The organism is Nonomuraea soli (assembly GCF_013761175.1).
Lineage (GTDB): Bacteria > Actinomycetota > Actinomycetes > Streptosporangiales > Streptosporangiaceae > Nonomuraea > Nonomuraea soli.
Genome location: NZ_JACDUR010000005.1, coordinates 1008971 through 1063284 on the forward strand (window position 1 = coordinate 1008971; position 54314 = coordinate 1063284).

The 54314-nt window shown below is 69.8% G+C and carries 61 protein-coding genes and 1 pseudogene (2 of these 62 running past the window's edge); 37 read left to right on the forward strand and 25 right to left on the reverse strand.

What is annotated here, in order from left to right:
* Positions 1-167, forward strand: the 3' portion of a protein-coding gene (locus tag HNR30_RS27885) for a trypsin-like serine peptidase (protein WP_181612959.1). 1429 nt of this gene lie to the left of the window's left edge; 167 of the gene's 1596 nt are visible here — the last part of the coding sequence; its start codon lies off the left edge, out of view; it ends in the stop codon at positions 165-167.
* Positions 168-428: 261 nt separating this feature from the next.
* Here HNR30_RS27885 and HNR30_RS27890 read toward each other — a convergent pair whose 3' ends face one another.
* Positions 429-1781 (reverse strand): NsdA family TPR-like regulatory protein, encoded by a 1353-nt coding sequence (locus HNR30_RS27890; protein WP_181612960.1) that lies wholly within the window; start codon positions 1779-1781, stop codon positions 429-431.
* Between the two features lie 129 nt (positions 1782-1910).
* Entirely contained in the window at positions 1911-3089 is a 1179-nt protein-coding gene (locus HNR30_RS27895) for an NAD(P)-dependent malic enzyme (protein WP_312894670.1), read from the reverse strand.
* 203 nt (positions 3090-3292) lie between these two features.
* Here HNR30_RS27895 and HNR30_RS27900 point away from each other — a divergent pair, with 203 nt between their 5' ends.
* From HNR30_RS27900 to HNR30_RS27920, 5 genes are read left to right on the forward strand one after another with little or no spacing between them, the layout of a single operon-like run.
* On the forward strand, positions 3293-4132 hold the full coding sequence (locus HNR30_RS27900; RefSeq protein ID WP_246379214.1) for an ABC transporter substrate-binding protein: 840 nt from the start codon (positions 3293-3295) through the stop codon (positions 4130-4132).
* Positions 4132-4944, forward strand: a complete 813-nt coding sequence (locus HNR30_RS27905; protein ID WP_181612962.1) for an amino acid ABC transporter permease — start codon at positions 4132-4134, stop codon at positions 4942-4944. The genes HNR30_RS27900 and HNR30_RS27905 overlap by 1 nt, the downstream gene beginning before the upstream one ends.
* Positions 4941-5687: an amino acid ABC transporter ATP-binding protein gene (locus tag HNR30_RS27910; protein WP_181612963.1), complete on the forward strand. Its 747-nt coding sequence runs from the start codon at positions 4941-4943 to the stop codon at positions 5685-5687. Before HNR30_RS27905 ends, HNR30_RS27910 begins: the two co-directional genes overlap by 4 nt.
* Positions 5684-6451 carry a basic amino acid ABC transporter substrate-binding protein gene (locus HNR30_RS27915; protein ID WP_181612964.1) on the forward strand — a complete coding sequence of 256 codons (768 nt, stop codon included), beginning with the start codon at positions 5684-5686 and terminating at the stop codon, positions 6449-6451. Before HNR30_RS27910 ends, HNR30_RS27915 begins: the two co-directional genes overlap by 4 nt.
* A gap of 8 nt (positions 6452-6459) precedes the next feature.
* A complete protein-coding gene (locus tag HNR30_RS27920) occupies positions 6460-6891 on the forward strand; it encodes a CGNR zinc finger domain-containing protein (RefSeq protein ID WP_181612965.1) in 432 nt (143 codons plus the stop codon).
* Between the two features lie 14 nt (positions 6892-6905).
* On the opposite strand, the gene HNR30_RS27925 is transcribed toward HNR30_RS27920, so the two are convergent.
* Complete coding sequence (locus HNR30_RS27925) at positions 6906-7220, reverse strand: S24 family peptidase (protein ID WP_312894671.1); 315 nt, start codon at positions 7218-7220, stop codon at positions 6906-6908.
* Positions 7221-7263: 43 nt separating this feature from the next.
* Between HNR30_RS27925 and sodN the strand changes: the two genes are divergently transcribed.
* The 3 genes from sodN (at position 7264) to HNR30_RS27940 (ending at position 9022) form a co-directional block, all read left to right on the forward strand.
* Positions 7264-7665 (forward strand): superoxide dismutase, Ni, encoded by a 402-nt coding sequence (sodN, locus tag HNR30_RS27930; RefSeq protein ID WP_220134012.1) that lies wholly within the window; start codon positions 7264-7266, stop codon positions 7663-7665.
* A gap of 128 nt (positions 7666-7793) precedes the next feature.
* Positions 7794-8222 (forward strand): ATP-binding protein, encoded by a 429-nt coding sequence (locus HNR30_RS27935; RefSeq protein ID WP_181612967.1) that lies wholly within the window; start codon positions 7794-7796, stop codon positions 8220-8222.
* 17 nt (positions 8223-8239) lie between these two features.
* The gene (locus tag HNR30_RS27940; protein WP_181612968.1) at positions 8240-9022 is read left to right on the forward strand and encodes an RNA polymerase sigma factor SigF; all 783 of its coding nucleotides are present in this window, start codon (positions 8240-8242) and stop codon (positions 9020-9022) included.
* Here HNR30_RS27940 and HNR30_RS27945 read toward each other — a convergent pair.
* Positions 9019-9393, reverse strand: coding sequence for a hypothetical protein (locus HNR30_RS27945; RefSeq protein WP_312894672.1), 375 nt, complete (start codon positions 9391-9393; stop codon positions 9019-9021). The two genes, HNR30_RS27940 and HNR30_RS27945, sit on opposite strands and share 4 nt — an antisense overlap.
* A 383-nt stretch (positions 9394-9776) precedes the next feature.
* Positions 9777-11297 carry a M28 family peptidase gene (locus HNR30_RS27950; RefSeq protein WP_181612970.1) on the reverse strand — a complete coding sequence of 507 codons (1521 nt, stop codon included), beginning with the start codon at positions 11295-11297 and terminating at the stop codon, positions 9777-9779.
* Between the two features lie 132 nt (positions 11298-11429).
* Here HNR30_RS27950 and HNR30_RS27955 point away from each other — a divergent pair, with 132 nt between their 5' ends.
* Positions 11430-11813, forward strand: a complete 384-nt coding sequence (locus HNR30_RS27955; protein ID WP_181612971.1) for a VOC family protein — start codon at positions 11430-11432, stop codon at positions 11811-11813.
* On the opposite strand, the gene HNR30_RS27960 is transcribed toward HNR30_RS27955, so the two are convergent.
* Positions 11803-12855, reverse strand: coding sequence for a serine hydrolase domain-containing protein (locus HNR30_RS27960; protein WP_220134013.1), 1053 nt, complete (start codon positions 12853-12855; stop codon positions 11803-11805). The two genes, HNR30_RS27955 and HNR30_RS27960, sit on opposite strands and share 11 nt — an antisense overlap.
* Before the next feature lie 99 nt (positions 12856-12954).
* Between HNR30_RS27960 and HNR30_RS27965 the strand changes: the two genes are divergently transcribed.
* Positions 12955-13896, forward strand: a complete 942-nt coding sequence (locus tag HNR30_RS27965) for a diacylglycerol/lipid kinase family protein (protein WP_181612972.1) — start codon at positions 12955-12957, stop codon at positions 13894-13896.
* 274 nt (positions 13897-14170) lie between these two features.
* Positions 14171-14425 carry a WhiB family transcriptional regulator gene (locus HNR30_RS27970; protein ID WP_181612973.1) on the forward strand — a complete coding sequence of 85 codons (255 nt, stop codon included), beginning with the start codon at positions 14171-14173 and terminating at the stop codon, positions 14423-14425.
* 30 nt (positions 14426-14455) lie between these two features.
* Here the strand turns inward: HNR30_RS27970 and HNR30_RS27975 are convergent, their stop codons facing one another.
* On the reverse strand, positions 14456-15976 hold the full coding sequence (locus tag HNR30_RS27975; protein ID WP_181612974.1) for a sensor histidine kinase: 1521 nt from the start codon (positions 15974-15976) through the stop codon (positions 14456-14458).
* Positions 15977-16107: 131 nt separating this feature from the next.
* Here HNR30_RS27975 and HNR30_RS27980 point away from each other — a divergent pair, with 131 nt between their 5' ends.
* From HNR30_RS27980 to bioB, 4 genes and pseudogenes are all read left to right on the forward strand, one after another.
* Positions 16108-17238 (forward strand): 8-amino-7-oxononanoate synthase, encoded by a 1131-nt coding sequence (locus HNR30_RS27980; RefSeq protein WP_181612975.1) that lies wholly within the window; start codon positions 16108-16110, stop codon positions 17236-17238.
* A gap of 7 nt (positions 17239-17245) precedes the next feature.
* A complete protein-coding gene (locus HNR30_RS27985) occupies positions 17246-17965 on the forward strand; it encodes a GntR family transcriptional regulator (RefSeq protein ID WP_181612976.1) in 720 nt (239 codons plus the stop codon).
* Between the two features lie 482 nt (positions 17966-18447).
* Positions 18448-19104 (forward strand): annotated as a pseudogene (gene bioD, locus HNR30_RS50305) (dethiobiotin synthase); the annotation flags it as partial.
* A 311-nt stretch (positions 19105-19415) separates the two neighbouring features.
* Entirely contained in the window at positions 19416-20408 is a 993-nt protein-coding gene (gene bioB, locus HNR30_RS27995; RefSeq protein ID WP_181612977.1) for a biotin synthase BioB, read from the forward strand.
* Between the two features lies 1 nt (position 20409).
* Here bioB and HNR30_RS48240 read toward each other — a convergent pair whose 3' ends face one another.
* Both HNR30_RS48240 and HNR30_RS28005 read right to left on the reverse strand, forming a co-directional pair.
* Complete coding sequence (locus HNR30_RS48240; RefSeq protein WP_246379216.1) at positions 20410-20862, reverse strand: SIP domain-containing protein; 453 nt, start codon at positions 20860-20862, stop codon at positions 20410-20412.
* 147 nt (positions 20863-21009) lie between these two features.
* Positions 21010-21558 carry a hypothetical protein gene (locus HNR30_RS28005; protein ID WP_181612978.1) on the reverse strand — a complete coding sequence of 183 codons (549 nt, stop codon included), beginning with the start codon at positions 21556-21558 and terminating at the stop codon, positions 21010-21012.
* 50 nt (positions 21559-21608) lie between these two features.
* Between HNR30_RS28005 and HNR30_RS28010 the strand changes: the two genes are divergently transcribed.
* From HNR30_RS28010 to HNR30_RS28030, 5 genes are read left to right on the forward strand one after another with little or no spacing between them, the layout of a single operon-like run.
* On the forward strand, positions 21609-22577 hold the full coding sequence (locus HNR30_RS28010; RefSeq protein ID WP_181612979.1) for a thermonuclease family protein: 969 nt from the start codon (positions 21609-21611) through the stop codon (positions 22575-22577).
* A 52-nt stretch (positions 22578-22629) separates the two neighbouring features.
* Complete coding sequence (locus tag HNR30_RS28015) at positions 22630-23766, forward strand: sensor histidine kinase (RefSeq protein WP_181612980.1); 1137 nt, start codon at positions 22630-22632, stop codon at positions 23764-23766.
* The gene (locus tag HNR30_RS28020; protein ID WP_181612981.1) at positions 23757-24401 is read left to right on the forward strand and encodes a response regulator; all 645 of its coding nucleotides are present in this window, start codon (positions 23757-23759) and stop codon (positions 24399-24401) included. Before HNR30_RS28015 ends, HNR30_RS28020 begins: the two co-directional genes overlap by 10 nt.
* Entirely contained in the window at positions 24398-25171 is a 774-nt protein-coding gene (locus HNR30_RS28025) for a DUF4097 family beta strand repeat-containing protein (protein WP_181612982.1), read from the forward strand. Before HNR30_RS28020 ends, HNR30_RS28025 begins: the two co-directional genes overlap by 4 nt.
* A 20-nt stretch (positions 25172-25191) precedes the next feature.
* On the forward strand, positions 25192-26838 hold the full coding sequence (locus HNR30_RS28030) for an acetolactate synthase (RefSeq protein WP_181612983.1): 1647 nt from the start codon (positions 25192-25194) through the stop codon (positions 26836-26838).
* A gap of 43 nt (positions 26839-26881) precedes the next feature.
* On the opposite strand, the gene HNR30_RS28035 is transcribed toward HNR30_RS28030, so the two are convergent.
* Positions 26882-28435 (reverse strand): serine/threonine protein kinase, encoded by a 1554-nt coding sequence (locus HNR30_RS28035; protein WP_181612984.1) that lies wholly within the window; start codon positions 28433-28435, stop codon positions 26882-26884.
* A gap of 202 nt (positions 28436-28637) precedes the next feature.
* A complete protein-coding gene (gene bsaP, locus HNR30_RS50770) occupies positions 28638-28862 on the reverse strand; it encodes a biotin synthase auxiliary protein BsaP (protein ID WP_446685829.1) in 225 nt (74 codons plus the stop codon).
* Between bsaP and HNR30_RS28040 the strand changes: the two genes are divergently transcribed.
* Positions 28822-29205, forward strand: coding sequence for a thioesterase family protein (locus HNR30_RS28040; RefSeq protein ID WP_181612985.1), 384 nt, complete (start codon positions 28822-28824; stop codon positions 29203-29205). The two genes, bsaP and HNR30_RS28040, sit on opposite strands and share 41 nt — an antisense overlap.
* A 297-nt stretch (positions 29206-29502) precedes the next feature.
* On the opposite strand, the gene HNR30_RS28045 is transcribed toward HNR30_RS28040, so the two are convergent.
* From HNR30_RS28045 to HNR30_RS28060, 4 genes are all read right to left on the reverse strand, one after another.
* Complete coding sequence (locus HNR30_RS28045; RefSeq protein ID WP_246379217.1) at positions 29503-30789, reverse strand: HD-GYP domain-containing protein; 1287 nt, start codon at positions 30787-30789, stop codon at positions 29503-29505.
* Positions 30786-32111 (reverse strand): HD-GYP domain-containing protein, encoded by a 1326-nt coding sequence (locus tag HNR30_RS28050; RefSeq protein WP_181612986.1) that lies wholly within the window; start codon positions 32109-32111, stop codon positions 30786-30788. Before HNR30_RS28050 ends, HNR30_RS28045 begins: the two co-directional genes overlap by 4 nt.
* A gap of 230 nt (positions 32112-32341) precedes the next feature.
* A complete protein-coding gene (gene rsrA, locus HNR30_RS28055) occupies positions 32342-32605 on the reverse strand; it encodes a mycothiol system anti-sigma-R factor (RefSeq protein WP_181612987.1) in 264 nt (87 codons plus the stop codon).
* A complete protein-coding gene (locus HNR30_RS28060) occupies positions 32602-33207 on the reverse strand; it encodes a sigma-70 family RNA polymerase sigma factor (protein WP_181612988.1) in 606 nt (201 codons plus the stop codon). Before HNR30_RS28060 ends, rsrA begins: the two co-directional genes overlap by 4 nt.
* Before the next feature lie 211 nt (positions 33208-33418).
* Here HNR30_RS28060 and HNR30_RS28065 point away from each other — a divergent pair, with 211 nt between their 5' ends.
* Positions 33419-34150 carry a class I SAM-dependent methyltransferase gene (locus HNR30_RS28065; protein ID WP_181612989.1) on the forward strand — a complete coding sequence of 244 codons (732 nt, stop codon included), beginning with the start codon at positions 33419-33421 and terminating at the stop codon, positions 34148-34150.
* Here the strand turns inward: HNR30_RS28065 and HNR30_RS28070 are convergent.
* On the reverse strand, positions 34147-34479 hold the full coding sequence (locus HNR30_RS28070) for a TraR/DksA family transcriptional regulator (protein WP_181612990.1): 333 nt from the start codon (positions 34477-34479) through the stop codon (positions 34147-34149). The genes HNR30_RS28065 and HNR30_RS28070 overlap by 4 nt on opposite strands.
* A 136-nt stretch (positions 34480-34615) precedes the next feature.
* A complete protein-coding gene (locus HNR30_RS28075) occupies positions 34616-35362 on the reverse strand; it encodes an SOS response-associated peptidase (protein ID WP_181612991.1) in 747 nt (248 codons plus the stop codon).
* A gap of 94 nt (positions 35363-35456) precedes the next feature.
* Between HNR30_RS28075 and HNR30_RS28080 the strand changes: the two genes are divergently transcribed.
* From HNR30_RS28080 to HNR30_RS28100, 5 genes are read left to right on the forward strand one after another with little or no spacing between them, the layout of a single operon-like run.
* Positions 35457-36095 (forward strand): Uma2 family endonuclease, encoded by a 639-nt coding sequence (locus HNR30_RS28080; RefSeq protein ID WP_181612992.1) that lies wholly within the window; start codon positions 35457-35459, stop codon positions 36093-36095.
* Between the two features lie 36 nt (positions 36096-36131).
* The gene (aroA, locus tag HNR30_RS28085; RefSeq protein WP_181612993.1) at positions 36132-37388 is read left to right on the forward strand and encodes a 3-phosphoshikimate 1-carboxyvinyltransferase; all 1257 of its coding nucleotides are present in this window, start codon (positions 36132-36134) and stop codon (positions 37386-37388) included.
* Between the two features lies 1 nt (position 37389).
* On the forward strand, positions 37390-38397 hold the full coding sequence (gene rsgA / locus HNR30_RS28090; RefSeq protein ID WP_181613104.1) for a ribosome small subunit-dependent GTPase A: 1008 nt from the start codon (positions 37390-37392) through the stop codon (positions 38395-38397).
* A 24-nt stretch (positions 38398-38421) separates the two neighbouring features.
* Positions 38422-39096 (forward strand): helix-turn-helix transcriptional regulator, encoded by a 675-nt coding sequence (locus HNR30_RS50310; RefSeq protein ID WP_181612994.1) that lies wholly within the window; start codon positions 38422-38424, stop codon positions 39094-39096.
* Between the two features lie 47 nt (positions 39097-39143).
* Complete coding sequence (locus tag HNR30_RS28100) at positions 39144-40157, forward strand: flavin-containing monooxygenase (RefSeq protein WP_181612995.1); 1014 nt, start codon at positions 39144-39146, stop codon at positions 40155-40157.
* On the opposite strand, the gene HNR30_RS28105 is transcribed toward HNR30_RS28100, so the two are convergent.
* Positions 40123-40566 (reverse strand): DUF4442 domain-containing protein, encoded by a 444-nt coding sequence (locus tag HNR30_RS28105; protein WP_181612996.1) that lies wholly within the window; start codon positions 40564-40566, stop codon positions 40123-40125. The two genes, HNR30_RS28100 and HNR30_RS28105, sit on opposite strands and share 35 nt — an antisense overlap.
* A 96-nt stretch (positions 40567-40662) precedes the next feature.
* Here HNR30_RS28105 and HNR30_RS28110 point away from each other — a divergent pair, with 96 nt between their 5' ends.
* Entirely contained in the window at positions 40663-41100 is a 438-nt protein-coding gene (locus tag HNR30_RS28110; RefSeq protein ID WP_181612997.1) for a peptidase inhibitor family I36 protein, read from the forward strand.
* Positions 41101-41173: 73 nt separating this feature from the next.
* Positions 41174-41968, forward strand: coding sequence for a histidinol-phosphatase (gene hisN, locus HNR30_RS28115; RefSeq protein WP_181612998.1), 795 nt, complete (start codon positions 41174-41176; stop codon positions 41966-41968).
* Here hisN and HNR30_RS28120 read toward each other — a convergent pair.
* The 4 genes from HNR30_RS28120 to HNR30_RS28135 are packed head-to-tail and all read right to left on the reverse strand — an operon-like array spanning position 41946 to position 45712.
* Positions 41946-43949 carry a YhgE/Pip family protein gene (locus HNR30_RS28120; protein ID WP_181612999.1) on the reverse strand — a complete coding sequence of 668 codons (2004 nt, stop codon included), beginning with the start codon at positions 43947-43949 and terminating at the stop codon, positions 41946-41948. The genes hisN and HNR30_RS28120 overlap by 23 nt on opposite strands.
* Positions 43936-44538 carry an ATP-binding cassette domain-containing protein gene (locus HNR30_RS28125; RefSeq protein WP_181613000.1) on the reverse strand — a complete coding sequence of 201 codons (603 nt, stop codon included), beginning with the start codon at positions 44536-44538 and terminating at the stop codon, positions 43936-43938. The genes HNR30_RS28120 and HNR30_RS28125 overlap by 14 nt, the downstream gene beginning before the upstream one ends.
* A gap of 23 nt (positions 44539-44561) precedes the next feature.
* A complete protein-coding gene (locus HNR30_RS28130; protein ID WP_181613001.1) occupies positions 44562-45275 on the reverse strand; it encodes a fructosamine kinase family protein in 714 nt (237 codons plus the stop codon).
* The gene (locus HNR30_RS28135) at positions 45272-45712 is read right to left on the reverse strand and encodes a low molecular weight protein-tyrosine-phosphatase (protein WP_246379219.1); all 441 of its coding nucleotides are present in this window, start codon (positions 45710-45712) and stop codon (positions 45272-45274) included. Before HNR30_RS28135 ends, HNR30_RS28130 begins: the two co-directional genes overlap by 4 nt.
* Positions 45713-45840: 128 nt before the next feature.
* Between HNR30_RS28135 and HNR30_RS28140 the strand changes: the two genes are divergently transcribed.
* From HNR30_RS28140 to HNR30_RS28160, 5 genes are read left to right on the forward strand one after another with little or no spacing between them, the layout of a single operon-like run.
* The gene (locus tag HNR30_RS28140; protein WP_220134015.1) at positions 45841-46854 is read left to right on the forward strand and encodes a PstS family phosphate ABC transporter substrate-binding protein; all 1014 of its coding nucleotides are present in this window, start codon (positions 45841-45843) and stop codon (positions 46852-46854) included.
* Complete coding sequence (gene pstC / locus HNR30_RS28145; protein ID WP_181613003.1) at positions 46854-47795, forward strand: phosphate ABC transporter permease subunit PstC; 942 nt, start codon at positions 46854-46856, stop codon at positions 47793-47795. Before HNR30_RS28140 ends, pstC begins: the two co-directional genes overlap by 1 nt.
* A complete protein-coding gene (gene pstA, locus HNR30_RS28150; RefSeq protein ID WP_181613004.1) occupies positions 47795-48685 on the forward strand; it encodes a phosphate ABC transporter permease PstA in 891 nt (296 codons plus the stop codon). Before pstC ends, pstA begins: the two co-directional genes overlap by 1 nt.
* A gap of 30 nt (positions 48686-48715) precedes the next feature.
* Positions 48716-49543 carry a phosphate ABC transporter ATP-binding protein PstB gene (gene pstB, locus HNR30_RS28155; RefSeq protein ID WP_246379528.1) on the forward strand — a complete coding sequence of 276 codons (828 nt, stop codon included), beginning with the start codon at positions 48716-48718 and terminating at the stop codon, positions 49541-49543.
* The gene (locus HNR30_RS28160; protein ID WP_181613006.1) at positions 49543-50211 is read left to right on the forward strand and encodes a response regulator transcription factor; all 669 of its coding nucleotides are present in this window, start codon (positions 49543-49545) and stop codon (positions 50209-50211) included. Before pstB ends, HNR30_RS28160 begins: the two co-directional genes overlap by 1 nt.
* Here HNR30_RS28160 and HNR30_RS28165 read toward each other — a convergent pair.
* Both HNR30_RS28165 and HNR30_RS28170 read right to left on the reverse strand, forming a co-directional pair.
* Entirely contained in the window at positions 50186-51004 is an 819-nt protein-coding gene (locus HNR30_RS28165; protein ID WP_220134016.1) for a serine hydrolase, read from the reverse strand. The genes HNR30_RS28160 and HNR30_RS28165 overlap by 26 nt on opposite strands.
* A gap of 34 nt (positions 51005-51038) precedes the next feature.
* Positions 51039-51914 carry a phenylalanine 4-monooxygenase gene (locus HNR30_RS28170; RefSeq protein WP_181613007.1) on the reverse strand — a complete coding sequence of 292 codons (876 nt, stop codon included), beginning with the start codon at positions 51912-51914 and terminating at the stop codon, positions 51039-51041.
* A 121-nt stretch (positions 51915-52035) separates the two neighbouring features.
* On the opposite strand from HNR30_RS28170, the gene HNR30_RS28175 reads away from it, so the two are divergent.
* Positions 52036-52497, forward strand: coding sequence for an Lrp/AsnC family transcriptional regulator (locus HNR30_RS28175; protein ID WP_181613008.1), 462 nt, complete (start codon positions 52036-52038; stop codon positions 52495-52497).
* Here HNR30_RS28175 and HNR30_RS28180 read toward each other — a convergent pair.
* On the reverse strand, positions 52489-53478 hold the full coding sequence (locus HNR30_RS28180) for a LacI family DNA-binding transcriptional regulator (protein ID WP_181613009.1): 990 nt from the start codon (positions 53476-53478) through the stop codon (positions 52489-52491). The two genes, HNR30_RS28175 and HNR30_RS28180, sit on opposite strands and share 9 nt — an antisense overlap.
* A gap of 144 nt (positions 53479-53622) precedes the next feature.
* Between HNR30_RS28180 and HNR30_RS28185 the strand changes: the two genes are divergently transcribed.
* Positions 53623-54314, forward strand: partial view of a discoidin domain-containing protein gene (locus HNR30_RS28185; RefSeq protein WP_181613010.1) — the 5' portion only. It continues 976 nt past the right edge of the window; 692 of the gene's 1668 nt are visible here — the first part of the coding sequence; the start codon lies at positions 53623-53625; the stop codon falls past the right edge of the window.

Below are 54314 nucleotides of genomic sequence, written 5' to 3' on the forward strand. Positions count from 1 at the left end.
ACAGCAACGCCAAGCGCGTTGGTTACGTCAACGGTGTCACCACCGCGATCTACGGTGACGCTGACGGCAACAACCGCTACGACACCATCTTCTCGCCGTACTTCGACGGTGAGACGAAGCAGGTCTACAGCGCTGCGATCAACAACTGGTCGGGCAACGCCTCCTAATCGGGGCCTTTCCAACCAGTGGGTGGGGCCTGAACCTCACCCGCAAGTTCCAACCAGAGGGCTCGGCATTGCCGAGCCCTCTGGGCTTTTAAGCCAATGAAGATCCTTTACGGCTCCCCAGTCCTCTGCCCCCGGATGGTGCCTCCGGTGTGGGCGTCACAGACCTCTTATGGGGAGCGCCTTTCACTAAAGGGATAAGTAAAGGGAAGAGGGCCCGGTCATGCGCGGACCGGGCCCTCGCTTCGTCTTCAGCCGGAAGCCTCAGACAGAGGCGAAGTCCTGCCCGAACAGAGCGCGTACCGACGCCACGTTCCGGTACGGCTGCAGCCTCCGCCGCAGATCCGCAGCGTAAGACCGGGTGCGAGCCGACTGCAGCTCCCCGGCCAGCGAGAACGCGTCAGTGGCCGCAGCACACGCCTCCTCCACCTCGCCGCACTGGAGTAACCCCCCGGCCAGCAGCGACAGGTTGAACATCCGCCCCCGCACATAACGCCCGTCCATCTCGAGCGACTTCCTGGCGAACTGCACGGCCCGCAGGCCGTCGCCCAGGTCCCTGAAGCAGTGGGAGAACTTCGCCGACAGATAGGCGGAGTCGAAGTACCCCAGCCAGGCGGGTTCCGACTCGGACGAGCGCGACTCGAAGGCCGCCTCCGCCGATGACAGCGCCGCCGAGCAGGCGCGCGAGTCGTTCAGGCCCGCGTGGGCGTGGGCCTCGAGGACCCAGGCGGCTGACAGGAGCGTCGAGTGACCCGAGCGCTGCGCCGACAGTTGGGCGGCGCGGGCGAGGTCGAGGGCGTGCGACGGCTGGCCCATGTAGATGGCCTGGTGCGCCATCCCCGACAGGATCTCGCTGCCCAGCGAGTGGTCGTCGGCGCTGCGCGCGAGCCTGAGCGCCTGGATGAGGTATCGCTGGGCGAGGCCGTGTTGTTCGAGGTCGTAGGCCATCCAGCCGGCCAGGCGGGTGAGCTCGGAGGCGGCGCCGGCGAGGGCGCGCCCGGTGGTCTCGGAGTAGGAGCCGTCGGCCAGCAGCGGGGCGACGGCGGTGTCGAGGTACTTGATGACCGATGAGCGGACTCGCCCGCTTCCGAAGCGGTTGTCGAGCTCGCTGAAGGATCGGGTGACCTCTTGGATGGCCGCAACGTCCGACTGGCCGACCTTGCGCCTGCCGGTGCCGTGCGGGCTGCCTCCGGACGGCGCGGTGAGCCACCGTACCGCTCCTGCCGCCCCGGCTCCGATCGCGAAGGTCGAATCGACCAGGAATCTGCGCCGTTCAACGTCCGCCCGCCACAGTGCGGTCACTGTCGCGACTCCCTCCCGCCACGTGTGCGTGAACTCTTGTCCGAGGTGGAGGGGGGTGGTGATGACCGGCATGCCCAGTTCTTCCGGGAAGACCGGTCGGCCCAGCCGGAGAGCGAAGATCTCCGCGAGAAGGCAGGGAACGGGTTCTCGCGGCCGCTGACCACCGATCCAGCGCAGGACGGAGCTGTGGTCGTATTTCAGACCGGGGATGCCGCGGCTGGAGCCCAGGTCGTTCAGGCGCCGGGCGAGCCCTTTGCGAGAGAACCCCGCCTCGTTGATGAGCTGCTGAAGTAGTTGGTTGGGCTCGCGTTCCATCGCTCTCCTAGATGAGCCCTTACAGAGAGCATCAGTTATAACACGAAGAGTAAAGAGAGTTTCGGCATTCCCTAAACACAGCACAGAGGGGTACGGCATGCGTGCCGTACCCCTCTGTTGAGAGACCCTCTAGATGCGCGCGACCCCGTCGAGTCGTGCCTGCTCGGCGACCGCGCCGGCGACGGCGGGGGCGACCCGGGCGTCGAACGGCGACGGGATGACGTAGTCGGCCGACAGATCGTCGCCGACCACGGCGGCGAGCGCGTTGGCGGCCGCCACCTTCATGTTCTCGGTGATCGTCGAGGCCCGCACGTCGAAGGCGCCGCGGAAGACGCCGGGGAAGGCGAGCACGTTGTTGATCTGGTTCGGAAAGTCGGATCGGCCGGTGGCCACCACGGCGGCGTGGCGGCGGGCGGCGACCGGGTGGATCTCCGGGTCGGGGTTCGACAGGGCGAACACGATCGAACCGGGCGCCATCGAGGCGATGGCGTCCTCCGACACGGTGGATCCCGACAGGCCCACGAAGACGTCGGCGCCCGCGAGAGCCTCCTCGGTGGAGCCGGTGTTCCCTGAGCGGTTGGTGTCGAAGGCGAGGGCTTCCTTGAAGGAGTTCATCCCCTCGCGCCCGCTGTAGAGCACGCCACGGGAGTCGGAGACGCAGATGTCTCCGATGCCCGCCTCGAGCAGGATGCGGCTGACCGCGACGCCGGAGGCGCCGGCTCCCGCGACCACGGCGCGCAGCTCCGACAGCGGCCTGCCGGTCAGGCGGGCGGCGTTCGTGAGCGCGGCCAGGGTCACGATGGCGGTGCCGTGCTGGTCGTCGTGGAAGACGGGGATGTCGAGGCGCTCGCGCAGGCGGGCTTCGACCTCGAAGCAGCGCGGGGCGCTGATGTCTTCGAGGTTGATGCCTCCGAAGGAGGGCGCCAGCCTGACGACGGTCTCGACGAGCTCGTCGACGTCGGTGCAGTCGAGGCAGATCGGGACGGAGTCGACCCCGCCGAACTGCTTGAACAGCAGCGCCTTGCCCTCCATGACGGGCATGGCGGCGGCCGGGCCGATGTCGCCCAGGCCCAGCACGGCGGTGCCGTCGGAGACGACCGCCACCACGTTGGAGACCCAGGTGTAGTCGTTGGCGAGCTCGGGCGTCTCGGCGATGGCCGTGCAGACACGGGCCACGCCGGGTGTGTAGGCGAGAGAGAGGTCGTCCGCGTCGCGGACGGGAACGGTCGAGCGGATCTCCATCTTGCCGCCCCGGTGGAGGGCGAAAGCGGGATCGAGATCCAGATCTTCGAGTGAGGTGACAGCCACAGCGACCCCTGTACTTCATTGGACGGAAGGGAACGTGCGACGAGGAGTGGTCGTCTCGTGTGCGGAACCGGGGGTCACCCGGTTCTCGATTGTGCCACACACGGCCGCCGGGGTTCCGTTGACACATTGTTAAATCCCCGGTGACTGACCGCTATCTGGCAGTCCATAAACTGTCAAAAACGACATATCTCATGGAGGTCATCTTGAATCGCCGAACCCTGGCCCTCGGTGCCGCCGCGCTGACCGCCGCCCTCGCGCTGAGCGCGTGCGGCACGCAGTCCGGTGGAACCGACACCGCGCAGCCCGGCTCGACCGCCGCTGCGGGCGGGCCCAAGCTTGTCCAGGCGGGCAAGCTCACCACCTGCACCAACATTCCTTACGAGCCGTTCCAGTTCAAGGACGACAGTGGCAAGGTCGTCGGCTTTGACGTGGACATCGTGGACCTCGCGGCCAAGAAGCTCGGCCTCACCCAGGAGATCGTCGACATCGACTTCGCGGTCATCAAGAGTGGTGCCGCGATGGCGTCGGGCAAGTGTGACGTCGCCGCCGCCGGTATGACGATCACCGATGAGCGCAAGGCGAACATCGATTTCAGCGTGCCGTACTTCGACGCCACCCAGGCCCTGCTGGCCAAGAAGGGCACCGGAGCCACGTCGCTGGACGACGTCAAGGCCAAGGGCCTGAAGCTTGGCGCCCAGGCCAGCACGACGGGTCTCGACTACGTCAAGGAGAAGGGCTTCGACCCGAAGGAGTACGCCGACTCGGCCAAGGAGCTCCTCGCCCTGCAGTCCGGCCAGGAGGACGTCATCGTCCAGGACCTGCCCGTGGTCCTCACCTGGCTCAAGAAGCCGGAGATCGCCGAGAAGTTCGAGCTGATCGCCTCGCTGGACACCGGCGAGCAGTACGGCATCGGCCTGAAGAAGGGCGCCGACCCGGTGCTCCTCAAGACCATCAACGACAGCATCGAGGCCGCCAAGAAGGACGGCACCTACGAGCAGATCTTCGTGAAGTGGTTCGGCAAGAAGCCCGGTGAGCTGGGCTGATGACCAGCCCCACGACGACGGCTGAGCCGGGTCCCGCCCGGCTCAGCCCTCGTAAGAAGCGGCAGCTCATCAGGGGCGTCCAGTACGTCGTGCTGGGTGCCGCGGCGCTCTTCCTCGCGTTCTACACGGATTGGAAGAGCCTCGCGCTCTTCGTGCAGCCGGAGGTGGCCGAGAAGACCCTGCCGGACCTGTTCACGATCGCGTTGAAGAACACGATCATCTACTCGGTGGGCGGGTTCATCCTGTCCTTCGTCTTCGGCCTGCTGCTGGCGCTGATGAAGCTGTCGGAGGTCCGGCCGTACCGCTGGATCGCCAACATCTACATCGAGATCTTCAGGGGCCTTCCCGCCCTGCTGGTCTTCGTGCTGCTCAACTTCCTGCCGCTGGCGCTGCCCGGGTTCGAGGTTCCCGGCGGCACCTACGGCCTGGCCATTCTGGGCCTCGGCCTGATCGGCACCGCCTACCAGGCCGAGATCTTCCGCGCGGGCCTGCAGGCCGTGCCCAAGGGGCAGACCGAGGCCGCCAGGTCGCTGGGCATGTCACCCATGCGCGCCCAGTTCACCGTGGTGATCCCCCAGGCCATCAGGATCGTCATCCCGCCGACCACCAACCAGTTCGTGGCGCTGCTGAAGGACTCGTCCCTGGTGCTGTTCCTGGGCGTGTCGAGCGGCTTCGTGGAGCTGGCCAAGTTCGGCAACGACGTGGCCTCGGAGAACGCCAACCCGACTCCGATCATGGTCGCCGGCCTGACCTACCTCCTGGTCACCATCCCGCTTGGCTACCTCGCACGCAGGCTGGAGAAGCGCCGATGAACCACGCCATCGAAGTCAGGGACCTGCACAAGTCCTTCGGTTCCAACAAGGTGCTCCAGGGCATCGACTTCACCGTCGAGCCCGGCCAGGTCGTCTGTGTCATCGGCCCGTCGGGGTCGGGCAAGTCGACGCTGCTGCGCTGCGTGAACCTGCTCGAAATGCCCACCCAGGGCAAGGTCTTCATCAACGGCGTCGAGCTGACCCATCTCGACGCCGACATCGACGCCGCCCGCCGCCACATCGGCATGGTCTTCCAGCAGTTCAATCTCTTCCCCCACATGACCGCGCTCAAGAACGTCATGATCGCCCAGCAGCGGGTGCTCAAGCGCGGCGCGCAGGAGGCGGAGATCGTCGCCAGGGAGAACCTCAACAAGGTCGGCATCGGCGACAAGTGCGACTCCTACCCGGCGCAGCTGTCCGGAGGGCAGCAGCAGCGGGTGGCGATCGCCCGTGCCCTGGCCATGAACCCCACCCTGATGCTCTTCGACGAGCCGACCAGCGCGCTCGACCCCGAGCTCGTCGGCGACGTGCTCACCGTCATGCGCAAGCTGGCGGAGGAGGGCATGACCATGCTGGTCGTCACCCACGAGATGGGCTTCGCCCGCGAGGTGGCCGACCGGGTGGTCTTCATGGACGGCGGCGTGATCGTCGAGGACGGCCCTCCCGCGCAGGTGATCGGCGACCCGCAACACGAACGCACGCGGACGTTCCTGCACCGCGTGCTCCACCCGGAAGAACGATGAGATTTCCTCGCAAGACCGGTGTCCTGCTGCTCTCCCTGTCCCTGGCGACCGCCTGCGGTACGGCCGGGCAGCAGCACACCGCCCACGGCAACTCCCTGAAACTGTGCACCAACGCCCCGTTCGACCCTTTCGAGTTCGAGCAGGACGGCACGATCGTCGGCTTCGACATCGACCTGGCAAGGCTCGTCGCCAAGGCGGCGGGCAAGCCCCTGGAGGTCGTCAACGTCGACTTCGACGCGATCTCCGACGGCAGCGCGCTGCGTGAGGGCCGGTGCGACCTGGCCGCGGCGGGCATCACGATCACCCCGGAGCGGCAGAGGCAGGTCGACTTCAGCAGGCCGTACTTCGAAGCCTCGCAGGCCCTGCTGACCCGCAAGAAGAGCAAGGTCAAGTCGCTGAAGGACGCCGACCAGGTCGGCGTGCAGACGGGCACGACCGGCCTCGACTACGTCAGGCAGGAGGGGCTGGAGCCCGTCGAGTACGACGACTCGATGGAGCAGCTGCTGGCCCTGCAGACCGACGAGGTCGACGCGCTCGTGCAGGACCGCCCGGTGGTGGCGGTGTGGCTGACCAAGTTCAAGCTCTCCGGCGAGCTCAAGCTCATCGGCAGCCTCGACACGGGCGAGCAGTACGGCATGGCGGTGCGCAAGGGCGACGACGCCCTCCTCGGCACCGTCAACCGGGCCCTGGACGCCGCCAGGCAGGACGGCACCTACGAGCGGCTGTACAAGCAGTGGTTCGGCGGGGAGCCACCTGAGGTGTAATAGTCGGTATGGACCTCACCTCTTACGCCGAGCTGGCGGTCCGGCTGGTCAACGAAGGCGGCCACCCCGAGCTGGCCGCGGTCTTCGACGCGGCCGAGCGCGGATCCGAGCAGGAGGTCGTCGAGCTGCTCAACGCCCTGCTGCGCATCAGGCCGATCTTTCCCGAGATCTCGGGGCACGACGGGCTGGGCTGGCACCTGCACCTCAGTGACGACGGCGGCAGCGACGGCGCCGCCGAGGCCCATGTGAAGGCCGTGATGGGCCTGGCCGTGATGGTCACCGAGTTCGGCATCGGACGGCTCGGGCGCTGCCAGGACCAGAGCTGCCGCAAGGCCTTCCTCGACACCTCGTCGAACCGTTCGCGCCGCTACTGCTCCGAGCGCTGCTCCAGCCGGGCCAACGTGGCCGCCTACCGCGCCCGCCGCCGCCAGGGCGCCTGAGGAGGCTTCCCGGCTCACCGGCCGCGGATGCGCAGGGGCCAGTAGCGCAGCACGACACGCCCGACGATGTCGCTGACCGGACCGAAATCCCAGCTGTCGCGCCTGCCCGATGCGCGCTGGTTGTCGCTCTCCAGCCACCAGCCCTCGTCGCCGTGCCACTGGGCCCGCTTGACGATCAGCCGTTCGGGCTCCCCCGGCAGCCTGGCCACGACGAGGTCGCCCGGCCGGATCGCCACGCGGCGCCGTACGAGAAGCCAGTCGCCCGGCACCAGAGCGGGCAGCATGGAGTCCCCTTCGACACGCACCCTCATGGGATTAGCCTCCGCCACACGAGTAAGGTCGGTACTGGACCAAGAGGAAAGGACCTTTCTGATGCTCGCACGACTGCTGCGACCCAAGCACGTGGCTTCAGCTCACTGTGACCTGCCCTGCGGCGTCTACGACCCCGCTCAGGCTCGCATCGAGGCTGAATCGGTCAAGGCGATCATGGAGAAGTACAACGCCAACGAGGACGCGGTCTTCCGCACTCGTGCGCTGATCATCAAGGAGCAGCGCGCCGAGCTGGTCAAGCACCACCTGTGGGTGCTGTGGACCGACTACTTCAAGCCTAACCACTTGGAGCAGTACCCCCAGCTGCACCAGCTGTTCTGGGAGGCCACCAAGCTCGCGGGCGCGGCCGGCGCCAAGGGCAAGGTCGACGTGGCCGACGCCGACCAGCTGCTCTCCAAGATCGAGGAAATCTCCAAGATCTTCTGGGAGACCAAGGCCGCGTAAAGGCACAAATGGGCCCCGGTTGGTGTTTACCAACCGGGGCCTTTTTGGCTCTTGGCGAGTCTCGCTCCGCCAACGTACCCCGCATAGCGGTAAGTTGCAGACAGCGTCACTGGACGGCTAGGAGGAACGTGACTGAGGACACCGAGACCCGCGTGGGTGCGATCCGCGATGTGGTCAGCGCGCGGCTGCCGGCGGACAGCGCCTACTTGTCCGTGCTGCGCATGATCACCGCAGGACTCGCGGCCAGGATCGACTTCACCCTGGACGAGATCGAGGACCTGCGGATCGCCGTCGACGAGGCCTGCGCCATGTTGCTGGGCGAGGCGGTGCCCGGCACGGATCTGACCGCCGAGTTCGAACTCGCCGGCCAGGAGATGCAGGTGCGAGTCGAGGTCGCCACCGTGGGCAGCAGCGCCCCCAAACGCGATGACTTCGCGTGGATGGTGCTCACCGCGCTCGCCGACGAGGTCGACGCCGTGACCGACTCCCCCGACCGCATGGCGATCGTCCTGCGCAAGCGCCGAGGCGCGACGCGCGATGGGGCAGGGCCGGCGTGACGGAAAGGATTGGAGCCATGGCCACCACCAGCGAGCCCGCCGTCCCCGACCGGGTGCGAGCCCGCATGCTCTTCGCCGAGCTCTCCGAGCTCGGTCCCGACGAGCCCCGCCGGCAGCGGATCCGCGACGAACTGGTCGAGCTGCACCTTCCCCTGGTGGAGTACCTTGCCCGCCGCTTCCGCAACCGAGGCGAATGGCTCGACGACCTCACCCAGGTCGCCACCATCGGCCTCATCAAGTCGATCGACCGCTTCGACCTGGCGCGCGGCGTGGAGTTCTCCACCTACGCCACGCCCACGATCGTCGGCGAGATCAAGCGCCACTTCCGCGACAAGGGCTGGGCCGTCCGCGTCCCCCGCCGCCTGCAGGAGCTCAAGCTCAGCCTCACCAAGGCGATCAGCGAGCTCTCGCAGCGCGAGGGCCGCGCACCCACCGTCGCTGAGCTGGCCGCCTATCTCAAGATGACCGAGGAAGAGGTCCTGGAAGGCCTGGAGTCGGCCAACGCCTACTCCACCGTCTCCCTCGACGCTCCCGACTCGGGTGACGACGACGCGCCCGCCGTCTCCGACTCACTCGGCATCGTCGACGAGTCGCTCGAAGGGGTCGAGTACCGCGAGTCGCTCAAGCCGCTGCTGGAGCGCCTCCCGCCACGGGAGAAGCGCATCCTGCTGCTGCGGTTCTTCGGCAACATGACCCAGTCGCAGATCGCCAACGAGCTGGGCATCTCCCAGATGCACGTCTCACGGCTGCTGGCGCGAACCCTCGCCCAGCTGCGCGAGGGGCTGACCGCGGAAGACTAGTCGCCGTAGAGGGCCTGCGTCGTCGACGGCGCCAACAGGGCGACCAGGCCTGCCAGAGCGATGACGATGAGCGGAACGCCGATCGCCGGGCGCTCCATCAGCACCGTTCCCGCGACGGGGATGAGGAAGATCTGCGCCAGCACGCCCGGCGCTCTCCCCCACCGCTCCGCCTTCAGCAGGCCGCCGTAGGCGACCCAGAGCAGGCCGGCGCCCAGGCCGAGGCCGAAGGCCGCCTCCGCCAGCGCCGTCGTCACCACGGTCGCCTCGCCGAGCAGGGTGTTCACGGCGACGAAGCCGCCCAGGGCCAGGGCGATCACGCCCTCCAGCGCGACCACTGCGGCCGCGACCAACAGGCTCACCGGTCGTCTCACGCCCGCCACCATACCGCCGCCACCGGCCGCCCGCGTTTCCGGGCGACGCTCACCGACCGGCCACACCCCGGCGACCGGCCAACCGCGCCCTGGCGACCGCCCCAGCCACGTCCTGGCGACCGCCCGACCGCGTCCTAGCGCCGGGCCAATCGCGTCCTGGCGACCGGCCTGGCCTGCTTTTGCGGCCGTCGTCCGGCCCTCCCTGCCCCGGCTGCCCGCCGTACGCTTCACGGCCCCGTACGGCACGCATGGGTCACCCCCGCCCGCCGCACGGGGCCGGGCTCCGTCCAGGGAGACGCCACGCCGGTGTGCGGGGCGGGCCGCCGTGACGCGCACATGAAGGAGCCGGCCGGGTGCGTCCCCGGCCGGCTCGTTTGGCTGGATCAGCCGGCCCCGGTCACCGCCGGAACCGATGCCGCCGAGCGGGAGGTGAGTGCCGCCGCCTGGTCGGGAATGCCGCCCAGGTTGAAGGCGTACCGCGCCACCGAGTCGGCGATGGCGTCGGAGTCGACGTCGAGCGCCGTCAGGTTGACGTTGGCGATCGTGTCGCAGGCCTGGTGGTAGCAGACGTCGTAGGCGACGCCGGCCGTACCGCCGAAGAGCGCGGCCTCCTCGGGCGTCTTGATGCCTTCGGCACCGGTGAAGATGCCGCCGGCCGGGATGCCGACCTCGATGAACGGCCCGTAGTCGGAGCGCCCGTCGAAGTCGGTGCCGACGGTGGCCAGCCCGCGGCTGGTGAAGAAGGAGGCGAGCCGCTGCTCGATCTGCGCCGATCCGGGCGGTCCCGCCGGGGAGCCGACGGCGTCGGAGTCGTCGCCGTCGTAGAGCTTGTAGGCGAAGTTGGGCGAGGCCACCATGTCGAAGTTCAGGTAGAGCCTGATGCGCTCGCGCTGCGCCTCGGTCAGCCCTGCCACGTACTGGTCGGAGCCGAGCAGGCCGATCTCCTCGGCGGCCCAGAAGGCGTAGCGCACCTTGTGGCGGACCGGGAAGAGCTTCATCTGGAGCGCGGTCTCCAGGATGGCGGCGCTGCCGGAGCCGTTGTCGTTGATGCCGGGTCCCTCGGTGACGCTGTCGAGGTGGGCGCCGACCATGACGACGTTGTTCGGGTCGCCGAAGCGGGTCTCGGCGATCACGTTGTGGTCGGTGCCGAGCTGCAGGTTGGCGTCGACCTTGAGGCGCACGCTGGTGCCGGGGGCGGCCAGCTCGTTGCCGACGGCGAAGCTGGCGAAGACCATGGGCACGCCGGCGCGCCATTCGCCGATGTTGAGCGGGAAGGCATCGGTGCGTCCCGGCTGGCCCTCGTTGAAGACGATGACGCCCGAGGCGCCCGCGGCGCTGGCGTTGAGGATCTTCTGGACGAAGGAGCAGGTGCCGCGCTGGATGAGCGCGATGCGGCCGGCGACGAAGCCCGCGAAGTCGGACGTCTCGCAGCCGCTGGTGGAGGTGGGCGTCGGGGTGGGCGGCAGGGTGAGGTCGACTCCCTGGACCTGCGCGGTCACGTCACCGGAGGGTGAGGGCTCGAAGGTGAAGAACTCGGTGTTCGGCACGTACGACTTGGGGGCCGGGGCGGTCCTGTCCAGTAGGGGCGGGCTGTTCTCGGTCCAGCTCTCCACGAAGTTGATGGGGTTGAGCGTGACCTTGTAGCCCGCCTTGCGTAACTTGTCGGCCACGTAGTCTCGTGAGGCGTCGTAACCGGGTGAACCGGCGGCGCGGTTGCCGCCGTTGGCGTTCGCGATGGCCTGGAAGGCGTCCAGGTGCTTCTTGACGTTCGAGCCCTTGACCTGCTTCACCAGCAGTTGGGCGAAGGCGTCGTCGATGGGTCCGGCGTGGGCCGGGGTGACCATGGTGAGAGGTAGGACGAGTGCCGCGACCAGGGTTGCCGCGCGGCGTAGGTGAGTGCGCATTCGACTCTCCGGAGGATGGATGGCAGGTGTTTCCCGCGGGTGGCGCACATCGGAACCTAACCTGACGGCGCCCGTCCGCCTATGGCATGGTCTGCCACCGTTGAACGGAGCGTGGCGGGGTAAGGGGCACTCATGTCCCGGCTGACCCTGACCGGCGTCAACATCGGCGCGCCGGATCCGCATGCACTGGCCGCCTTCTATGCCGCCCTGCTCGGCTGGGAGATCTCCCGGGAGGAGGAGCACGACGTCTATCTGAGCCCGCCCGACGGCGGGCCGCGGACCCTGTCGTTCCAGCGGGAGGAGGGTTTCCGGCCGCCGGTCTGGCCGGCGCGGCCGGGAGGGCAGCAGATGATGATGCATCTGGAGGTCATGGTCGACGACCTGGAGGCCGCCGTCGCCCGCGCGGTGTCGCTGGGTGCGACGGTGGCGGACTTCCAGCCGCAGGACGACGTCAGGGTGTGCCTGGATCCGGCCGGCCATCCCTTCTGCCTCTGGCTCGGCGAGCTCAGCGCCTGAAGACGGCTCCGTAGAGGTCCTCGAAGGTGGCGACGAAGTCGTTCCAGTCGCCGTTGAGGTTGCTCACCAGCACGTGGGTGGCTCGCCTGTCGCCCATGGCGTAGGTCGTGGAGCCCTGGATGTAGCCGCCGCCTCCCCAGAGCGTCAGACCGGAGGGGAGGGTCTGGCAGTAGACGCCGAGACCGTAGCGGGTGGCGGGGACCCAGTCGGCGGTCTCGACGGTGGTGAACATCTCCTTCTGGCCGGCCGGGGAGAGCAGGTCGCCGCGCAGCAGGGCGGTGAGGAAACGGTGCAGGTCCGAGGTGGTCGAGATCATGCCGCCCGCGGCTCCGGCCCAGCTCTGGTCGACCTCGGTCACATCGTGGATCTCGGCCGGCGCGCCGTGCTCGGTGAACTTCGAGTAGTGGCGGGCGTGCGGGGCGCGGACGCCGTGGTCGTCCGCGCCGGGGAGGTAGGTGCCCTTCAGGCCCAGGGGCCGGGCGATGTGACGGTCGATCTCGGCGGCGAGCGTGCTGCCCGTGGCCTTCTCCACGATCATGCCGGCGAGGGTGTAGTTGACCTTGGAGTAGATGAAGCGGGTGCCGGGCTCCAGGGGGCTCGGCGGCTCCTGGCCGGGCAGGGCGTCGGGCAGGCCGCTGGTGTGGTTGAGCAGCTGCCTGATGTCGATCTTCGCGCTGTCGGCGCCGAAGTACTCCTCGGCGACGCCGGGCAGCCACTGGGCGAGGGTGTCGTCGAGGGAGAGCGCGCCTTCGTCCGCCAGCCGTACGACGACCACGCCGACGAAGGCCTTGGTGAAGCTGCCGATGCGGAAGTGCTCGTCCTGGCGGCGGGCCGCTCCGGAGGCCAGGTCGGCGACGCCTGCCGTACCGAACCACGGCCGTGAGTGGCCGTGTCTGAGCTCGGCGACGATGCCGGGGCCCCTGCCGTCTGCCACGGCCCACTCGAGGGCGCGCTGGACGGGACTGGGGCCGGGAGGTCCGGTCATGGTGACGGCGGTCAGGGCGAGGCCGAGCAGGCCGGCGTGAACGCGGAAGGGAGACATGAAGCAACCGTAGTTGACTAATCTGAAATTAGTCAACCGGAGTTGCTAACACGGGGAGGTGTCCCACCTTCGCCGCCCATCAGCGGATACCCTGGCCATATGCGGGCAATGCTCCTGGTCAACCCCAAGGCGACCACGACGAACCGCCGCACGCGCGATGTGCTCATCAGGGCCCTCGGCGCGGCGGTGGAGCTGACGGTCGAGGAGACCGCCTATCGCGGCCACGCGGCGGCTCTGGCCAGTACGGCCCACGCCAAGGGCTTCGAGCTGGTGGCGGTCCTGGGTGGCGACGGCACGATCAACGAGACGATCAACGGGTTGCTCAACCCCGCGAACGGTGACGCTGCGCGACCGTCACTGGCCGTGATCCCCGGCGGCAGCGCGAACGTGTTCGCCAGGGCGCTCGGCCTGCCGAACGACCCGACGGAGGCCACGGGCGCGGTCCTGGAGGCGCTGCAGGCCGGGCGCAGCCGTACTGTCGGGCTGGGTGAGGCGGTGTGGGAGGGCGGCAGCCGCTACTTCACCTTCTGTGCGGGCATGGGCTATGACGCGGAGGTCATCAGGGCCGTGGAGGGCCTGCGCGGCGCCGGGCGAAAGGCCACTCCTGCCCGATATGTGAACACGGCGTTGCGCCACTATCTCCAGACCGACAAACGACACGCGGCGCTCACGATCACCGGTCCGGGTATCCCGGCCGCGACCCACGTCTTCATGGCGATCATCACCAACACCTCTCCGTGGACCTACCTCGGAGGCAGGCCGGTCACGCCGACCCCGTGGTCGAGCTTCGAGACCGGGCTCGACCTGCTGGGGATGCGGCGTATGGGCATGTTCACCATGGCCGGCCTGATCCGCCAGCTGCTCGACCAGGGCCGCGAGAACTGGCCCAAGGGGCGGCACCTCGTGCAGCTCCACGACGAGGCCGAGTTCACGCTGAAGGCCGAGCGTCCGGTGGCGTTCCAGCTCGACGGCGACTACCTCGGCGAGCGCGAATGGGTGACTTTCCGGTCTATCCCGAACGCGTTACAAGTTTTGGTCTAGCTGGTTACATTCGGTCATTGTGTGACGCATCCGACATCCATATCCACCAAAACTTCCCTTCAACCCCCTTGCGTGCACTCAGCGTGGCTGAAAGGCTCAACCTGACATCGGAACGTAGGACCTTTAACGAACCCCTCGAGGACCTGCGGGATCGTCAGCGGACAACCCCGGATCAACCTGATTCGGGCCACTGTTCGGGCTCGTTAGTGAAAGTCTTCACAAAGTAGTAAGCCGCACGGAGTCAACCAAGACTCCTCTACTAAGGAGTGGACGCATGGACTGGCGCCACCGAGCTGCCTGCCGTGACGTGGACCCCGAGCTGTTCTTCCCGATCGGCAACACGGGTCCCGCTCTGATGCAGATCGAAGAGGCCAAGCAGGTCTGCAACTCCTGCGCGGTCGTCGACGGCTGCCTGAAGTGGGCGCTGGAGTCCGGTCAGGACGCCGGCGTCTGGGGTGGGCTCAGCGAGGACGAGCGTCGCGCTCTCAAGCGCCGCAACGCCCGCGCCCGCGCACGCGCCATCTTCTAAAACCCGCTTTCACGCGGCTGGGACTCGCTTTCACGCGGCCGGCAAAGGGATCGACAGCGTCACCTCGGTCCCGCCGCCGTCGCGCGGTTCGATCGAGAGCTTGCCGGACAGCTCACCCTCGACCAGGGTGCGCACGATCTGCAAGCCGAGGCTCGTGGATTTGTCGAGGTCGAAGTCCTCAGGCAGACCGCGCCCGTCGTCCCGCACGATCACGGTGAGCCGCTCACGCCGGTCCGGCCGGTGCTCGAAATGCTGGGCGTCGACCACGACCTCCAGCCGCTTGGGCCGCCCGTGCTGCAGCGCGTTCTGCAGCAACTCGGTGAGCGCCATGGCCAGCGGTGTGGCGATCAGCGAGGGCATGATCCCGAAGGTGCCCGTCCGCCTGGGCGTGACCGCCACCTCGGGCGCCGACACCTCGCCCGCCATGGCGATGACACGGTCGGCGATGTCGTCGAAGTCGACGAACTCCTCGGGCGCGTGCGACAGGGTCTCGTGCACGATCGCGATGGAGCCCACGCGGCGCACGGCCTCCTCCAGCGCCTCACGCCCTTCCGGCACCTGCAGCCGCCGCGCCTGCAGCCGCAGCAGCGCGGCCACCGTCTGCAGGTTGTTCTTGACCCGGTGGTGGATCTCGCGGATCGTCGCGTCCTTGGTCATCAGTTCGCGCTCGCGCCGCCGCAGCTCGGTCACGTCACGCAGCAGCACCAGCGCCCCGATGCGCCCGCCGCCCACGATCAGCGGGATCGCGCGCAGCTGCACGATCGTGCCGCCCGACTCGACCTCGGTCTCCTTGGCCGCGCGACCGCTGGCCACGATCATCAGGTCCTCGTTGATCGGCTCATCGGAGTAGCAGAGCGTGGCGGTCAGCCGCCCCAGCTCCGCGCCGACCAGATCGGCGTGCAGGCCCAGCCTCCGGTAGGCCGACAGGGCGTTCGGCGAGGCGTAGGTGACCCGTCCGGCCCGGTCGAGGCGCAGCAGGCCGTCGCCGACGCGCGGGGAGCGCACCAGGATGGCCGGCTCGCCCGAGAAGGGGAACCGGCCTTCCGCGACCATCTGGGCAAGGTCGGAGGCGCTCTGCAGGTAGGTGAGCTCCAGCCTCGACGGCGTGCGCGCCGACGACAGGTTCGTCGAGCGCTGGATGACGCCGAGGAAGTGACCTTCCGCGTGTCGGACCGGGATGGTCTCCTCGCGCACCGGAACGCCGGTGGACCAGTCGGGGTCGCCCTCGCGGCAGATGCGGCGCTCGCTCCAGGCGGTGTCGATCAGCTCGCGCTGCCCGCGGTGGACCATGGAGCCCACGATGTCGTCGTGATAGACGGTCGGGCCGGTCGTCGGGCGCATCTGCGCGATCGCCACCCAGCCCTCGGGCTCGTCGACGCTCTCGCCGCCGACGGTGCGCCGCTGCGTGCCGGGCAACGGCGCCCACAGGATGAGGTCGGCGAACGACAGGTCGGCGAGCAGCTGCCAGTCGGAGACGAGGGTGTGGAGCCACTCGATGTCCGCGTCGGACAGCTTCGTGTGGCGGACCGCGAGGTCGCTGAGAGTCGGCACGAGTGCATGATGCGTGGTCCGGGGCCCGTTCTCCAAACCGGGGCCACCCGTCGCCCCCGAAGCCGCACCGTTATCCACAGGGCGGGCCGCGCTGCTGTCACCGGCCGGTGCCCGCCTGGCAAGATGCGTCCATGCTCGACAGATTCCGTACGGCTGCCGCCGACCGCCGGGCGGCCGGCCTCAGGCGCACGCTCTGGTCGCGCGGCCCCGACTTCGACGGCCTGCTGGATCTGGCCTCCAACGACTACCTGGGGCTGGCGCGCGATCCCCGGCTCGTCGAGGCCGCCGTCGCGGCCACCCGCCGGTGGGGCACCGGCTCGACCGGCTCGCGCCTCGTGACGGGCACCACCTCGCTCCACACCGAGCTCGAGCGCGCCCTGGCCGACTTCTGCCAGGCTCCGGGCGCCCTGGTCTTCTCCTCCGGCTACCTGGCCAATCTCGCCGCCGTCGCGACCCTGGGCCGCGGCGCCGTGGTGATCTCCGACGCGGGCAACCACGCCTCGATCGTCGACGCCTGCCGCCTGTCGCGTGCCCGGGTCGTCGTGACGCCTCACAAGGATCTCCCGGCGATGGAGAAGGCGCTGGCCAACCGCCACGAGGAGCACGCCGTGCTGGTCACGGACGCCGTGTTTTCCGTCGATGGGGATATGGCCGATATTTCCGCCATGTCGGCTCTAGCCGTACGGCACGGCGCCCTGCTCATCGTGGACGAGGCGCACTCTCTCGGCGTCGTCGGCCAACAAGGACAGGGCACGGTGCACTCAAGCGGCCTCTTCCGGGAATCTCACATTGTGAGAACCATCACACTGTCCAAATCGCTCGGCTCCCAGGGCGGAGCCGTGCTGGGAGCACCGGAGGTGATCGAGACGCTGATCGACACCGGTCGTTCGTTCATCTTCGACACCGGCCTGGCACCGGGTCCGGTGGCGGCCGCACTCACAGCGGTGGATATCCTACGAAACCAGCCCGACCTGCCGGGATTTGCCCGCGCCAGGGCGAGCGAGCTGGCCGCCACGGCCCGCGAGCTCGGCCTGGAGACCAACCACCCGGCCGGTGCGGTCGTCCCCGTGGTGCTCGGCGCGCCGGAAGCGGCGCTCGGCGCCGCTGCCACCTGTGCGGCGCACGGAGTGCGCGTCGGATGTTTCCGTCCGCCCTCGGTGCCCGACGGTCGCTCTTGCCTGCGGTTGACCGCACGGGCCAATCTGAGTTCCGATGATCTCGCGGTGATCAGACACGCCCTCACCGCTGTGGCAGAAAGCTAGGTGGGACGTGGTCGAAGAGGGCCCTCGCGTACCGAAGTACTACGACGTCAAACGCAGTCTCCTTGAGCTCACCAAGAGCTTGCCCGCGGGCGCCGCCCTGCCGCCGGAGCGCACCCTCGCCGTGCGCTTCGAGACCTCGCGCACGACCGTCCGCCAGGCCCTGTCCGAGCTCGTCGTCGAGGGCCGGCTGCTGCGCATCCAGGGCAAGGGCACCTTCGTCGCCCAGCCCAAGGTCGCCCAGGTGCTGCAGTTGAGCTCCTACATCGGCGACCTGCGCAACGCCGGGCTCGAACCCGACACCAAGATCCTGGAGATCGGCTACATCTCCGCCGACGAGCCACTGGCCCGCCGCCTGGCGATCAACCCGGGCGGGCGCGTGCTGCGCATCCACCGGCTGCGCCTGGCCAACGGGGAGCCGGTCTCGATCGACACCACCCACCTGTCGGCCCGCCGGTTCCCACGGCTGCGGCGGGAGCTGGAGGTGCACTCCTCGCTGTACGAGACGCTGCACAACGCCTACAACGTGCGGCTGACGGATGCCGAGGAGATCATCGAGACAGTCCTCGCGACGCCGTACGACGCTCAGATGCTGGGGGTTGACGTGGGGTTGCCGATGTTGCTGCTGACGCGGCACGCCTTCGACGCGGACGGCAATCCGGTGGAGTGGGCTCAGTCGTTGTACCGAGGGGACCGCTACAAGTTCGTCACCCGCCTGCGCAGGCCCTAACCCCCGGCGCCCGTCGGCACGTCGGCACGTCGACCCTCGGCACGTCGACCCTCGGCACGTCGACCCTCGGCACGTCGACCCTCGGCACGTCGACCCTCGGCACGTCGACCCTCGGCACGTGGGCCCGTCGACACGTGGGCCCATCGACACGTGGGCCCATCGACACGTGGGCCCATCGGCACCCGGCACCTCGGGGCTGCGGGGCTGCAGGGCTGCAGGGCTGCAGGGCTGCGAGCTTGGCGTGCAGGCGTCGAGCGGCGGGGCGAGAGGGCGGGGCCGGTCGAGAGGCTTCGGGGGCACGGGCCTTGAGGCACGAGGCTTCAGGGCACGGACCCAGAGACACACGACGTGGCTGCGCGGACCATCGGCCGCCCGAGACCCCGGCCGCCCGAGACCCCGGCCGCCCGGGACTTCGGCTGCCCGGGACTTCGGCTGCCGGGACGTCGGGGTGTGGGGTGCGAGGCGGGCCTATGCTCGGGCGGGTGAGTGTCCTCGTGGTGACCGGCACAGACACCGGTGTGGGCAAGACGATCGTGACCGCGGCCATCGCCGCGCTCGCCTACGACAGGGGCTCCTCCGTCGCGGTGGTCAAACCAGCGCAGACCGGCGTAGGCCCCACCGAGGCGGGTGACCTCGACGAGGTGCGCAGGCTCTCGGGCGTCACCACCACGTTCGAGTTCGCCCGCTTCCCCGACCCGCTCTCCCCCGCCGCGGCGGCGCGGGTGTCGGGCATGCCGCCCGTCAGCCTGGCCTCGGCGGCCCGGCGCATCGAGGAGCTGAGGGAGAGCAACCAGCTGGTGCTGGTGGAGGGCGCCGGCGGGCTGCTGGTGCGCTTCGACGAGGACGGCGCGACGCTCGCCGACCTGGCCAAGCGGCTCGGCGCCCAGGTGCTCGTGGTCACCAGGGCGGCGCTGGGCACGCTCAACCACACGGCGCTCACCCTGGAGGCGATGGCGCACCGGGGACTCGACCTGGCGGGGCTGGTCATCGGGGAGTGGCCGGTGGAGCCGGGGCTGGCCGAGCGGTGCAACGTGGCCGACCTGGAGATGCTGGCCGCCCGCCCCCTCGCAGGCGTCCTCCCCGCGGGCGCCTCGCGCTGCGGAACCGGCGCGCTTCCCGCCGCGACCGTCGGCTCCGGGGGCGCGGTCCCGCCCGACAGGGCTGGCTCACCCGACAGGGCCGTCCCACCCGACGGAGCTGGCTCGCCCCACGGAGCTGGCTCACCCGACAGGGCTGGCTCACCCGACAAGGCTGGCTCACCCGACGGGGCCGCCGGCAGTGCCGTGGGCGCCTCCGGCGGTTCTGGGGTCGGGGGCGGCGAGTCTGGGGCCCCTGTTTCTCGCCCCGCCACCTGCGCCGATTTCACCACCCTGGCCCGGCGAAGTCTGGCCCCCAGTCTTGGCGGCGTCTTCGACCCGGCCGCGTTCAGAAGGACCCTTAAGCTGACCGGGTGACGATCCTCGACATCGCCCGCACCCAGGTCCTGGAGCAGGGCAAAGGCCTTGACCGCGAGCAGGCGCTCCGCTGTCTCCTTCTCGACGACGCCCTCCTGCCCGACCTGCTCGCGCTGGCGCACGAGGTGCGCATGAAGTGGTGCGGCCCCGAGGTGGAGGTGGAGGGCATCATCTCCCTCAAGACCGGCGGCTGCCCGGAGGACTGCCACTTCTGCTCGCAGTCGGGCCAGTTCTCCTCTCCGGTGCGTGCCGTGTGGCTCGACATCGACGAGCTGGTCAAGGCCGCCGTCGAGACCGCGAAGACGGGCGCCACGGAGTTCTGCATCGTCGCGGCCGTGCGCGGCCCCGACCGGCGGCTGATGGAGCAGGTGCGCCAGGGGGTGAGGGCCATCCAGGAGGCCGTCGAGATCAACGTCGCCTGCTCGCTCGGCATGCTCACCCAGGAGCAGGTCGACGAGCTGGCCGGCATGGGCGTGCACCGCTACAACCACAACCTGGAGACCGCCGAGTCGCATTTCTCCCAGGTGGTCACCACGCACACCTGGCAGGAACGGTGGGACACCTGTGAAATGATCAAGGCCGCGGGCATGGAGTTGTGCTGCGGCGGCATCATCGGCATGGGCGAGAGCCTGGAGCAGCGCGCGGAGTTCGCCGCCCAGCTCGGCGCGCTGGAGCCCGACGAGGTGCCGCTGAACTTCCTCAACCCGCGCCCCGGCACCCCGTTCGCGCACTACCCGCTCGTCCAGGGCGCGGAGGCGCTCAAGACCATCGCCACCTTCCGCCTGGCCCTGCCGCGCACGATCCTGCGTTACGCGGGTGGCAGGGAGCTGACACTGGGCGACCTCGGCACGCGTGACGGCATGCTGGGCGGCATCAACGCGATCATCGTGGGGAACTATCTGACCACGCTCGGCCGGCCGTACGAGAAGGACCTGCAGTTGCTCGACGACCTGAAGATGCCGATCAAGGCGCTCTCCCAGACGCTGTGAACTAGGGGTGCGGGCCCCGTTTGCCCGGGGTCCAGAACGGGTTGACCTTGATCGCCTCCCGCGGCCATCCACGCTCGCGGACGAGGCGGTCGCAAACGAGGCGGTCGCAGACGAGGCGGTCGCAAACGAGGCGGTCGCAGACGAGGCGGTCGCAGACGAGGCGGTCGCAGACGAGGCGGTCGCAGACGAGGCGGTCGCAGACGAGGCGGTCGCGGCTCCTGGTCGACGCCCGGTTCGTGCCTCGCCCCGCGATGTAGGCGGTGCCGACGTCGTCGGGCAGGTCGAGCGTGGCCAGGGCGTCGACCAGGAGCCGCGATGAGGCCGCGGGCGCCCAGTGCCGGTGCACGCGCCTGATGCGGCGAGCGCCGGGGATCGGGGCCGTGTCCTCGCCCCAGTCGCTCTCCAGGACGGCGACGGCGACCACGTGCTCCCCCGGCTCCAGCACCCGGATCATAGGCCCGAACGCCGCCGCGGCCGTCTCCTCGCCGACGAACAGGTGATACGGCGGGTGGCGAAGTCGCCCTGCGGCCCCGGAAGCGCACCCCGTCTCCGTGCCATGCCGTGCGCGAGCCTGGGCGTCGACTACCGACCCTGGGACAAATCACCCCTGGCAGCGGGCCTCGGGCAGCTCGCAGACCTTGGCGCTCATGTCGTGCGCCCAGCCCAGCACGTTGGTGAAGTGTTCGTCGGACAGGCTCCTGTTCGGCCACGCCGACTCCCCGTAGATCATGAGCGCCGCCCCCTTGCGCACCGCGACCTCGGCCCAGCCGCTGTGGAAGTAGCGGGAGCCCACCATGACAGCCTCGTCGCCGAGGGCGAGCGGCTTGCTCCAGTGGCGGTTGCGATACCAGCCCTTGCCAGTGTCGGCGCATCGGCGCAGGTCGGCGCGGATCTGGCGCATGACCTTCTTCGCCGTGGTGGCGTCTTTGTAGATCACGAGCTGCTCGCCGCGGGCGTAGTCCTCGTCGGTGAAGTGGATCCACTTCGAGGCCACCCGGCCGGTGTCCCACCGGCCGCGGGCGCACGGATTGATTTGGACGACGATCTTGTCGCTCGACGAGACGGTCCACTGGGAGTTCTTCTCGGGCTGGAAGATCATGAAATCGGTCGGCACCACCAGGCCGACCAGCAGCGTGGATAAGAGCATCATGCTCGGTGAGATGCGGGACAGGCGCCTCGGGTTCGAGTCAAGATGCAGACATGGCAAAGGCAATCGAACAACCGGTCCCCGGCATCACCGTGGGACACGGCCTCCTGGCCCGCTCGCGAGGCGCGGCCCAGCCACTCGACAAGGTCGTGCACGACGGCGACACCATCAACATCGCGGCCGACGGCAACTTCGGCGTCAGGATGCTGGGAGTCGACGCCCCGGAAGTCAGCTTCGAACTACCGCGCCACGCCGACTTCCCCGACGACCCCAAGAGCTTCGTCAAGATCGAGCACCCGGTGTGGACGAGGTTCCTGACCGACCCGTTCGTCAAGGGCTACCCCGAGCTCCAGCTGCGGTCGGCGCTGCACGCCCACCTGCTGACCAGGCTCGGCCCACTGGCCGCCGCCAACCACGCCAAGCACGCCAGACCCGCCACCACGGCGCTGCGCGAGATGATGGCCGCCGACATCACCGAGCAGGGCCTGACCGGCGAGACCTTCAAGCTGCGCCTGGCCTTCGCCCACGAGATCCTCGACAGGTACGGCAGGCTGCTGGCCTACGTCAACCGGGAGCAGAAGCTCAAGCCGCGCCCCGATCCCTACAACGAGCGGCTGCTGGCCGCCGGGCACGTCGTGCCGTACTTCATCTGGCCCAACGTCGATCCGTTCGTCAGGCAGGAGAGCCACATCCTGAGTGCGGTCCCGCCGCCCGGCACCGGGCGTCAGATCGGGGAGAGCGGTGCGCTGGGGAGGGCGCGCCGTGCCGTGCAGCAGGCCCGTCAGGCGGGTCTGGGGGTGTGGGAGCACGCCGACCCGCTGGCGGTGCTGCCGTTCGAGCTGAGGTTCCTGGCCGACCGCCGGGCGCCCGACCGCTTCGTGCTCGACCTGTCCGACACCGCGCGGGAGCTACTGCACCCGCAGAGCTACTTCCGCATCCCGCATCCGGAGGATCGCCTGTTCGTCAACGCCGAGCACGCACCGCTGTTCAGGGAGAAGGGGTGGTCCGTGCCACCGCTCTAAGGTGGAGCTAGCACCACCGACATTTCCGGGGCCGCTGACTAGCGTGGTGGCCATGAAAATCCCCCGCCGGGCCTGGCACAACACGGCGCACCTGGTGACGGGAATCCCGGTCGGAGTGGTGCTGGGGACACTCGCACTGCTGTCGCTGCTGATCCCCCGGGTGCTGCCCGCCCTCAACCGCGTGCAGCACTCGCGCTTCGAGTCCTTCCTGAACGCCGACATCCCCCGGGCCGACCCGGTGAAGCACCGGCGCGATCCGCGACTGTGGCGGCAGGCGGGCTACCACGTGCTGTCGCCGTTCCTCAGCGCCGCCTGCGCGTTCCTGGTCTGCGTCTGCTGGGGCGGCGCGGTGGTGGGACTGCTCGGCTTCCTGCACCAGTACTTCCAGCCGGCCTCGTTCGTCTTCCCCATCGACCTGCGCGATCCGGTCGTCGCCGGCGTCTACACCGGCGTGGGGGCGGCCCTGCTGATCATGACGCCCTATCTGGCGCACGCGCTGACCCGGCTGGACCTGGCCATCGCGCAGGCCATGCTCGGCCGCAGCCACCGTGAGCTGGGCCAGATGATCGAGACGCTGGCCGAGAGCCGGGCCGGCGTGGTCGACGCGGCGGACGCCGAGCGGCGCCGCATCGAGCGCGATTTGCACGACGGCGCCCAGCAACGTCTGGTCTCCCTGGCGATGAACCTGGGCATGGCCCGCGCCACTCTCACCGACCTGCCCGTGGACGCGCGCGACGCGATCGAGCAGGCCCACGAGGAGGCCAAGCAGGCGCTGAAGGAGCTGCGTGACTTCGTGCGCGGCCTGCACCCGGCCGTCCTCAACGACCAGGGACTCGACGCCGCGCTGTCGGGCATCGCCGCCAGGGCGCCCTTCCCCGTACGGCTCCGCGTCGACCTGGGCAGGCGCCCGACTCCGACGATCGAGGCGGTGGCGTTCTTCGTGGTATCCGAGGCGCTGACGAACATCGCCAAGCACGCCAAGGCCACCAGCGCGGAGATCACCGTGCGCACCGACGAGCGCATGCTGCACGTCAGCGTCTACGACGACGGCATCGGCGGCGCGGCGCTCGACGGCGGCACCGGCCTTCGCGGGCTCAGCCAGCGGGTCGACTCGGTCGACGGCACCTTCCTGCTCACCAGCCCGGTGGGCGGCCCGACCATGATCACAGTGGAGTTGCCGTGCGCGTAGTCGTGGCCGAGGACTCGGTCCTGCTCCGCGAGGGACTGGTGCGCCTGCTGACGGCCGCGGACATGCAGGTCGTCGCGGCGGTCGAGGACGCCGAGGCGTTGCTGCGCGCGGTCGACCTGCACGAGCCCGACCTCGTCGTGACGGACGTGCGCATGCCGCCCACGCACACCGACGAGGGCCTGCGCGCCGCACTGGTGCTACGGCGGCAGCGCCCCAGCCTGCCGCTGCTGGTGCTGTCGCAGTACGTCGAGGAACGGTACGCCACCCGCCTGCTGTCGACGGCCACCACCGGCGTCGGATACCTGCTCAAGGAGCGCATCGCCGACGTGACCGACTTCATCGTGGCGGTACGCAGAGTGGCTGCCGGAGGCACCGCGCTCGACCCCGAGGTCGTCGCGCAGCTGCTGATCCGCGAAGATCCGCTGAACCGGCTGACCCCGCGCGAGCGCGAGGTGCTCAGGCTCATGGCCGAGGGCCGCTCCAACGCCGGGATCGGTGCCGCGCTGGTGCTCAGCGAGGGCGCGGTCGGCAAGCACATCGGCAACATCTTCAGCAAGCTCGATCTGTCATCCGACGACGGCGACCACCGGCGTGTGCTGGCCGTCCTGAGATTTCTCGACGGAGTGCGCGTATGAAAGCCTTCTGGCTCCTGGTGGGCAGCCTGTGCACGGTGTTCGCGGTGGGCGTCGCGACCGCGGGCATGTTCGCCGGCTTCGCCGACGCGCGTGCACCCTCGGAGACGGTCTCCTGGAGCGAGTCCTTCGACCGGACCTCCTTGAAGATCGACGCCTCCAGAGGCGACATCGAGCTGACGATCGAACGCGGGCCCGCCGGGCAGATCTTCGTGGAGAAGAGCCTCCAGTGGTGGGAGGCCAAGCCGGAGACCGGCGAGGAGTGGGACCGCAGATCGCTCAAGCTCAGCTCCAACTGCGAGGACGGCCGCGTGGCGGCGACGAACTGCCTGGTCCACTACCTGGTCCGCGTCCCGGCCGACACCGACATCGAGGCGGTCACCGGCAGCGGCGCGCTGCACGTCAGCAGGCTGCGCGGCAACCTCACGCTGACCAGCGAGAACGGCACCATCGACATGGCCGAGATCTGGTCCCCCCAGGTGCTGGCGCGCAGCGACAGGGGCCACATCTTCTCCTTCGGCATGCTCAGCGACTCCGTCGACGCCGAGTCCGTGACCGGGTCCGTACGGCTCAGCTTCGACAAGGCGCCGGGTCAGGTCCGTGCCGCGGTCCAGACGGGCGACGAGATCGAGATCCGGGTGCCCGAGGGCACCGCGTACAACGTCGCGGTCGAGGCCGTGCACGATTTCATCGGCGTGATGAGGAGCGCGGAAGCCGCGCACACGATGACGTTGAGCAATCCCCACGGGACGGTCAAGGTTTGTTGTAGTTGACTCGCTGGTAGTTTCCGTCCATGGAGAGCGCGAAGCATGCGGGCGACGCAGCCGTCGCCGTTTCGAAGGCCTATGGCGTCGACACGATGTTCACCCTGTCAGGCGGGCACGTCTTCCCGCTGTACGACGGCGCGGTGCACGAGGGGATGCGAATCCTCGACGTACGCCACGAACAGAGCGCCGTCTTCGCCGCCGAGGCGACAGCGCGGCTGACGCGCAGACCGGGGCTCGCCGTGCTCACCGCGGGCCCCGGCATCACCAACGGCGTCAGCGGCATCGCCACCGCCCACTTCAACGGCTCGCCCGTCGTGGTCATGGGCGGGCGGGCGCCGCAGTCGCGCTGGGGCAGCGGCGCCCTCCAGGAGATGGACCATCCTCCCCTGCTCGAACCGATCACCAAGCTGGCCTTCACCTCGTCGGGGGCCGACTCGATCGGCCAGGACGTCGAGACCGCCTTCCGCACCGCCGGATCGCCGCACCGCGGCCCCGTCTTCCTCGACTTCTACATGGACCACCTGTTCGCCCCCTCAGGCGGCCACCAGGCCGAGCCGCTGACCCCCTCGCCGCTGGAGCCCGACCCGTCGCATGTCGCCTCGGTCGCGCGCCTGCTGGCCGAGGCCGAGCGGCCGGTGCTCGTCCTCGGCTCCGACGTGTGGATGGACCGGGCCGAGGAGGCCGCCCGCGACTTCGCCGAGTCGTGGCGGCTGCCCGTCATCCCCAACGGCCAGGGCCGCGGCATCCTGCCCGCCGGCCACGAACAGCTCGTCACCCGCGCCCGCGGCACCGCCTTCGGCCAGGCCGACCTGGTGATCGTGGTGGGCACGCCGCTCGACTTCCGCCTCGGCTACGGCTGGTTCGGCGGCAAGGAGGGCGCGCCGCTCGCCCGCGTCGTGCACATCACCGACGCACCCTCCCAGCTGGCCACGCACATGACCCCGGCCGCGACCGCCTCGGGCGACCTGTCACTGGTCTTCTGGAGCCTCGGTACGGCATGCGGCGAGGCCGGCGTCAAGCCCGACCGGTACGCCCCCTGGCTGGAGAAGCTCTCCCTGGCCGCCGCGGCCTCCGTCGAGCACGACGCCGGGCTGCTGGCCGCCGACTCCGACCCGATCCACCCGATGCGCATCTACGGCGAACTGGGCAAGGTCCTCGACGACGACGCCGTGGTGATCGGCGACGGCGGCGACTTCGTCTCCTACGCCGGCAAGTACGTCGAGCCGCGACGCCCCGGCCACTGGCTCGACCCGGGACCCTACGGCTGCCTCGGCACCGGCCTCGGCTACTCCATCGCCGCCCGCCTGGCCCGCCCGTCGTCCCAGGTCGTCCTCCTCCTCGGCGACGGAGCCGCCGGCTTCTCCCTCATGGACGTCGACACGCTCGTACGGCACAAGCTGCCGGTCGTCATGATCTGCGGCAACAACGGCATCTGGGGGCTGGAGAAGCACCCGATGCAGATGCTGTACGGCTACGACGTCGCCGCCGAGCTGCAGCCGCAGTGCAGGTACGACCAGGTCGTCACCGCGCTGGGCGGAGGCGGCGAACTGGTGACCAAGCCGTCGGAGATCGGGCCCGCGCTGCGCCGCGCGTTCGACTCGGGCGTGCCGTACATGGTCAACATCGCGACCGACCCGCAGATCGCCTACCCGCGCAACACGACGGGCGTCTGAACACGCCGGCCGGCTCCGTCCCCGATCGACGCGGGGGCGGGGCTTACGGGCTCTTGCTCGGAGACGGGCTCGCGGAGGGAGTCACCTCGCACGCGCCGAACTTGGCGATCAGCACGATCTTGATCGCCGTCTTCAGCGGGTGCAGGGTTCCGGGCTCCGGATCCATGTTGCCGATCTTCAAGCACTCGTCGGGGAAGGTGTCGGGCTCCTCGCTGGTGACCGAGGTGGTGAAGCCCGCCTTCTTGAGGATCTCCAGAGACTTCGCGGGGTCGTTGTAGTCGACCGCGGGGATCTTCTTCTTCTGGACCGCGGGTGCGCTGGTGGTCGGCTTGTTGGTGGACGGCGTGCTCGACGGCTCGTTGGTCCCCGTCGGCTCGTTCGTCTCGGTGGGTTCCTCGCTCGCCTGGGGCGGAGGCGTGGTCGGCCTGTGGGTCCTGGGAGGCCTGGTGGTCTTGGTCGGGCTCGGCTCCCCCGACTCGGTGACGTCATCGCTTGGCGTTCCCTTGACGTGCCCGGCCGTAAGGGTGGGTGTCGGCTCCGGACTCGGGAAGATCTCCCCGCCCGTCACCGCGTAGGCCCCCGCCCCGATCCCCAGGAACGCCACCACCGCGACCCCGGCCACGAGCCCGCTCTTACCCCGCCGCTTGGCGGCCGCGCGGCGGCCGCGGCGGGTCTGCGGGGACGCCACATCGGCCACAGTCGTCGCAGAAGCCTCCCGGGGCGGCTCAGCAGCCGCCATCGAGGCCCCAGTGGTCACAGGAGTCAAATCAGTCAGCTGCGGCGCCCCAGAGGCCACCTGGCGCGCCGCGACGCTCATGGCCGCCGCGCTCGGGAAGCGTGCCGCCGGGTCCTTGGACAGGGCACGTTCGACCAGGGCACGGATGGCGGGCGGGATCTCGGCGGGCAGCGGGGGCGGGGTCTCGCGGATGTGCTTGAGCGCGATGGTGACGGGGCTGTCACCGTCGAAGGGCCGGATGCCGGCCATGCACTCGTAGGCGACCACGCCGAGCGCGTAGATGTCGACCGCCGGTGTGACCGGCATGCCCTCGGCCTGCTCGGGCGCGCAGTAGGCGGCGGTGCCGAGCACCATGCCCGCGTCGGTGAGGCGGTTGGCCACCTCCTGGCGGGCGATGCCGAAGTCGGTGAGCACCAGCGTGCCGTCGCGCTGCACCAGCAGGTTGCCGGGCTTGACGTCGCGGTGGACGATCCCCCGATCGTGCACGGCCTGGAGCGCGGAGGCGGCCTGCGCGATCAGCTCCATCGCGGGCTCGGGCGCGATGCGGCCCAGGCGCGACAGCAGCCGGTCGAGCGGCTCGCCGTCGACGAACTTCATGACGAGGTAGACGGTGTCGCCACTCACGCCGTAGTCGTAGACGTCGACCACGCCGGGGTGGTTGATCGTCGCCATGGCCCGCGCCTCGGCCTGGAAGCGGGCGGCGAATCCGGGGTCGGACATGCGGCCAGGGAGCAGCACCTTGACGGCGACGGTGCGAGCCAGGACGGTGTCCTCGCCACGCCAGACCTCGCCCATGCCACCGGCGCCGATGCGGGTATCCAGGCGATACCGCCCCGCAAGCGTCGTTCCTTGGCCAGTCATCTCTCCCCCGCTGCCCCCTGTCTCACGCGTCCGTCACACCCCGAGCACACCAAGAAATCGAACTTGTGTCGCAACGGGGTAACACGGAGGTCACGGAAGCCAGAGTTTACTCATGCGCATCCCCCGAAACAGCCTAAGTCGGATAAACCCTATCCTGCCGTCTCTGGGTGGGGTGTGTATGCCCGATCAGCAAGACGGGCCGCTACGGAGCGTTGATCGGTCCGTGCTCGACACATCGCGCCGACCAGGAGGTCGGCGTCACCTGGACCTTGACCCGGCGCCCGCACTGCGAGCAGTACCTGGGTGGCTCCATGCTGCGCGCACGCTCGCAGGCGGCGTGATCCCGATCAAAGGGTCCGCCGCAGTGGTCGCAGTAGGCTGACGTCATGACGCTCGCTCCCGGTCTTCGTGCTTCGATGCTCATCATGGTCGAGCGTGAGGACACCGCCCAGAAACTCGGCAGCGGCGACGTCCCCGTCCTGGCCACGCCCCGGCTCGTGCTGCTGGCCGAGATGTGCACCATGCAGGCGCTGCGGCCGCATCTGGAGCCCGGCCAGACCACCGTCGGCACCCGCGTCGAGGTCGAGCACCTGGCGGCCAGTCTCCTCGGCGCCCACGTCGAGATCAGCACCGAGCTGGTGCAGGTCGAGGGGCGCAGGCTCGTCTTCGCGTTCGTGGCGCGCGAACGCGACCTCGTGGTGGGGCGCGGCACGGTCGAACGGGCACTGGTGGACCGCGAGAAGTTCCTCAGCCGCGCCGCCTCCCGCTGACCGCGCCGCCTCCCGCGAGCCGCCGGAACTCCCCGGCCCGTCGCCTCGGGGTCAGGCGGGCGCCGATGGCAAGGTGACGCCTTCGCGTGACGGCGGCCGGCCCCGCACGCCGGCGTGGCGTCCCCCTGGACAGACCCCGGCCCCGCGCGGCGGGTGGGGGTGCCCCATGCCTGCCGTACGGCCCGCGCAAGGGACAGCGACGTACGGCGAGCAGGTGCGCACCGCACAAGGAGCAGCGGCGAGCACGCCGACGAGGCGGGCCGCGTGAGGAGCAGCGGCGAGCACGCGGTCGGCGTGTCAGAGGCGGTGGTAGGGCGCGAGGCGGTCGATGACGCGGGCGAGGGCGTCGATGACCTCCAGGTCGTACTCCACGCCCGCCCCCAGCCGCAGCCGCTCCAGCGCCGCCCCCGCGCGGTCGCGGTCGGTGGACCCGCCCACCAGGTCGTCGTAGCCGTTGGCCGCCTTGATGATCCGGCTCGACACCGGCGGCTCCTCGGCCACCTGGTCACACTGCCTGCGCACCAGCTCCGCCACCCGGTCGAGCACGCCCGTCTGCTTGATGACCTCCGCCCCCAACTCGGCGATGCGCCGCGCCTGCCCGGGGTCGGTGAGGACGGTCGCCCCGCTGGGGATCGGGTCGCGCAACGACAGCTGCCCGATGTCGTGCATCAGCGCCGCGTACTCCAGCTCCAGCAGCTCCGGCTCCGCCATCCCCAGTTCACGCCCGACGGCGACCGCGAGGCGGCTGACGCGCCGTGAGTGGCCGGGTTCGACGTAGCCGCCCACCTCGGTGACCCGCGACAGGGCGCGCACGGTCTGCAGGTAGGTGGCGCGGATACCGGCATATTTCCGGAAGGCGACCTGCGTCACCAGCAGCGGCGCCGCGAACACCAGCAACGCCACCATGTCCATCGAGTGCGTCGCCAGCGCCAGCAGCACCCCCGACGCCGCCACCGCGGCCCCCAGCGGGAAGGCCATGTTGATCTCGTCGCGTACGGCGACGCGGAACGCCGTGCGCACCTGCTCGGCCCTCAACAGGGCGGCGATGAGCACGTCGGCCAGCAACGCCAGCCCGATCAGCACCACCATGACGGCGAGCGCCGGCCACCAGTTGGGGTCGGGCTGCTGGGTGACGGGATCCACCTGCCGGGTGAAGTCGGACAGCGGCCCGGCCAGCGGCCGGAAGGCGAAGGCGAGCAGCGCGCCGGTGAGCAGGCGGCGGGCGACCGCGTCGAGCCTGGGCGGGCGGCCCACGGCCAGGTGCGGCAGCGCTCCGGCGATCATGCCGACGGAGATGACGGCGACCACCTGGAAGGCGCTGTGCTCCAGGGCGACGCCACTCATGTCGAGCAGCAGGGTGTAGCCGAGAGCGGCCGCGGCGCCGATGGGGGCGACCTCGCGGTTGCCCGGCATGGTCAGCCGTGCGAGCTCGCCGACGGCGATGAGCGCGCCGAAGCCGATGGCGACCTCGGGCCGCTCCGGGCCGACGGCGGCCGTGTACGCGACCCCGGCCACCGCGAGCAGCCCGGCCGCGGCGATGAGCAGGAGCTGACCGGAGTCGAGGCCTCGGATGGGGGTGTTCAACCGCTTAACACCTCGATGGGCATGGTCGGATCGTCGTGATCCTTGGTGGCCGTCTCCGCGGCTTCGGCCGGCACCTCGACGACCTTGCGCGGCGGCTGCCACGGCTCCTTGTCGAGCGCCCTGATGAAGGCCGCCACCAGCTCGGGATCGAACTGCGAGCCCGAGCCCTTGCGCAGCTCGTCGACGGCGACGGCGACGGGGCGGGCGCCCCGGTAGGAGCGGTCGGAGGTCATGGAGTCGAAGGCGTCGGCCACGGCGATGATGCGCGCGAACTCGGGGATCTCCTCGCCGGCCAGGCCCATGGGGTAGCCCTTGCCGTCGTGGCGCTCGTGGTGGTGCATGATCCCTTCGTAGGCCTCGTCGAGGAAGTCGATGCCGCGCACGATCTCCAGGCCCCGCATCGGGTGCAGCTGGATCGCGGCGTACTCCTCCTCGGTGAGCGGGCCGTCCTTCTGCAGCACCTTGGTGGGCACGCCGAGCTTGCCGACGTCGTGGAGCATGCCCGCGTAGCGGATGGCCCGCAGGCGCTCGGAGCCCATGCCGACCTCCTGGGCGATCATGCCGGAGGCGAGCGAGACGCGGGTGCAGTGGCCGCGCGTGTAGTAGTCCTTGGTCTCGACGGCCTGGCACAGGGCCGCGATGGTGGCGTCGTAGGAGCGCTGCTGGGCGTGGTACTGCCCGAACGCCCACCGCGCGACGAAGAGCGGCAGCAGCACCAGCACCGCGGAGATCGACTGCACGGTCGCCCACAGCCCGGCGACGAGCAGCCCGAAGGTGCCGTAGCCGAGGTAGGAGAGCAGGAACTGGAACATGCCGCGGAAGGAGACGGCGCCGCCGGTCGCCAGCCGGACCATGACCAGGATCAGCACGATGTTGAGCGGCACGAAGACGGCCGTGGCCACGGCGTAGGGGCCGATCAGCTCGTCGAACTGGTGGGGTTGCGGCACCCCGCTGACGCCGCCGAGCGACTGGTAGGCCCATCCGGCGGCGAAGCCGCAGACGGCGAACTGCGCTCCGTTGAACAGGCGTTTCACCAGAGGCAGGCCGGGGCGCACGCTGACGACGGCGATCAGCCCGACGAGCGCGGCGCCCTCGGGCCCGATGAGCACGACGGCCGCCAGCGACGCGGAGAAGCTCACCGAGACGGCGAACTGCTCGACGTTGAGCAGCGTGGGCATCGACTCGCACACCAGGAAGAGGAGCGCGAGCACGAGCAGGATGTCCCAGGCGTCGCCGGGCAGCTCGAAGCGAGCGATCAGGAAGGCGGCCGTCGCGACGACGGCCGCCAGGTAGACCCTTGCGGGCCACGGCAATTCCCGCATTGCGGCCCCCCTGGGGTCAGGTCCAGGAGACCCCTGGTGGCAGGGCCTCTCCGCCCCCGGTGAGCACGACCACGAACATGACGGCGGCTAGCGTGGTGACGACCACCTTCACCTTGCACAACATGTGAATCACGCTACAGAAACCGTCTCGCGCAGGTGGGCAGACTCGGGAATCGCAAGCAAAGCGTAATCAAGCCACTACCGGAGGCCACTTCCGGGCCGCCGATATATCAGGACAACTCCGAACGGACCTGGTTGATCCGGTCAAGCACCTTCGCCCGCAGGTCGGCCGGCACCGGGTCGCAGCCGCAGTGCTTGGCCACCAGCGCCTTGACGGCCTTGTCGAGGTCGTATTCCTTCAGGCAGGGACTGCACTCGTCGAGGTGCACCCGGATCTCGTCGGACGAGCTGTCGTCGAGCTCGCCGTCGAGGTAGTTGTAGACAAGGTCGAGGACCTCGCGACAGTCCTTGTCGTGCGGGTCTCCACAGCTCATTTCGATCCCTCCGCCGGGACCATGCCGCGCTCGCGGGCGTAGTCTTCGAGAAGCGTCCGCAGCTGCCTGCGGCCGCGGTGGAGGCGCGACATCACGGTGCCGATAGGAGTGCCCATGATGTCGGCGATCTCCTTGTACGGGAAACCCTCGACGTCGGCCAGGTAGACCGCGATGCGGAACTCCTCGGGGAGTTCGGCCAGCGCGTTCTTGATGTCACCGTCGGGAAGGTGCTCGAGCGCCTCCACCTCGGCCGACTTCAGTCCGCCCGAGGTGTGCGACTCGGCACGCGCCAGCTGCCAGTCCTCGATCTCCTCGGTGCCTGACTGCTTGGGCTCCCGCTGCTTCTTGCGGTAGCTGTTGATGAAGGTGTTCGTGAGAATCCGGTAGAGCCAGGCCTTGAGGTTCGTGCCCTCCTGGAACTGGTGGAACGAAGCGAAGGCCTTGGCGAAGGTCTCCTGGACCAGGTCTTCCGCATCGGCCGGATGCCGAGTCATCCGGAGCGCAGCAGAGTAGAGCTGGTCGAGGTAAGGCATGACATCACGCTCGAACCGCTCGCTGCGCTGCTCCAGAGTCTCCGCGCCTGTCGCGGGCACCAGGGCCACCCCCCTAAGATCACCGGTGGCCTGCTGTGGCGGAACACCGTACTCAGGGGAGGATACCCGTTCCCTGGGGTCGACCAATGTGAGCATGGTTGTCGCAACACACCCGCGTCGGAGCTTGTTCCCGCAAGATGGAAGGTGACGAACGACCCGGTGCGGGGAAAACCTATACGTACCGGCTGGTAGCCAAATCCTTAACCTCCAGGAGTCGCGTGTGCTGCCCATTCCGGCCGAGGAGCTGAACGGCTCAGGGACGCTCGGGCCGTACTGGACCTTCTACCGGGCCGTCGTCGCCGAGCAGCTGGCCCGCTGGCTGCCCGCGAGCCCCGCGGTGGTGCTCGACCTGTCCGGCGGCCGTGGCCGCTGGTCGGGCCAGGTGGCCAGGGCGGGGCACCGGGTGATCGAGGTGCTGGACTTCCGCCGCGCCGAACCTCGCCCGCACGACACGCGCGTGTGCCGGGTGCGCGCCGACGACCTGTCGTTCCTGCCCGACGCGTCGGTCGACGCCGTCGTGGCCGAGGAGCGCGCGATGTCGATCGAGCTGATGGCCGAGTCGGCGATGAGCGACGTGGCGCGCGTGCTGCGCCCCGGAGGCCGCGCCCTGGTCTGCGTCGACTCGCTGGTGCTCGGCATGGCCATCCTGGCCGAGCAGGAACGCTGGGAGCACCTGCGGGTCAACGGTGAGGTCATGCTCGTGCCGTGGCCCGACGGGAGCATCACCCGGTGCTTCAGCAGCGGTCAGCTGCGCGAGCTGCTCATGGGCGTGGGCCTCCAGGTCGACTGGGTCCGGCCGCGCACCGTGTTGTCACCGTCGACCGTCGATCACGTCCTGGCCTCCGATTCCCGCTCGCTGGCATGGCTGGTGCGCACCGAGCTGGAGGCCCATCCCGACGACGACGACACCGTGGGCATCCACCTGGTGGCCAGCGCGACGAAGGTGGGCTAGCGCCGCCTCTCGCGCTTCGACTGGCACTGCACGCACCTGGCGGCCTCGGGACGGGCCTCCAGGCGGCCCTCGGGCACCGGCTTGGCGCAGTCGACGCAGCTGCCGTACGTGCCCTCCTCGACCCGCTTGATCGCGTCGACCACGGACCTGCGCTGCGCCGTCGCCACCGCCAGCATCGCCTGCACGCGGTCGGCGTCGGTCAGGTCGGCGCCGGCGTCGGCGGCGGAGCGCTCCCGCACGGCCACCGGGTCTCCCCGGAGCACGGCGATGGATCGGTCGATGTCCGCGAGCATGCTCTCCAGTCGCTCACGAGCGGTCGTGACATCCACGAGTCCGCACCTCCGGGTGGTGTATGGGGGGCAGCCCGGCAGCGGGGCTCCCCGGTAGACCCGCCCGGCACTGGTAAGCGCAGTGTTTCGCTTTGCTCACCGAATGCCCAGTTGGAATGGGTCTTACACCGCTTGTTTAGAAAAGCGCCACTTCTTCTTCAGGAGGCAAAGGCTTGATGAGGTCCGGCCCGTTGTTGCGCACGTTGTTGACGTCGGTGGAGACCGGATAGGCCACGAGCCTGCCCGCGTCGGCGGGCACCAGCAGGCCTCCGGCCGTCTTCGGATCGGTGAGCTTCGGATCCAGCCAGTCGCCCCACTTCGCGGGCTCGATCATCATCGGCATGCGGTCGTGGATGCGCCCCGCCTCGTCCTCGCCGGTCGTCGTGATGACCGTGCACGTCACCATCCACCGCAGCGGATCGTCCTCGTCGCGCGTCTTGTCCTGCCAGAACTCGTACAACCCCGCCATGGCCAGCACGCCGCCGTCCTCGGGGTGGATGAAGTAGGGCTGTTTCTTCTTCTTGTCGCCCTCGACCGGCATCCACTCGAAGTAGCCGTCGGCCGGGATCAGGCACCTGCGCTTGGCGAACGCCTGACGGAACGACGGCTTCTCGGCCACCGTCTCCAGGCGGGCGTTGATCATCTTGGAGCCGATCGACGGGTCCTTGGCCCACACGGGGACCAGCCCCCACTTGACGACCCGCAACTGCCTGACCGCCCGCTCGGCCTCCTTCGGCACGCGGGACATGACCGCGTAGACCTTCTTGGTCGGGGCCACGTTGTAGTCGGGTGAGAGCTCGACCTCAGGGTCACCGTCGAGCTCGACCTGGAACTCCTCGAGGAGCTCGTGCTTCTTTCTCGCTGACGCGTATCGGCCGCACATGTCACCACACTGCCATGGACGGCTTTCGCTCGCATGTGCGAGGAGGGTCTGGGAAACTCAGAGTATCGAGAGGGACACGAAGGGATACGGATCCATGGTCACCACCGCTTCTCGCAAGACCCGCACCCGTTCCATGCCGGCCGCCGAGCCGGAGGAGTCCGTCACGATGCCCGCCCCCCAGCCTCAGCCCGAGCTGACCACCCTCCGAGAGGTCTACGACGCCCTCGTGGACCGCACCGGGCTCCGGGCCGAGATCATCAACGGAAGGTTGATAGTGAGCCCCCTAGGCACCCCCGACCACCAGGACCATGTCGGCGCGATCTACTCCGCCCTGCGCACCCGCGCTCTGGAGAAGGGCTGGAAGATCTATCCGGGCCTTGACATCTGCATGGACGGCAGCCGTGATCCGTACTCGCCGGATCTCGTCATCGCGCCGACCGACGCTCCCCGGTGGGGAGGCAGGGAGCTCCTGGCCAGCGGCCTCATCCTGGTCGGCGAAGTGGTGTCGAAGGGCAGCATCACCGACGACCGCGAACACAAGCGCGACGCCTACGCCAAGGCCGGAATCCCGCTCTACCTCCTGGTCGACTCGCTCGCCACCCCGCCCACCGTCACGATCTTCAGCGAGCCCAAGACCGACCGCTACACCGTCTCCGCCCTCGCCACGATGGGCGACCCCCTCCCCGTCCCCGAGCCCGTCGACTTCACGATCGACACAGCGATCTTCCTCTGACGGGCCCGCGAGCCGAGGCCCAGTAAGCTTTACCCCATGTCCGCTCCACTCTGGCCCGCCCCCACGGCGACCGCGCCCGTGACCGCCACGGTCCCGCTGCCGGGATCCAAGTCGGTGACCAACCGCGCGCTGCTCCTGGCCGCGCTGGCCGACGGCCCGGGTGTCGTACGGCAGGCGCTCCGCAGCCGTGACGCCGACCTCATGGTCCACGCGCTCACCGCGCTCGGCGCCGGCTTCAGCGAGGAGCGCGACGACTACCACATCGTCCCCGGCCCCGTCCGCGGCGGCGTGAGCATCGACGTCGGCCTGGCCGGCACCGTGATGCGGTTCGTGCCCCCGATGGCCGCCCTCGCCGACGGCGAGGTGCGCTTCGACGGCGACCCCCACGCGCGCAAGCGCCCCATGGGCCCCCTGCTCGACGCTCTGCGCGCGCTCGGCGCGCACGTCGACAACGACGCTCTTCCCTTCACCCTGCGCGGCCCCGTGCGGGGCGGCGAGGTCACGATCGACGCGTCGGCCTCCTCTCAGCTCGTCTCGGGGCTGATGCTGACGGGCGCCCGCTTCGACAAGGGCGTCACCATCAGGCACGCGGGCGAGCCGGTGCCGTCGATGCCGCACATCGCGATGACGGTGCAGATGCTGCGTGCCGCCGGGGTGACGGTCGACGACAGTGTGAAGGACGTCTGGCACGTCGAGCCCGGCCCGATCGCCGCCCGTGATCTCGTGGTCGAGCCCGACCTGTCCAACGCGGCGCCGTTCCTGGCCGCCGCGATGATCTCCGGCGGCACGGTGATCATCCCCGCCTGGCCGTACGAAACCACGCAGCCCGGCGATTCGCTGCGCCATCTGCTGGCCGAGATGGGCGCCGAGGTCTCGCTCGACGACTCGGGCCTGCGCGTGACGGGCACGGGCGCGGTGTCGGGCATCGACGCCGACCTGCACGAGGTGGGCGAGCTCACCCCGACCGTGGCCGCGCTGGCCGCCCTGGCCGGCTCGCCCAGCAGGCTGCGCGGCATCGCGCACCTGCGCGGGCACGAGACCGACCGGCTCAAGGCGCTGGTCACCGAGATCAACCTGCTGGGCGGCGACGCCGAGGAGACCGCCGACGGCCTGCTGATCCGTCCGCGCGCCCTGCACGGCGGCGTCTTCCACACCTACGACGACCACCGCATGGCCACCGCGGGAGCGGTGATCGGGCTGCGCGTGCCGGGTGTCGAGGTGGAGAACATCGCGACGACGGGTAAGACCCTTCCCGAGTTCGCCCGAATGTGGGCCCGGATGTTGGGGGATTGACCTGCGTCGCAGGGAGTACGACGAGGACGACGTACGGGTCAGGCCGGGCAAGGGATCGAGGCCGCGGACCCGGATCCGTCCTGCGCACGAAGACGCCGTCGAGGGGTTCGTGGTCGCCGTCGACCGGGGCCGCTACACCTGCCTGGTGACCTCGGGCAAGGGCAAGCGCGCCCAGTCGCGCACGGTCATGGCGATGAAGGCGCGCGAGCTGGGACGCAAGGGCATCGTGGTCGGCGACCGGGTGGCCCTGGTCGGCGACGTGTCGGGCGCCGTCGACACGCTCGCCAGGGTCGTCCGGGTCGAGGAGCGCCGCTCGATGCTGCGCCGCTCGGCCGACGACACCGACGACGGCATCGAGCGCCCGATCGTCGCCAACGCCGACCAGCTCGTGATCGTCACCGCGCTGGCCGATCCGCCGCCGCGCCCGCGCATGATCGACCGCATGCTGGTGGCCGCCTTCGACGCCGAGATCGAGCCGCTGCTCTGCCTGACCAAGTCGGACCTGGCCGACCCCGAGGAGCTGGTCGCCCAGTACTCCCCTCTCGACGTGCCGTACGTCGTGGTCCACAAGGGCGGCTCCCTCGACGAGCTGCGCTCGCACCTGACGAACCGCATCAGCGTGCTCGTCGGCCACTCGGGGGTGGGCAAGTCGACGCTGGTCAACGTGCTCGTCCCCGACGCCAACCGGGCGGTCTCCCACGTCAACGCCGTCACCGGGCGCGGCAGGCACACCTCCACCTCGGCGGTCGCGCTGCAGTTGCCCGAGGGCGGGTGGATCATCGACACGCCCGGCGTGCGCAGCTTCGGGCTGGCCCACATCTCCGTGGAGACCGTGCTCGCCTCCTTCCCCGACCTCAACGAGGGCACGGTCGGGTGCCCCAAGGGCTGCACCCACCTCGACGCGGCGTGCGCGCTCGACGCGTGGGTGGCCGCCGGCCACGCCGACCCGGCCAGGCTCGCCTCCTTGCGCCGCCTGCTGTCCAGCCGCGACGGCGCGCCCGAGGTCTGACGGCCGGTGGGCTGGCGGGGATGGGTGACGGTCGCGCCCGGCCGGCTGCTGTTCGGCGGCCGGATCGGCCCGGCCGACCTGCACGTCCACTACGCGGCGCAGTTACTGGTGGGCAGCGGCCTGGTGCTGCATGACGCCGACGGCGCCGAGGTGCGGTGCGACGCGGCGCTGATCCCGCCGAACGTCCCGCACGCCATCGTCGCCGACGAGGGCGAGGGCCTGCTGGCGCTCGTCGATCCGGCGTCGGGCCGCGTGCCGCGGTCGTCATCGGGCGCCGGGAGCTGGCCGCTCGACCTGCGGGCGCCGGCGAACGACCTGGCCGCGCTCCAGGCCGTCGTGACCGGCGTCTTCGGCCCCGCTGGACCGGGTCCGCGCCATCCGGCCCTGGTGGCGGCGATCGCGGCCCTGCCCGGCCTGCTGCACGAGCGGGTACGGCTGGCGGACGTGGCCCGCCTGGCGGGTGTGTCGCAGAGCCGGCTGTCGCACCTGTTCACCGAGGAGCTCGGCCTGCCCTTCCGCCCCTACGTGCTGTGGGCGCGGCTGCACAGGGCGCTGGCCTCGCTCGCGGAGGGGTTCTCGCTGACCGAGGCCGCCCACGCGGCGGGTTTCTCGGACGCCGCCCACATGACCAGGACGTTCAGGCGCATGATGGGCTCGCCGCCGTCGGCCCTGGCGGCGGGCGTGCGCTGGCTGCAGTAGCAGGTTCGTTCAAGCCACGGACCGGGCGCCGGGGCGAGCCTGGTCCCATGACGGATTTCCTGATCATCGGAGCCGGTCAGGCCGGGCTCGCCATGGCGCGCGAGCTGCGGCTGGCCGGCGCCGACGTGCTGCTTCTCGACGAACGTTCCAAGGTCGGCCAGTCGTGGCGCGAGCGGTGGGACTCGCTGCGGCTGTTCACCTCCGCGCGCCACAGCGCCCTGCCCGGCCTGCCCTTTCCCGGCCCCGCCGACGCCTATCCCGCCAAGGACGAGGTCGCCGACTATCTGGCCGCCTACGCCGAGCACTTCTCCCTGCCGATCCGCCACGACACGAAGGTGCTCGGGCTGAGCCGTACGGCAGGCGGCGGGTTCCTGGCGACGACCGCGACGGGCGATGTGACGGCCCGCTCCGTGATCGTCGCCACGGGCCCCTTCCAGCGTCCGCGCATCCCGCCGATCGACGTGCCGCCGGGCGTCGTGGCGATCCACAGCTCCGCCTACACGGGCGTGCGGGACCTGCCGGGCGGCTCGGTGCTCGTGGCCGGAGCGGGCAACTCCGGCGTGCAGATCGCCGAGGAACTGGCCAGGGCTGGGCGGAGGGTCACGCTGGCGGTGGGCAGGCGCATGACGGTGCTGCCGCAGCGGGTGTTCGGCCGCGACGTGTTCGGCCTGCTCGACCGGCTGGGCACCATGCGGGCCCCGGCCTCCGGCCTGGTGGGCGGGATCGTCCGGCGGCGCGAACCGCTGATCGGGCTGGGCCCCGGCGGGCTGCGCAAGCTTGGCGTCGAGGTGACGGGAAGGGTCACGTCGGTCACCGGCGTGGACGCCGTGGTGTGGGCGACCGGCTTCCGCCAGGACTTCTCCTGGATCGACGTCCCCGGCGCCCTCGACGCGGGCAGGCCGGTCCACGACGAGGGGCTCGGATGTGTCCCGGGCCTAGCCTTCATCGGCCTGCCCTATCTGCGCAACCGGGGTTCGGCCCTGCTCGGCTGGGTCGGCGAGGACGCGGCCGCGCTGGCGGGGCGCCTCATCGGTTCGGGCGGAGCGTCCAGTCGACGGTGAGCTCGCTGACGACGACGCCGTCGGCGTTGCGCAGCTCCACGGCCACCTCGAACGTGGGCCGCTTGCCCGCGTCGAGGAGCTCCAGGACCGCCGCCCGGTCGGCCCGCACGTGGGCGGTGGCGACGATCTCGCCGAGGGCCAGCTTCAGGTACTTCACCGTCGAGACGGTCACCAGCGGCGTGGCACGGGAGAGCTGGTCGGCGAAGAGCGAGAGCATGGCCGCCCCCGAGGCCGACTCGGCCAGGGTGAACAGCGCCCCCGCGTGCGGCCCGCCCACGTGGTTGCGCAGGTCGGGACGGTCGGCGACCCGGCAGACGGCCACGCCGTCGGCGACCGAGTCGAAGGTGATGCCGAGCGTGCGCGCGAAGGGCACGGTCTCCAGCAGGAGCGCGCCAACGTCTGTCGTCATGGCCCAATGCTACTCGCGAGTAACCGATTCTCCGTCTAGCAAAAGTTGATCTCTGCGGTTATGGTCGAACGGAAAGAAAGCTTCATCCATGGAGGTATGGTGGGCAAGAAGTTTCACGTACTGGCCTTACCGATCGCCGCGGTCGCCCTGGCCGCCCTGAGCGCACCCGCCCAGGCGGCAGAGGGCTACGACCGGTGCCAGGAGGGCTACTACTGCCTCTTCTCCGGCCTCGACGGCACGGGCGACATCGTCCAGCTGCAGGGCAACACCCCCAACCTGGCCGCCCTGGGCATGGGCGACCGCGCCAAGTCCGACTGGAACCGCACCGACACGCTCATCCATCTGCACACCCAGCCCGACTACGGCGGCTGCACGGCCGTCACGAGCCCACGGGGCAAGGGCAACTTCTACATCACCTTCCGCGACGCCTTCGACTCCGTCCGCTTCGGCGGACCCAACGGTCCCTCCTGCTCGATCTGGGAGGACGACGAATACCTGGTCAAGCGCGCGGCGGCCACCGACTCGCACGGCTGATCCCCGCCGGTGCCCTTCGGCACGCCCGAAGGGCACTAGGTATGTCCGGGTTGGCGCGATAGCGTGACATCTCGTGACGGGTTACAGCGACGACCTACGCCTCGCGCATGTCATGGCGGACGCCGCCGATAACCTCACCATGCGCCGGTTCAAGGCAGTCGACCTCAAGGTCGAGACCAAGCCCGACCTCACCCCGGTCAGCGACGCCGACCGCACCGTCGAGGAGGCGATCAGGGGCACCCTCAGGAGGGCCAGACCCCGCGACGCGGTCATCGGCGAGGAGTTCGGCAACACCGGCTGGGGCGCCAGGTCATGGGTGATCGACCCGATCGACGGCACCAAGAACTACGTGCGCGGCGTGCCCGTCTGGGCGACGCTCATCGCGCTGATGGACCACGGCAGGGTGGTCGTCGGCCTCGTGTCGGCCCCCGCCCTGGGCAGGCGCTGGTGGGCGGCCAAGGGCGGCGGCTCCTGGACCGGCAGGAGCCTGACCAAGGCCACCCGCATGAACGTCTCCAAGGTCTCCAAGCTGGAGGACGCCTCCTTCTCCTACTCCAGCTTCGGCGGCTGGGAGGAGCAGGGCAGGCTCGACAACTTCCTCGACCTCAACAGGGCCTGCTGGCGCACCAGGGCCTACGGCGACTTCTGGTCCCACATGATGGTCGCCGAGGGTGCGGTGGACCTGTCGGCCGAGCCCGAGCTGTCACCGTGGGACATCGCCGCCCTGACCGTGATCGTGGAGGAGGCCGGCGGGCGCTGGACGGGGCTCGACGGCGGCACCGGGCTGGAAGGCGGCAGCCTGGTGTGCACCAACGGCCTGCTGCACGACGAGGTCCTGGGCAGGCTCACAACTCCAAGGTTGGTTTGAACCGCTCCATGTTCCAGACCCGCTGCCTGCTGACCATGACGACGATCAGCGCCAGCGCGGTCAGGAAGAACCCGGCCAGCACGGCGACCGAGTGCCAGGTGATGTCGGGATTGCCGCCGGAGATCGTCACCCGCAGGGCGCTGATCAGGTAACTCATCGGCAGCAGCGGATGGAGAGCCACCAGGGGGCCGGGCAGGGTCGGCACCGGGAAGAGCCCGCCGCTGGCGACGAGCTGCAGGATGAGCAGGACCAGCGCGACGGCCGCGCCCGCCCCGCCGATCGCCACCCGCAGGAGCTGGATCAGCGTCGCGAACGTCGCCATCCCCAGCGCCATGAGCCCGATCGTTCCCGGCACGTTGACCGGATCCAGCCCCAGGCCCAGATCGACGACGCCGTACAGGAGCAGCGCGGCGGCCTGGCCGACCATCGCCACGGGCAACCACGCCGACAGGGCCACCGTGAGCGCCCCCGCGCCAGAGGCCAGCGCCCGGGAGCCGACCGGGTGGAGCATCAGGAACGCGACGACGCCGAAGACCCACAACGAGATCGGGATGAAGAACGGCGCCAGCCCCCGGCCGTAGGAGTCGGCGGCGTGCACGTTGGTCAGCCGCACGTCGACCGGGTCGGCCAGCGTGCTCGACGAAGAGGAGTCGAGCGTGGGCAGCTCGCCGCGGCCCTCCTCGATGCCGTCGACGAGCTTGCCCGTGCCGTCCTTGAGCTGCCCGAGCCCGGAGCTGAGCTGCTCGGCGCCGCCGAGGAGGGTGCCGACCCCGCTGTCCAGGGCCTTGGCGCCCTTGGCCACCAGCCGGGCGCCGTCGTCGAGTTTCTGGATGTCACGGGCGCCCCTGGCGATCCTGCGCTGCAGCGCGGGCACCTCGCGCTTGAGCGCGGCGATCTCCCGCGCCACGTGGGAGACCTCGTTGTCGAGTGCCCCCGCGAGGCGGGCGATCCTGGCCGCCTCCATGGCCAGCAGCTCGGCGAAGTCGAGCAGGTCGTGCACCAGGGGGCTCATCGCGGGCGTGAACAGGAAGTCGTCGCTGGCGTCCGGGTTGAGCGGCAGGCCGAGCAGCCGTTTCTTCTCCTCGGCGATCCACACGGAGATCCGGTCGCAGAGCCGGTAGAGGATGTCGGCCACCGCGCGCGCGATCCGCGCGATCTCCCGCGCGCCCGCCGCGCCGATGCCCGTGATCTTCGCGGCGAGCTGGGCGATCCGGTTGGCCCGGTCGGCCACGATCGGCAGCTCGCGCATGGCCAGCTCGGCGAGCGGCTGGGCGATCCTGTTGAGCTTGTCGACACCCGCGGACACCGCGGCGGCGCCGGGCGCGAGCGCGGCCGTCCCCGCCTTGATCTTCTCGACTCCCTGGACGAGCTCCCTGCCGCCCTCGTCGGCCGAAGCGGCGCCCCTGTCGAGCTCGCGGGCGCCCTTCTCCAGCTCGTCGAGGCCCTCCTCCGCCTTGTCGAGCCCCTCGAAGGCGGCGTCGAAGTACGCCTCCACCGCGGCGGCGTTGACCTTCTCGTGCAGCTCGGACTGGGCCACCTTGGCCATGGTCCCGACCACGTAGTTGTTGCCGTCGTCCGCCTGGATGGTCATGGTCGCCCGCTCGGCCGTGCCGTTCGCGGCGCTGGAGACCTTGGCGCTGAAGTCGGCGGGGACCGTGATGATCAGGAAGTAGCGTCCCTCGCGCTGACCTCGCTGAGCTTCCGCGGCGCTGACATAGTGCCACTGGAACTGGGGGTCGTCCTTCAGCTCGTCGACGAAGTCCTGCCCGGCGTGGACCTGCTTGCCCTTCACCGTGACCGGCACGTCCTCGTTGACCACGGCCACGGGGATCTGGTCCGCCTTGCCGTACGGGTCCCAGTTGGCCCACAGGTAGGTGGCGCCGTACAACAACGGCACGATCAGCAGGAAGGCCAGCCCAGCCCGCTGCAGCGGCTTGCGGAATCGGCGCAGCTCGAACAGGGCCAGGTCAAGCACGCGCACAGCGGACCCATCCGTCGGCCAGGCCGCGCGCGGGAGCCTCCTCGACCGTGGAGGCCACGATCGTCGCGCCCGCGTCGCACGCCCGGCGCAGCGCCAGCCACACCTGCTCCTGCCGGTCGGTCGCGGTGTTGTCGTGCACGTCGTCGAGCACCACGACGGGCTTGCCCGCCATCAGCCCGAGCGCCGCGCAGAGCAGGGTCCGGTCTGCGGCGTCGAGTTCCTCTGTGAGCTCCTTCTCCGGAGCGTTCCATCCCAGTGCCGAGCAGGCCCGGCCGAACGCATCCTTGCCGACACGCTCCAGCCGCCTGCGCTCGCGGGCGTGCTCCCCCACCCGCAGCTCCGGCGTCAGGTCGATCGGCGGGCGCACCCGCGCCACCGCCACCTTCCCGCGCACGGACCTGGCCCCGTCGACGGTCAGCTCGCCGCGGGTGACCTTCATCCGCCCGGCCAGAGCGAGCAGGAAACACGACCGCCCCGAGTCGGAGGGGCCGACGACCGCGACCAGGGAGCCGGGCGGCGCCTCCAGCGACAACCCCTGGAAGATCCAGTGGCCGTGCTTGCGAAGTCCCAGCTCCACAGCTCTGATCACAGTGACCATACTGTCACTCGGAGTTAGAGAAGCCTCGTAACCGCGCTGATCAGGCTCTCTCGGTACCCTCCGCCGAAGAGCACCACATGTACGGCGAGCGGATGCAGCTGGTGCAGGGGCACCCGGTCACGCCATCCGTCGGCGAGCGGTGACACCTCCTGGTATGCCGCCAGGATCCGGTCCAGGTGGGGCGCGCCGAACAGCGCCAGCATGGCCAGATCCGTCTCGCGGTGCCCGCCGTGCGCGGCCGCGTCGATGAGCACGCCCCTGCCGCCCGACCAGAGCACGTTGCCGTTCCACAGGTCGCCGTGGATGCGGGCGGGCGGCTCGGCGGGGACGTCGTGGGCTCGTCGCAGCGCTCGCTCGAAGGGCGCCGGGTCCAGGCCCGCCTGCCGCACGAAAGGAAGCACCCGCTGCGAGGCGTAGAAGGCAGGCCAGTCGGAGGCGGGTGTGTTGTCCATGGGCAGCGGCCCGATGAAGCCCGGCCAGCCGGCGCCGAAGGCCGGCGCTCCCCGCGCGTGGGTGGCCGCCAGGTCACGCCCGAAACGTTCGGCCGCGGCTGCCGTCGGAGGCTCCGGTTCGACCCACTCGACCGCGATGTGCCGCTCGTCGGCGGAGATCACGGGAACCGCGATCGGGCCGAGCCAGCGTAGCCCCGCGGCCTCGGAGGTGAACAACGGGGAAACAGGACCTGACTTGACGAAGACCTCCCGGCCATCGCCGAGGGTGCGCCTCATCGGTGGTGTTCGATGTACTTGGCCAGCCCCCGTGAGGCCGCCTCCACCATGCGCAGCACCTCGTCGAATCCCTCCTGCCCGCCGTAGTAGGGGTCGGGCACCTCGGCGCCCTCCGGCGCGTCGGGGTCGAAGGAGCGAAACAGCCTCGCGCCGCGCGGCAGGCGCCGCAGATTGTCCTTGTCCATGGCCAGGACCAGGTCGTATTCGCCGATGCGGAAGTGCTGGGCCCGGTGCGCGGAGCCGTCGTAGCCCGCCTCGGCGAGGGTGGCCAGCGCCCGTGAGTCCATGGGACCGCCCACGTGCCAGTCGCCGGTGCCTGCGCTCTCGACCACGACGTCGTCCAGTCCGTGCTCCTCAAGGGTACGCCTGAGCACCACTTCGGCCATGGGAGAGCGGCAGATGTTGCCCATGCACACCAGGATGACTCGATAGCTCATGTGATCCATCTTGCCTGTTCAAAACGCTTCCGCCGCCGGTCATGGCTCGTTTCATTGCCGTTCACTTTGCCCGGCTTGTATCAGGACGTAACGAAAAACGGGATCTCATACGGAGAAGGACACATACCGTGACCAGTGGACAGCGCCGCCTTCTTGGGGTGGCGACGGCAGCCCTCGTCGTTTCCCTCAGCGCGGCGGCCTGTGGCGGCAACGCGAAGCCCAGCGGCGAGAGCACCTCGGCCGCCGCCCCCGCCGAGAGCGGCAGCGCCGCCGCCCCCGCCGCGCTCAGCGGCGAGGTCAAGGTTGACGGCTCCAGCACCGTCGCCCCGCTCACCCAGGCCGCATCCGAGCTCTTCGGCGAGGAGCAGCCCCAGGTCAAGGTGCCGGTCGGCACCTCAGGCACGGGCGGTGGCTTCGAGAAGTTCTGCGCCGGCGAGACGGACATCTCTGACGCCTCCCGCGCCATCAAGGACGAAGAGAAGGCCGCCTGCGAGGCCAAGGGCATCAAGTTCACCGAGCTGACGGTGGCCACCGACGCCCTGACCGTGGTCGTGCCCAAGGAGAACACCTGGGCCACCTGCCTGACCACCGACCAGCTCAAGAAGATGTGGGAGCCGGGCGCCGAGGGCAAGGTCAACAGCTGGAAGGACATCGACGCCAAGTTCCCCGACGAGCCGCTCAAGCTGTACGGCCCGGGCACCGACTCCGGCACCTTCGACTACTTCACCGACGCGATCAACGGCGAGGAGGGCGCCAGCCGCAAGGACTACAGCCCCTCCGAGAACGACAACGACATCGTCAACGGCGTCAAGGGCGCCAAGGGCGGCCTGGGCTACTTCGGCTTCACCTACTTCGAGGAGAACGCCGACACCCTGACCGCGGTGCAGGTCGACTCCGGCAAGGGCTGCGTCGCCCCGAGCGTCGAGACCGCCCAGAACGGCACCTACGCCCCGCTCTCGCGGCCGCTGTTCATCTACCCGTCGGCCGCCGCGACCAAGCGTCCCGAGGTCGCCGCCTTCCTCGACTTCTACGTCGGCAACATCGGCGCCATCGCCAAGGACGCCAAGTTCGTCCCGCTCAACGCCGAGCAGGAGGCCAAGCTCAAGTCCGACCTGCAGGCCCTGAAGGGCCTGGCGGGCTGATGTCCGCACAGCACAGGGCGACCGCGACGGGGACCGGCAGGTCCCTGGCGCGGTCGCGCCCGCGTTACGGGGAGCAGGCCATCAAGGTCGTGCTCATGCTCGCGGCGCTGGTGTCGGTGGCCACCACGGTGGGCATCGTCTTCGCGCTGGCGGAGCCGACCATCGAGTTCTTCTCCGAGGTCAGCCTGGCCCAGTTCTTCGGCTCGACCGAGTGGGGCCCGCTGTTCAAGCCGGCGCACTTCGGCGTCTGGCCGATCATCGTGGCCACCCTGGAGATCACGCTCATCGCCATCATCGTGGCCGTGCCGCTCGGCCTGGCCGCCGCGATCTACCTGTCGGAGTACGCCTCCCGCAGGGTCCGCAAGATCTTCAAGCCGGTCCTGGAGGTCCTGGCCGGCGTGCCCACCGTGGTCTTCGGCTTCTTCGCCCTGACCCTGGTCACGCCCCTGCTGCAGGATGTCTTCCCCTGGCTCGGCCTGGAGCCGAAGAACGCGCTGAGCGCGGGCCTGCTGGTCGGCGTCATGATCATCCCGATCATCGCCTCGATGTCCGAGGACGCCATGGCCGCGGTGCCCAACGGTCTGCGCGAGGGCTCCTTCGCCCTGGGCGCCTCCAAGATGCTCACCTCGGTGCGCGTCGTGGTGCCCGCCGCCTTCTCCGGCATCGTCGCCGCCATCATCCTGGCGATCTCGCGGGCCGCCGGCGAGACGATGATCGTCGCCATCGCCGCGGGCTTCAAGTCGGTCTTCACGCTTGACCCCACGCAGGAGATGTCGACGATGGCCGCCTTCATCGCCCAGGCGGGCTCGGGTGACGCCTCCACCGGCTCGATCGCCTACAAGACCATCTTCGCGGTCGGCTCGCTGCTGTTCCTCATGACCTTCGCCATGAACTGGTTCAGCGCGCGAATGGTCCAGAAATATCGCGAGGTCTACGACTGATGGCCATCCTCACCACCCCCAAGTCGGCCGTCCAGCTCGCCGGTCAGGGCCGCCCGCTGCGGGAGCACGTCTTCCGCATCGCCCTGCTGTCCAGCCTGGTGATCGCGCTCGGCTTCCTGGCCCTGCTGCTCGTCTACGTGGTCCAGGACGGCTGGCCGCGCCTCGACTCGGCTCTCTGGGAGAACCAGCCCTCGATCAGGCGGCCGGAGACGGCCGGTATCCAGTCGGGCATCTTCGGCACACTCTGGATCATCGCCCTGACCGCCCTCATGGCGCTGCCGACCGGCATCCTGGCCGCGGTCTACCTGGAGGAGTACGCCGACAAGACCAAGTGGTACAACCGCCTGATCGAGCTGAACATCTCGAACCTGGCGGCCGTGCCCTCGATCGTCTACGGCATCCTCGGCCTCGGCCTCATCGCCCGGTGGATGCAGTTCGGCTTCACCGTGATGACCGGCGCGATGACCATCTCGCTGCTGGTGCTGCCGATCGTCATCATCTCCGCCCGCGAGGCCATCAAGGCCGTGCCGCCCTCCATCCGCGAGGGCTCGCTGGCGTTGGGCGCCACCCAGTGGCAGACCATCTGGCGCCAGGTGCTGCCCGCCGCCGTGCCCGGCATGGCGACCGGCTCCATCCTGGCCCTGTCGCGCGCGATCGGCGAGGCCGCGCCCTTCCTGATGCTGGGCGCCGCGACTCTCGTGCGCTTCAACCCGGAGGGCGTCTGGAGCAGCTTCACCGTGCTGCCCATCCAGATCTACTCCTTCATCAGCCAGTCGCGTGAGGAGTTCCACGTCCTGGCCGCCGCGGCCATCGTGATCCTGCTCGCGATCCTGCTGCTCATGAACTCCGTGGCCATCTGGCTCCGTAACCGCTACCAGAAGCGGTGGTGAGAGGACGCAATGTCTGAGATTGGAATCTCGATGCCGAACGTGACCGTCCGGGGTCCGGAGGCGCCCCGCAACCTGGAGTCGCTCGACCCGGTCTTCCAGGTGGAGGACCTCAGCGTCTTCTACGGCGACTACGAGGCCGTGCGCAACGTCGACATGACGATCGGCAACCGGGAGATCACCGCCATGATCGGCCCGTCGGGATGCGGCAAGTCGACCGTGCTGCGGTGCTTCAACCGCATGAACGACCTCATCCCCGGCGCCCGCGCCGCAGGCAAGATCACCTACCACGGCGAGGACCTCTACGGCGACCACGTCGACCCGATCGAGGTGCGCCGCCGGATCGGCATGGTCTTCCAGAAGCCCAACCCCTTCCCTAAGTCGATCTACGACAACATCGCCTACGGCCCGCGGGTCAACGGCATGAAGGGCAAGATGGACGACCTGGTCGAGCAGGCGCTCACCCAGGCCGCCCTGTGGGACGAGGTCAAGGACAAGCTGAAGCAGAACGCGCTCTCCCTGTCGGGAGGCCAGCAGCAGCGTCTGTGCATCGCCCGCGCGATCGCGGTCAAGCCGGAAGTCATCCTCATGGACGAGCCCTGCTCGGCCCTGGACCCGATCGCCACCACCAAGATCGAGGACCTGATGCAGGAGCTGTCGCGCGACTACACGATCGTGATCGTCACGCACAACATGCAGCAGGCCGCCCGCGTCTCCGACCGCACCGCCTTCTTCACCGCCGAGGTCGACGAGGCGGGCGTACGGCACGGCCGTCTGGTGGAGTTCGACGAGACCAGCCGGATCTTCACCAACCCCGCCGACAAGCGGACCGAGGACTACATCACGGGGCGCTTCGGCTGATGGCTTCCGAGATGCCCGTCCTGCTGGTGGCCGATCCCGACGAGGACATCGTCAAGGAACTGGCCGCCTCCCTGGAACGCGAGGGTGTCTCGGTCACCGGCGTGCGCGACGGCGCACAGGCGTTGCTCCAGGCTGGAGCATTACAGCCGGACGTGGTGCTCGTGGCGGCCACGTTGCCGGTCATCGGGGCAGTGGATTTCGTACGAGCGGTACGGCTCTCGCGTGCCGTACCGGTCCTGCTCGGCGTCGGCGAGGGGCACGCCGAGAAGGCGGTCCAGGCGCTGGCCGCGGGTGCGTCGGCCTGCGTGGCCCGGCCCTACCGCGTGCCCGAGCTGTTGCCCTTCATCCAGGCCTCGCCCCGCGTGCTCGCGATCGGCGGGGTCGAGCTGGATGTGGTCGGGCACCAGGTGCGGGTCGCCGGGCGTGCCGTGCACCTGCCGCTGCGCGAGTTCGAGCTGCTGCACTACCTGATGCGCAACGCCGACAGGACGGTCACGCGCGACCAGATCATGCGGCACGTGTGGAACTCCGTGGAGGGCGGTTCGACCAACACGATCGCGGTGCACGTCAAGCGGCTGCGCGCGCGGCTCGGCGACCACGAGGACAAGCTCATCCAGACCGTGCGGGGCGTGGGCTACCGGCTCAGCAAGAGCGGAAATGCGGCATGATCCGGCGGACCACGCCCTCGACCGTCGCGATGCCGTCGGCCGCCTCGGCGCTGCCCTCGGTGAGGACCGCCACGGCGTAGCGCTCGCCGATCAGCCCGACGCTGACCACCGCCCACTTCTTGGTGGAGATCCGCTTCAGCCAGCCGTTCTTCAGTGACGTGTCCTGGCCCTTGCAGGCTCCGGCGCGGACGCCCCAGTCCTGGCCGTCGACGACGTCGCCCATCAGGCGCCGGACCTGCCGCCTGTCGGCCTCCGCCAGGGGGCTCCCGGGGCTGACGAGCGCGTTCATCAGGCGCACCTGGTCGTCGGCGCTGGTGCGGGTGATGCCCCAGCAGTACAGGTCGAGGCAGTCGCCCGGAACGCCCGCGGTGTGCTTGAGCCCGAACTTCCTGCCCGCCCTGGTGAAGCCCGCCGCGCCCCCGATACGCAGCCAGAGCCGGTCGGCGGCGTGGTTGTCGCTGTGGCGGATCATGATGTCGGCGTCGTGCTTCGCCGCCTTGTCGAGCTTGCTCCAGGGCGTCTTCAGCAGCAGGGCCATGAGGATCTGCGCCTTGGCCGCGCTCGCGGTGATCATCCGCTCGTGGCGGTGGTAGCGGTAGATCTTGCGCGTCTTCAGGTCCCAGACCGTCGCCGTCACCGGTCCTGGACGGCCGGCGAGGAACGAGTCGAGGCGTTTGGTCACCGTTTTCGCGCTGACCGGCGGGGCGTGCGTCCCGGCGGCCGGTTTCGCGCCGGCCGGCGGCACGTGCATTCCGGTGACCGCCAGGACTCCCGCGAGCGCCACGTGAAGCATGCCTGTTTGATGCTCGAAGTGGCGCCCGGGTTCGTCAGGCGAGGCGGGCGATCGAGTCGTCGTCGCAGCTGTCCCAGAAGCCGCCGACCACGTCCTCCAGATGCTCCAGGGACTCGGCCCTGAACAGCACGTCCTGGTACTTGGTGATGTCGTAGGCGGTGGTGCCCATCTCCCTGATGTCGAGATCCCGGATGTCCATGCCGCGGAACTCCTCGATCTCGCCGTAGGACGACAGGATGCCCGCGCCGTAGGCCCGCAGCTCGTTGTGCTCGGTCATGACGCCGAACTCGAGCGTGAACCAGAAGATCTTGGAGATGAACTCCAGCGCCTCGTCGGTCTCCACCCTGCGCGCCGCCTGGCCCGCCTTGCGGTACAACGCCGCGTACCGGTCGCTCGCCAGCGCGTTGGCATGGCCGATGACCTCGTGGATGACGTCGGGCTCAGGGGTGTAGAACGGCACAGAATGGTGGCGGATGTACTGCGTCGAGTGGAAGTATCCGTCGGCCAGCACGCCGTAGAAGGTCCGCAGCGGCACCAGCCCGGCCGCCGGCAGGTAGCGGAAGCCGGTCAGCGGTTCGAGCAGCTCGCTCACCTCCTGCAGCTGCGGGATGCGGTCCTGCGGGAGCCCGAGGCGCTCGGCGGCGTCCACGTACTCCTGCGGCGCGTACTTGCGGTGCTTGATCTTGAGCTCGCGGGTGACGCTCGCCCAGACCTCGTGCTCCTGCTCGGTGTACTCCGCGGCCGGGATCGGCTCGCCCACGGTGTGGTTGACCGCCAGGGCGGCGATCGTGTTGCGCCGGGCCCGGTAGACCTCGTCGGCGAAGCCCGGGTGGCTCTTGGAGAGCTCGACCACCACGCCGCCGTCTTCCGTCGTGGCCACCGGAGCGAAATACTGCGCTTCCTCGAACATGTCGTAAATCACAGCAATATCCCATGCGGGCTGGCAAGAGTGACCAGTTCTCCTGCACGATTCGCCCAATTTCGTACGGTGAAGCCTTTCTTTCGCTGGTCGAATCGACCAGGCTTGCCTCATGGACCAGTTGGACGTCCGCCTGCTCACCACCATGCGCGCCCACCCGCGGATCGGGCTGACCGAGCTCGCCCGCCTCCTCGGCGTCGCCCGCGGCACCGTGCAGGCCCGCGTCGAGAAGCTCACCGCCGGAGGGGTCATCACCGACTTCGGCCCGACCGTCTCGGTGCACCACGCCGGCTACCCGATCCTGGCCTTCGTCTCGCTGCAGATCGCCCAGGGCAGGCTCGCCGAGGCGGTGATCGCGCTGCGTGCCGTACCCGAGATCCTCGAGGTGCACGGCACCAGCGGGCAGCACGACCTGCTGTGCCGCGTGGTCGCGCGCAGCACCGAGCACCTGCAGGAGGTCATCGCCACCGTGCTGGCCTCCCCTGCCGTCCAGCGCACCGACACCACGATCGCCCTGTCGACGCAGATCCCCTTCCGGATCGAGCCGCTGCTGGGCGCGGCTGTTTCAGGCTGACTCCCTGATCACCAGGTCGCACGGCATCACCACCGACTCCTGCGCTCCCTCCTCGAACAGGTCGAGCAGCAACTCGACCGTCGCCAGCGCCTGGGCGTCCATCGGGCTGCGCACGGTCGTCAGCGGCGGCGCGGTGTACTGCGCCGCCTCGATGTCGTCGAACCCGACCACCGCCACGTCGTCGGGCACCCTGCGACCGTGCTTGCGCAGCACGTGGAGCGCGCCGATCGCCATCAGGTCGTTGGCGGCGAAGACGGCGTCGAGCTGCGGATCGTCCTGGAGTAGCTGGTCCATGGCCTCGGCGCCCGAGATGCGGGTGAAGTCGCCCAGCGCCATCATCGACCGGCAGCCCGCCTCCCGCACCGCGCCGTTGTAGCCGGCCAGGCGCTCCTGCGAGGCGATCAGGTCCATCGGCCCGGTGATCGTGGCCACGCGGCGCCTGCCCAGCCCGAGCAGGTGCCGTACGGCCAGCCCCGCGCCGCCCTCGTTGTCGTTCTCGACGTACGGCACCGCCGCCGAGCTGCGGCCGAACGACACCATCGGCACCCGTTTCCTGGCCAGCATGTACGGCAGCGGATCCGCGCCGTGCAACGAGACCAGCATGACCCCGTCGACGTGCCCGGCCACGACGTAGCGCTCGACCCGCTCGCGGCTCTCGTCGGAGCCCGCCAGCATGAGCACGACCTGCTTGCCCGCCGCCTCCAGCGCGCGGCTGGCCGTACGCACCACGGCCGCGAAGAGCGGATCGTCCGACACCAGCCCCTTGGGCGGATCGGAGACCACCAGGGCGACCGCGTCCGTGCGGCGGGTCACCAGGTTGCGTGCCGCGGCGTTCGGCACATAGCCCAGCTCGCCGACGGCGTCGAGCACCGCCTCACGGATGCGGGGCGCGACCGTGCTCACGCCGTTGATCACTCGCGACACGGTCGACTTGGACACGCCGGCGCGTGCCGCGACCGCGTCAAGGGTCGGACGCTGCATGGGTCTCCTTCGGGGAGCGCTCCCCGAAGGTTACACCCGTAGCCCTGCAATGTTCCATCCCCGTTAATTGGGCCTTGACAGCTGTCAGAGCGATGGCGGACCGTACTCGCTCAGGGAGCGCTCTCTCGACGCTAGGAGAACCGCATGAGACGCCCGCTGATCCTTCTGCTGCTGGCGCTGGTCGCCGGCTTACTCTCCGCTCCACCCGCCCACGCCGCGCCACCCCTGTCCCAGGGCAAGCCCGCGACCGCCTCCTCCGTCGAGGCGGCGCCCTTCGGCCCCGCCAACGCCGTCGACGGCGACCCCGGCACCCGCTGGTCGAGCGCCTTCTCCGACCCGCAATGGCTGACCGTCGACCTCGGCGCCACCGCCTCCATCACCAGCGTCGTCCTCAACTGGGAGACCGCCTACGCCTCGGCCTTCCGCCTGCAGACCTCGCCCGACAACAGCACCTGGACCACGATCCACACCACGACGTCCTCCACCGGCGGCGTCCAGACGATCAACGTCACCGGCTCCGGCCGCTACGTGCGCCTGTACGCCGACACCCGCGCCACCGCCTGGGGCGTCTCCCTCTGGGAGTTCCAGGTGCACGCCGGCGGCACCTCCGGCGAACAGCTGCTGTCGTACGGCAAGCCGGGCACCGCCTCCTCCTCCCAGCACGACGGCAACTGCTGGGAGTGCACTCCCGCCAGAGCCTTCGACCTCGACCCCGCCTCCCGCTGGGCGACGAGCTCCACCAGCGGCTGGGTGGACCCCGGCTGGATCGCCGTCGACCTCGGCGCCACCGCGCAGATCACCAAGGTCGTCCTGCAGTGGGATCCCGCCTACGCCAG

Bases quoted from the DNA above. Each gene is read 5' to 3' on its own strand.
- HNR30_RS27940 (WP_181612968.1), top strand. From the start codon at position 8,240: ATGGCCACCACCAGCGAGCCCGCCGTCCCCGACCGGGTGCGAGCCCGC.
- HNR30_RS27910 (WP_181612963.1), top strand. From the start codon at position 4,941: ATGAACCACGCCATCGAAGTCAGGGACCTGCACAAGTCCTTCGGTTCC.
- HNR30_RS28035 (WP_181612984.1), bottom strand. From the start codon at position 28,435: ATGACTGGCCAAGGAACGACGCTTGCGGGGCGGTATCGCCTGGATACC.
- sodN (WP_220134012.1), top strand. From the start codon at position 7,264: ATGCTCGCACGACTGCTGCGACCCAAGCACGTGGCTTCAGCTCACTGT.
- HNR30_RS27980 (WP_181612975.1), top strand. From the start codon at position 16,108: ATGCTCGACAGATTCCGTACGGCTGCCGCCGACCGCCGGGCGGCCGGC.
- HNR30_RS28075 (WP_181612991.1), bottom strand. From the start codon at position 35,362: ATGTGCGGCCGATACGCGTCAGCGAGAAAGAAGCACGAGCTCCTCGAG.
- HNR30_RS28030 (WP_181612983.1), top strand. From the start codon at position 25,192: ATGGAGAGCGCGAAGCATGCGGGCGACGCAGCCGTCGCCGTTTCGAAG.
- HNR30_RS28015 (WP_181612980.1), top strand. From the start codon at position 22,630: ATGAAAATCCCCCGCCGGGCCTGGCACAACACGGCGCACCTGGTGACG.
- rsrA (WP_181612987.1), bottom strand. From the start codon at position 32,605: ATGAGCTGTGGAGACCCGCACGACAAGGACTGTCGCGAGGTCCTCGAC.
- bsaP (WP_446685829.1), bottom strand. From the start codon at position 28,862: ATGATGAGCATCGAAGCACGAAGACCGGGAGCGAGCGTCATGACGTCA.
- HNR30_RS48240 (WP_246379216.1), bottom strand. From the start codon at position 20,862: ATGATCCGGGTGCTGGAGCCGGGGGAGCACGTGGTCGCCGTCGCCGTC.
- HNR30_RS27950 (WP_181612970.1), bottom strand. From the start codon at position 11,297: ATGCGCACTCACCTACGCCGCGCGGCAACCCTGGTCGCGGCACTCGTC.
- pstA (WP_181613004.1), top strand. From the start codon at position 47,795: ATGGCCATCCTCACCACCCCCAAGTCGGCCGTCCAGCTCGCCGGTCAG.
- HNR30_RS28170 (WP_181613007.1), bottom strand. From the start codon at position 51,914: ATGTTCGAGGAAGCGCAGTATTTCGCTCCGGTGGCCACGACGGAAGAC.
- HNR30_RS28175 (WP_181613008.1), top strand. From the start codon at position 52,036: ATGGACCAGTTGGACGTCCGCCTGCTCACCACCATGCGCGCCCACCCG.
- pstB (WP_246379528.1), top strand. From the start codon at position 48,716: ATGCCGAACGTGACCGTCCGGGGTCCGGAGGCGCCCCGCAACCTGGAG.
- HNR30_RS28100 (WP_181612995.1), top strand. From the start codon at position 39,144: ATGACGGATTTCCTGATCATCGGAGCCGGTCAGGCCGGGCTCGCCATG.
- HNR30_RS27905 (WP_181612962.1), top strand. From the start codon at position 4,132: ATGACCAGCCCCACGACGACGGCTGAGCCGGGTCCCGCCCGGCTCAGC.
- HNR30_RS28005 (WP_181612978.1), bottom strand. From the start codon at position 21,558: ATGATGCTCTTATCCACGCTGCTGGTCGGCCTGGTGGTGCCGACCGAT.
- HNR30_RS28010 (WP_181612979.1), top strand. From the start codon at position 21,609: ATGGCAAAGGCAATCGAACAACCGGTCCCCGGCATCACCGTGGGACAC.
- HNR30_RS28135 (WP_246379219.1), bottom strand. From the start codon at position 45,712: ATGAGCTATCGAGTCATCCTGGTGTGCATGGGCAACATCTGCCGCTCT.
- HNR30_RS27915 (WP_181612964.1), top strand. From the start codon at position 5,684: ATGAGATTTCCTCGCAAGACCGGTGTCCTGCTGCTCTCCCTGTCCCTG.
- HNR30_RS27890 (WP_181612960.1), bottom strand. From the start codon at position 1,781: ATGGAACGCGAGCCCAACCAACTACTTCAGCAGCTCATCAACGAGGCG.
- HNR30_RS28105 (WP_181612996.1), bottom strand. From the start codon at position 40,566: ATGACGACAGACGTTGGCGCGCTCCTGCTGGAGACCGTGCCCTTCGCG.
- HNR30_RS28040 (WP_181612985.1), top strand. From the start codon at position 28,822: ATGACGCTCGCTCCCGGTCTTCGTGCTTCGATGCTCATCATGGTCGAG.
- HNR30_RS28025 (WP_181612982.1), top strand. From the start codon at position 24,398: ATGAAAGCCTTCTGGCTCCTGGTGGGCAGCCTGTGCACGGTGTTCGCG.
- HNR30_RS28130 (WP_181613001.1), bottom strand. From the start codon at position 45,275: ATGAGGCGCACCCTCGGCGATGGCCGGGAGGTCTTCGTCAAGTCAGGT.
- HNR30_RS28050 (WP_181612986.1), bottom strand. From the start codon at position 32,111: ATGCGGGAATTGCCGTGGCCCGCAAGGGTCTACCTGGCGGCCGTCGTC.
- HNR30_RS28160 (WP_181613006.1), top strand. From the start codon at position 49,543: ATGGCTTCCGAGATGCCCGTCCTGCTGGTGGCCGATCCCGACGAGGAC.
- HNR30_RS27970 (WP_181612973.1), top strand. From the start codon at position 14,171: ATGGACTGGCGCCACCGAGCTGCCTGCCGTGACGTGGACCCCGAGCTG.
- HNR30_RS28080 (WP_181612992.1), top strand. From the start codon at position 35,457: ATGGTCACCACCGCTTCTCGCAAGACCCGCACCCGTTCCATGCCGGCC.
- HNR30_RS27955 (WP_181612971.1), top strand. From the start codon at position 11,430: ATGTCCCGGCTGACCCTGACCGGCGTCAACATCGGCGCGCCGGATCCG.
- HNR30_RS27920 (WP_181612965.1), top strand. From the start codon at position 6,460: ATGGACCTCACCTCTTACGCCGAGCTGGCGGTCCGGCTGGTCAACGAA.
- HNR30_RS28165 (WP_220134016.1), bottom strand. From the start codon at position 51,004: ATGCTTCACGTGGCGCTCGCGGGAGTCCTGGCGGTCACCGGAATGCAC.
- pstC (WP_181613003.1), top strand. From the start codon at position 46,854: ATGTCCGCACAGCACAGGGCGACCGCGACGGGGACCGGCAGGTCCCTG.
- HNR30_RS27960 (WP_220134013.1), bottom strand. From the start codon at position 12,855: ATGTCTCCCTTCCGCGTTCACGCCGGCCTGCTCGGCCTCGCCCTGACC.
- HNR30_RS28180 (WP_181613009.1), bottom strand. From the start codon at position 53,478: ATGCAGCGTCCGACCCTTGACGCGGTCGCGGCACGCGCCGGCGTGTCC.
- HNR30_RS27965 (WP_181612972.1), top strand. From the start codon at position 12,955: ATGCGGGCAATGCTCCTGGTCAACCCCAAGGCGACCACGACGAACCGC.
- HNR30_RS28110 (WP_181612997.1), top strand. From the start codon at position 40,663: ATGGTGGGCAAGAAGTTTCACGTACTGGCCTTACCGATCGCCGCGGTC.
- aroA (WP_181612993.1), top strand. From the start codon at position 36,132: ATGTCCGCTCCACTCTGGCCCGCCCCCACGGCGACCGCGCCCGTGACC.